Source organism: Novosphingobium sp. MD-1, assembly GCF_001014975.1.
Lineage (GTDB): Bacteria > Pseudomonadota > Alphaproteobacteria > Sphingomonadales > Sphingomonadaceae > Novosphingobium.
Map to the genome: position 1 here is coordinate 55,780 of NZ_BBXA01000028.1, position 56,164 is coordinate 111,943.

Sequence of the window (56,164 nt, forward strand, 5' to 3'; positions counted from 1 at the left end):
CACCTGGCGACGGGAGAGTTCGAAATCGGATTGGCTCATGACGCGTCAGCCTTCGTGTTCCGTTGGAGCAAGTGCCGCGGCGGCGGCGTCCGCTGCGTGTAAACGAACCACACGATGCAGCCGCAGCGCAATCACACGCGAGTATAGGGCGGCTTTCGCCGTTCGTCCGCCGCCCTGGCCATGTACCTTTTCAGGCGGCTGCGCTGGCGGTGATCGCCGGAAAGTCGACGTCGGTCTGCGCCACGTTGTTGATGAGATTGGTGAGGAAGTTCTTGGCGACGTTGGCCACGATCTCCAGGATCTGGGCATCACCATAACCCGCCGCGCGCAGTTGCGCCAGGTCGTCATCGCCAACCTTGCCGCGCGTTTCCGCGACACGCCGGGCGAAATGCAGCGCGGCGGCAAGCTTGTCGTCCGCTGCCTCCCCGCGCTTTGCTGCCGCGATATCGGCCTCCGAGAGACGGGCGAAGGTGTGCCCGGTATAGGTATGGGCGGCGGTGCAGTATTCGCACCCGTTGACGGCCGCCGTGGCAAGGGCGATCCCTTCGCGGGTCTTCAGATCGAGCGTCTTGCCGAGCGCACCGTCGAAGGCGCCGTGGGCGGCAAGGACGGCCGGGCTGTTGGCCAGCACGGCAAAGAAGTTCGGGGTGAAGCCGAGCTGCTTGTGCACGGCATCGAGCGTCGGCTGGGCGGCTGCAGGGGCTTGGTCACGGCTGGTGATGGCAATGCGGGACATCTTCATTCTCCGTTGTGGGGAAGGTGGGTGGCCGGGGCGGTTTAGCGCCCCGGCTGGTGGAACTGTTCGGCCAAGGGTATGGCCGATGCCGGATGTCCGCCGGTGATCAAAATGGTGTTGCCGGCCGGGGCCATGGGCCTTGTTCCCGAATGTGGTGGCGCTGGGTTTACACCGCAGCAGGTCCGAACAGGGCCAGTCTGAACCGAACTGCAGGGGTGGAACAGGCCTGCGATGGTTTGTCTTTCCCGTCCCTTGGTAGGGGGAGCAGGCTGTAAGAAGCCTCTTCTGGAAAACGCGACGGCTTTCAGCCTCGCGGCTTGCGGCAACGCCAGTAATGGGTCCTTACCTTAGCGGTAAGTGGCCTCAAGCTTGGCGAACTCGTCGTCGCTCAGCACGATATCCAGTGCCCGAGCATTTTCTTCGAGGTGCGCCACGCTCCCGGTGCCCGGGATGGGCAAGATGACGGGACTGCGACGCAGCAGCCAGGCGAGGGCAATTTGGCCCGGCGTCGCCGCATGTGCCTGCGCGATAACGGCAAGGGCGGAACCGGGACCGGTCAGCGCCCCTGCCGCGAGCGGAAACCATGGAATGAATCCAATCGCGTGGCGCGTGCAATAATCCAGCACACTTTCGCTCGAGCGATCGGAAAGATTGAAGCGGTTCTGCACGGTCGCGACCGGAAAGACCCGTTGCGCCGCCTCGATCTCCGCAACTGTTACCTGACTGAGCCCGGCATGGCGGATGATCCCTTCGTCGATCATGGCACGAACGGCGCCAAACTGCTCGTCACGCGGTACGCTGGGATCAATCCGGTGCAGTTGCCACAGATCGATCTGCTCTACGCCAAGATGCGTCAGGCTCCTGCGCGCCTGGGCGATGAGATAGTCGGGATCGCCGTGCGGCATCCACGCATCGGGGCCGGGCCTGCGGAGCCCGGCCTTTGTGGCGATGTGCATGCCGGGGGCGTAAGGATGCAGGGCTTCACGGATCAGCGGTTCGGAAACATCCGGCCCGTAACTGTCCGCCGTATCGATCAGGTTGATGCCCAGTTCGGGCACCCGGCGGAGCGTGGCGAGGGCTGCTTCCCGGTCGGTGGGCTGCCCCCATATGCCTGGCCCGGTGAGACGCATGGCGCCGAAGCCTAGCCGGCTTACCTCAAGTTCGCCGCCGATCCGAAACGTTGTGTTGTCCATCGCCGATCCCCTCATTCCGCCAGAATGGCGTTGAGAACACGCAACTGGGTGACGTCTTCCATGCCCGGAAGGCCGTTCTGGAGACCTATGCCCGATTGCTTGGCGCCGCCGAACGGAACGTCCAGGGGCAGTGCCATGTGCTGGTTCACCCAGATGGTGCCGGTCTGGATGCGGCTGGCCACGGCCATGGCCCGGTCCGTGTCTGTACCCCAGATGGTGCCGCCCAACCCGAAGTCGCTGGCGTTTGCCGCGGCCACCGCTTCGTCCACATGCTCGTAGGCCAGGACCGGGAGAACCGGGCCGAACTGTTCCTCCTGAACCAGCCGCGCCTGCTCGGGCAGACCGGTGACGATTGCCGGGCGGATGAAGTAGCCCTGACCGGTGGCGTCGCCGCCGGTCAGGAATCGGCCGCCCTGCGCGCGGGCGGACGCGATCACGTCCAGCACCTTGTCGAACTGCATGCGGTTTTGCAGCGGACCCATGGTGGTGGAAGGGTCCATGCCATCGCCCAGAACCGCCGCAGCGGCCCGTTCGGCAAGGGCCGCTGCGAGATCGGCTGCATGCCGGCGCGGGGCGTAGACGCGCTTGGTGGCAAAGCAGACTTGGCCTGCATTGATGAAGGCTGCGGCAAAGATGCGGTCTGCAACCTTGGCGATGTCGGCATCGTCCAGCACGATGGCTGCGTCGTTGCCGCCGAGTTCCAGGGTAAAGCGCTTCAGCGTGTCGGCGGCCGACGCCAGCACCTTTTTGCCGGTCGGCGTCGAGCCGGTGAAGCTGACGTGGGCGACGTCGGGATGGCTGGTCAGCAGAGGGCCGAGGTCATTGGCATCCACCAAGGTCTGGAAGACGCCGGCGGGGAAAATTTCGGCAGCCAGCTGGCCGAGGAGAAGGGTCGAAAGCGGCGTGGTGGGGGCGGGCTTGGCGATCACCGTGTTCCCGGTAATCAGCGCCGGCCCAAGCTTGAACGAGAGCAGCGTCATCGGCCGGTTCCACGGCATGATAGCGACCAGCACCCCATGCGCGTAGCGTTGTTCGACGATGCGCTGTCCGGGAGTTTCGAGCAGCACGCGGTCGGCCAGAGACTGCGTGGCGAAGTGGGCGATGGCATCGCGCGCGCGGCCCACCTCGAAGCGGCAATCTGCAATCGGGCCGCCGCGTTCACGGGTCAGGGTTGCTGCAATGGAATCGAGGTTGGCGGTGATCGCCTCGGCAAACCGTTCAAGGTACGGCCTGCGGCCTTCGTAACCGAGGGCTTCCCAGGCGGGTTGAGCGCGCTTGGCGGCCTGTATGGCAGCTTCGGCCTGAGCGGCACTGGCGCGCGGCGACTGCGCGAAGGGCTGGGCCATCGTCGGATCGATGACGTTGATGGTATCGGTGCCGTCGACCAGTGCGCCGTCGATCAGGAGGTGGTAAGGCATGGGGCAATTCCTTGGTGGCGCCGCCGTTGGCGACGGGACGTCTTGGTCGCCACCATGATCGGGTGCCGGCATTCGGCACAGCTCTACCGTGGTATGCCCTGCTGCGCGCAAAGTCTCCGTGGCTGCCGCTGCGCGCGGGCGACGCGTCACATCATCCCGTTGCGAATGGATTTGATCGCGGCAACAAGCTGCTGGGGATTGAAAGGCTTGCGCAGGAAAAGGCGCACGCCGGCATTCCGGGCCTGCCGTTCGATCACCGGCGTGGCAAACGCGGTAATCATGATCGTGGGCATTCCAAAATCCCGCAGCGCATCGATCAGATCGAGTCCGGTCAGACCCGGCATCTGGAAGTCGGTGATGACGCAGAAGAAACTCGAGACATCGGCAGATTTAAGGAAATCGGTAGCTGACTTGAACGAAGCCGTGAGATAGCCGTGACTTTCCAGCATCCCTTCCAAAGCCTCACGCACGTCATCGTCATCGTCGACAATTCCGATTAGGGCCGGCATTTTCGGGGAAGGCCCAGGCACCAACATTGTCCTCTCGTTCGGGGCTGCTTGGCATTGCCAGGCCGGTGTTGCCGCTGGTGGTCATCGGCTACTTTGCGGCCAATTGATAGCAGTGTTGCGGCTGCATAGCTCTTGTTCTGTGGCTTCCCATACCGAGGTATGGGGCGCGGCGGCTGGCACTGCGGGCAAAGTCGATGTAGATTGGCGTCGCAATACAAGGCCGATCGGCCGGAAAGGCGATCCATGGCTACGGTCAGGGCAGCTCTCGTGCAGGAAGCATCGGCCCAGTTCACATCGCGGCAGCCGCTTGTCCTCGTCGTGGATGATGATCCCGACGTGCGCGCAAGCCTGCAGGACATGTTCGAATCCGTGAGCCTTGAAACGGCCGTGTTCGAATCCACCGCGGAGATGCTGCAGCATGGCATACCCGATCGGCCATGCTGCCTTGTGCTGGATTTGCGGCTGCCGGGCACCGGCGGACTCGAATTCCAGGCGCAGCTGAGGGAGATGAACCAGTTCGTGCCGATCGTGTTCATCACCGGTCACGCCGATGTCGCCACCTCCGTCAGGGCGATGAAGGCCGGTGCGATCGACTTCCTGCCAAAGCCCTTTCGTCAGCAGGAACTGCTCGACGTGGTGTCTCATGCGCTGCGGACCGAAGGTGAAAAGCACAGGGATGGCGGAGAGCGAAACACCGTGCGGCGGCTGGGCGAAAGCCTGACCCCGCGCGAAACGGATGTCTTGCGCGGGGTTGCGCGCGGCTTGCTCAACAAGCAAATCGCCTATGAACTCGGCATCACCGAAATCACGGTGAAGATGCATCGCTCAAGCGCGGGGCGCAAACTCAAGTCGATTTCGGTCGCCGATATGCTGCGCAAGATCGACCTGCTCGGCATCTAGGCGGACGCTGCCGATGGGGGGCACGGGTGCTTGGCCCTGCCGTGCCGGTAAGGGCTCCTGACCCTAAAGACGGAAGCCGAACTCCAACCCGAACGTGCGGGGCGGGGCCATGTTGCCGAGCGCACGGCTCGCGTCGAGATCGCCGGTGATGGAGATATTGGTGAATGCGCGCGTGTTCGTGAGATTGTCGACGAACGCGGTGGCCTGCCAGCGCCCATGCGCGGGGATCCACGTCGCGCGGGCTTTCAACCACCACCAGGCAGCCTGAGTGGCGCGCGCATCGCGAAAGGCGGTGAACCAGATCCGGTCCTGCCAGCTGGCATCGCCGCGCAGCCGCAGGATGGCGCCGCCACGCAGCGCAAAATCCCGTTCGGCATAGCCTAGTACGCGCCAGCGCGGCGCCTGGGGCAGCGGATTTCCGGCAAGGTCTTGCGTGCCGAGGCCGGGCTGCTTGGTGTTGATGGTGGCGTAGCGCGAAAAGCGCGCGTTCAGCCAGGTCGCCTGCGCTGCGAACCGGAACTGCGGCCCGCTCGCGCCGCGCAGACCCAGCTCCACGCCGTCGACCCTTGCGTTTGCCGCGTTGCGGATGAGCACGGAATTCGCGTCGACATCCTGCACCTGAAGGTCGCGGTAATCGTAGTGAAAAGCACTCGCTTCGATGTTCCAGTTCGGGCCGGCAAACCTGGCACCCAATTCATAGGACCAGATCTTTTCCGGGGCATACGGCGTGTTCTGCGCAGAGCCGAGGTTGAACCCGCCTGCCTTGTAGCCGCGCGTGGCCGAGGCGAAGATATGGCTGCGCCCCGAAAGCCTGTGGTCGATCACGGCCTTTGGTGTGAAGGACCGGAAATCGGCCGGAGCAAGGACCGAATTGTTCAGGGTCTGGAGGCCGGTGAAATCGAGCAGATTGCTCCCCTGGCGGCGTTCGCGCGTCCAGCGTCCGCCAACGGTGACTGTGGTGCGAGGCAAGATCGCGCCGCCAACCTCGCCAAACAGCGCATCGGCAAGGGTGCGCTGTTTGCCGTTGGCGCGCAGCAGGCAGCAGTCGGCACTGCCCGTGCCGCCCAGAAGCGCAACGAGGTAAGGGAAGAAGTACTCGTTGCGAACCGCATTGTGCTCGATGTAGTGCGAGGCGCCGAGCCAGTAAGTGAGCGTGGCCGAAGGCGCCGAGTGCAGCGCCAGGTCAATGCTCCATTGCCGGGCGTTTTCTTCCTTGTACTGGGTTTCGGCCAGCACGGTGCTGTTCGACAGATCGTCGAAGTTTTTCGGATGCGTCTGGCGATAGGCTGCCGTCGCGCTCAATATGGTGCCCCCCAGATCGAGCTCGGCCCGGGCCATCAGGCCCCAGTTCAGCGGCCGGTTGAACGGCAGCACGGACGAGGCGATGGTGCGCGCTCCGACCGGGCCGACGATGCCTTGCGCAAGGCGCGAGAGGAAGACGGGATTGTTGCCATAGCCCGGCCCGGCAAAGTGGAACACCACGGCGCGGTCATCAGCCCGGCTGACATCGGCGGAGAGGGCAAGTTTCAGATTGCTGCGGGCCTGCCAGTCCAGCCGCAGGCGGGCGCTCTGGTCGTGCTGGTCCTCGGCGCGATCAACGCGGTCCTTGCCGCTTGCATCGCGTCCGGTGATCAGCCGGGTGTAGCCGGCGTGATTGCTGCTCCCCACCGACAAGCGCATTGCCAGTCTGTCGGTCAGCGGGCCGGCAATGCTGGCGAAGGCATCGGCGCGGGCATAGTTGCCGAACGCCACGCGCCCGTCGGCCTGCCAGTCCTGCGCGGGGCCGCGGCTCACCAGATTGATCGCGCCCCCCGTGGCGTTGCGGCCATAGAGTGTGCCTTGCGGGCCTTTGAGGATTTCTATCCGGTCGAGATCGAACATCGCCGATGCCGCTGCGCTCGGCCTGCCAAGATAGACTCCATCGAGATTGACCGCGATGCTGCTGTCAAATCCGCCCAGGAAGGTGACCGCGCCGATCCCGCGCACGAAGATCTGGCTCTCGCCCTGATAGGCGGAAATCTGGAGGCTGGGTTCGATCATCGCCAGATCGGCAAACGAGCGGACCGAACGGGCCTGCAACTGCTGCCCGGTCAGAACGGTCAGGCTGGCGGGCACGGCGTCTGCGGGCAGCGGGCGGCGCAAGGCTGTCACGACGATGTGGGAGGTATCCGTCGCGGTAGCGCTACTGCCGGGATCGGTGGCGGATGCTGCCGAAGGCGCCGCGAAGAAGGCTGCGACGAACAAGCACGCGCCGAGAATCGTGTGCCGCATTCCGGGGTTTCTATCGGTAAATCGGTCGTACTGCCATGGTCGTTCCAATGGGCCGCGATGCATCAGCGCAGCACGATGTCGCCGAGATCGATCGACACGACGAGCGGCTCGGCCATCGGTTTGCCATCGGCCTGACGCGGATAGATGCGGCGGCGGGTGGGAAACCGGATGCCCTGCACTTCGACATAGTCTGTGGGATAGTGGGCGCCCGGCGTGTTCCCGGCGATCTCGACGTCGTAATCGTGGCGCCGCAGCAGGCCGTCATTGCCGATGTAAAGCGTCTGGTGCGTGCTGTGGGTGGCGATGTGCGTGGGAAATGTCACCGCGAGGCGGCGCCATTGCTCCCCGCTTTCCTCCCAGGGTTCGATTTCCTGCGCCGTAACTCCCGGCTCGGCCAGCAGGAAGGGAAGCGTCAGATAGGTCCACATCGCGCAGCCGGCAAAGTAGGCCAGCTGCAGTTCGGTCCACGGGGTTTCGAGCGTATGCCCGGCAAACGAGGCGCGCGGGTCGGCCAGTTCTTCCACCACGGTATCCGCGCCGGACACCAACGCAACCCGATGCGGCGCGAACGCGGACTTGCGCGCCGCATCGCCGAAGGGCGCGTGCGAGGCCTGTTGGCGGGTCAGGTCTATGGTCACCACGGTATCGTCCAGCACGCCGCCGACCCCCTTGAGCGGCCAAAGCGCACCGCCTTGCGCGAGCCGCGCGGAAAGCGTGGTGAAGCGCTTCCATTGGACCAGCCCGCCATGGGCGGCAACGGTTGCAGAAGCGAGGGGATCCATAGCATGTCCTTCATTCGGCAGGGGGCGGCAATCGTCCGCAGGCTGCTCAGTGTCCGTCGAGAAACAGGAGGAGATGGGCCAGAAACAGTTCGGGATACTGGAACTGTGCCGCATGGCCAGCATCGGGATAGAGGACGAGTTGCGCATCGGGCAGATGCTGCTGGAGATGGAACGAATTGATCGTTGGCAGCATCACGTCGAGGCTGCCATTGACGACCAGCGTCGGGCAGCTGATCGCCGCAAGATCGGCGAAGCGTTCGCCGTGGGGCACAAGCCAGTCCCGTCCGGCGGCCACTTGCGCCATGATCGTGGCCATGCCGCTGGGCGGATCGACATCTTCTGTTCGTTCATGCCGGCGCTGCCAGAATGCCGCCGCGGCCGCGCGGCCCGCTTCGGAATGGCCGAAAAACAGCCAGGCAAAGTCCTCGAGGTTGGCGTTGCCACTGGCTCGCTGTGCCACTTCGGCCTGATAGGGCGTAGGTTCGCCGCCGCGCGGGCTGGTGCCCAGCAGCGCCAGCTTGCGCAAGCGGTCGCCGTGCTGCTTGGCATACGCCTGCGCGACCATGCCGCCCATCGAGAAGCCGAGCAGATCGAACGTGGGAAGTTGGAGTGCATCGACGAATTCGGCGATGCATCCGGCCATGCCCTCGATCGTCGGTGGGGCGGTGCCCGTGGAACTGGCGACCCCGGCGTTGTTGACCAGGATGACCGGGCGTTTGCGGGCAAGGCCGTCGGTCAGCAAGGGGTCCCAGTGATCCATGCCTCCAGTGAAATGCTGGAGAAGCACGATGGGGTTTCCTCCTTCGTCGCCGAACCGACGATAGGCATAGCGCGTTTCGCCGACCACGACGTGCTGCGTCGGCGCTGTCTTGTGCTGGTTCAAGGGGTTCTCCTTTCGCGGAGAGCTTGAGCATGGCGGTTTGCGATAGCCAGACAGAACAAGGTAGGGGGAGGGCATACCAGCGCGCAGCCATCGCAGCCGAGCACCATATGGCTACAATGGTGTTCACGCACGGGCCGGGGATGCTTCCAGGCGGCTTCGTACTTGCTCAGGCGGCAATAGGGGTTTGACGTTAGGCTCATGCGCTGCGGCGGCTTGTCAGGCGCGAATAGCGATGGAATGACAGGCAGATTGGGCGATGGGACCGATTGGCATGACCGACCGCAAATACAGCTATCTCTGGCTGCCTGGCGCCTTCTTCATGGCATGGGTGGTGTTTTTCCTCGACCGGGCCTCTGCGAATAATCTGCCTGTTTCCATTCTCCATCTTGTCGTAGTCGCAGCGGCCCTTGCGGGCGGCGGGGAAATCGCGGTTCTCGTCGGAGCGCCTGTCTGCATGGCGCTGGCTTTCGCCGCCCGGCTTCTGGCGCAGGCGGATCCGGCGCCGCTTGCTGCCGCAGCGCAGGCGCTTTTCCCCTGCATCGCGATCGGTGTTGTCGCATTCCTGTTGCTAAGCCAACGACGCCTGCGCGCGGCGAGCGCGGAGGCAGACCGCCGCCGGGCCGAGATCGAACATTTCCTCAACTCGGTCCCGTTCGTGCTGTGGCGGTCCAACCCGCGGGGTGAGATCGAGTACCTCAACGAACACTGGACCCATGTAACCGGACTGGATCGCTCAAGCGTGCTGGCGAACGAGCGCTACAACGATGTCGTCCACCCCGATGACCTTCCCGCGCTTCATGCCGCGGTTCCCCATGCGGTCGCCACGCAGACCCTGACCGACCTCGAGATCCGCGTGCGCCAGGCCGACGGTTCGTATCGCTGGATGCAAATTTACGACAAGCCAGTCCGCTCACCCATCACCGGCGAGATCGAGCGCTTCGGCGGGCTTTCCGACGTACATCAAGAGGTAACCGCGAAGGAGGAACTGCAAAAGGTCCGCAACGAACTGGAAGAAAGCCAACGGGAATTGACAGTTTTTGCGGATTCGGTTCCCCAGTTGCTCTGGCGCTCGACGGCGGACGGGAAATGGGATTTTCTCAACCAGCGCTTCACCGAGATTACCGGCGTTGAACGAGAGGAAGGCATTGCCGGGCAAACCTGGCGCGAATGCGTCCATCCCGAGGATATCGGGCCATTGCGCCAGGTGCTGACGCGGTCACTGGAAACCGGCGAAGATATCGCCTGCCAGGTCCGTCTGCGGCACAAGGACGGCAGCTATCACTGGATGTCGATGGCACGTCGGGCGGTGCGGTCCGCCGAGACCGGCGAGATACTGCGCTTCTATGGCGGCGCGACGGACATCCACAACGAGGTGTTGGCCCAGCAGCGCGTCAACGACCTGATGGCCAACCTCGAACGCAGGGTCGCCGAGCGGACGGCCGAACTGCTGCGCACGGAAGCGCGCTATTCGAGTCTGTTCGACGTGGGCGGCATCAGCTTCGCCGAGATGGACTTCAGCCTGACCAAGCCCATCCTCGAACGCATCAAGGCGCAAGGCGTCCAGGATTTGCAGGCGTACTTCGACGAAAATCCGCAGGTTCTCGAGGAATGCCTGTCGAATATCAGGACCACGCGGGTCAATCGGGCGCTCGCCCAGATGATGGGCTATGCGGACCTTGCCGAACTGGCGGCCAACCCGCCCGCGCACAATGCCGAGGACGGCCGCGACGTCCTGATAAGCCAGCTCGAGATGGTCTATTACGATCAAGAGCATATTTCCGGGCAGACCGTGCTGATCGGCAAGGATTCCCGCCGGATACCCGTTCATTTCAACGTGAACCGGCTGTCGGACGACCTGCACCTGTCAAACCTCGTCGACCTTTCCGAACAGCAGCGGATCGAGGAGATGCGCCGCGCCGCGCAGGACGAACTGGCGCGGGCCAACCGCATTGCAACGGTGGGTGCCTATTCCGCCACCATCGCGCATGAACTGAACCAGCCCATCGCGTCGATGGCGATGGATGTGCAGACCACCGTGCGCTGGCTCACCGGGGAAACACCCAATCTTGAGGCGGCGATCCGTGGCATCGAGCGGCTGACCCGGACGGTTCACCGTGTTCAGGCGATTGTCGAGCACACGCGCGAGAGTCTTGCGCCGCGGCGCCGCGAATTGCGGCGCGTCGATATCAGCGCGCTGGCGCGGGCCACCTGTGGTCTGCTCGAAAGCGAGGTCAGGCGGGCAGAGGCGCAATTGGTGCTGCACTGCGATCCCGATCTTGCGCTCGTCCTCGCCGATCCGGTCGAGTTCCAGCAGGTGCTGGTCAATCTCATCACCAATGCGGCAGAGGCGATGCTGGCGGGGACCGATCCGCGGAAGATCACCGTCGAAATCTCGAACGCTTCCGAAGGCATCGCGGTTTCGGTGCGGGATACCGGTCCCGGTATCCCGGACGATATCCTCGACAAGCTGTTCGAACCGTTCTTTACCACCAAAGCGACCGGCATGGGGATGGGCCTGCAGGTCTGCCGCAACGCGGTGCAGGGCATGGGGGGGAACCTGCATGTGCGGAACGAGCCGGGCGGCGGCGCGGTATTCAGCTTTACGGTGCCCGGTATCGCTGCCCTGGACTGATGCCTGGCTGGGCGCAGTCGTGCCGCAGCAGCGCTCCAGACGCTGAGCTTCGGAATGTTTATGCACTTTGATCGTCTGGCCTTGCGCTTGCGGCAAGCGCCTTTGCAGGCGTGCGCCGGCGTCCTTTAAGGCTTCCACTCCCCGCTGCCCCTTTTTGCCGGCCAAAACCATACACAGGTAGGTCTGTCCGCGGCATCCGATCTGGCGTAACCTGCCCGAAAATCGGAGGAATCAGGCGTGACGACCATTAACGTGAACGGCCAGCAGCGTGAGGTCAAAGTCGATGCCGAAACACCGCTGCTTTGGGTGCTGCGCGACGATCTGGGGTTGACCGGCACCAAGTTCGGTTGTGGCATCGCGCAATGCGGCGCATGCACCGTTCATCTGGATGGCGCACCCGTCCGGTCCTGCCAATTGCCGGTGGGGGAGATTGGCAACAAGCCGGTCACGACCATCGAGGCGATCGGTACGACCCCGGCCGGCGCGCGCATCCAGAAGGCGTGGCTCGATCTGGACGTGATCCAGTGCGGTTACTGCCAGTCTGGCCAGATCATGTCGGCCGCGGCCCTGCTGGCCAGCAATCCGACGCCCGATGATGCCGCGATCGACGCCGCCATGGCTGGTAACATCTGCCGATGCGGAACCTATGTGCGTATCCGCGAGGGCATCAAGGAGGCGGCGCGTCATGGCTGATCCGGCTCTCTCGCGCCGACAGGTGCTGCGCGGCGCGTCGCTTGGCGCCGGTGCGCTGGTGCTTGGCCTTACCGTCCGGGGCGTTTCGGTGGTTGCGGCAACCGGCGCGGCCCCCGCCTCCGCAGCCTTCGCCCCCGACGCCTTCATCCGCCTGGCTGGGGACGGGAACGTAACCCTGGTGATGCCGCAGACCGAGATGGGGCAGGGCATCTACACCGCTTTGGCGATGCTGATCGCCGAGGAACTGGATGTCGCGCTTGAGGCGGTCAAGCTGGAAGAGGCGCCGGCCGACGACGCGCTCTACGGCAATCCGATCTTCAAGGTGCAGGCCACCGGCGGTTCGACATCGGTGCGCGGCTATTGGCCGGTCATGCGCAAGGCTGGCGCCAGCGCGCGCGCCATGCTGATCGCTGCGGCCGCGCGGCAATGGCATGTGCCGGCGGCGGAATGCCGCACCGAACCGGGTGAAGTCGTCCACCAGCCCAGCGGTCGACGCCTTGCCTATGCCGCGCTGGCCGCGCAGGCCGCGCGCGAGCCGGTGCCGGCCGATCCGCCGCTCAAGTCGCCAGAAACCTTCCGCCTTATCGGCCATTCGCAGCGACGCCTCGATACCGCGCACAAGGTCGATGGTTCGCTCCGCTACGGTATCGACGCAACGCCCGAAGGCGTGCGGTTCGCCTCGCTGGCCTGCGCTCCGGTGGTGGGCGGGAAGGTCGTGCGGGTCGATGATCGCCCGGCCAAGGCCCTGCCCGGCGTGCAGCAGGTGATCGTGCTTGATGATATGGTCGCGGTGGTGGCCGAAACCAGCTGGGCGGCGATGCGCGCGCTGGCAGCGATGGACATCACCTGGAACGATGGTCCCAATGCCGCACTGGGCACTGCCGACTTGTGGGCGGATCTGGAAAAGGCATCGCAAGCCGAGGCGCACGTCGCACTGGATACCGGCGCAGCGGCGAAATTGTCGGGCGATGGTGTGATCGAGGCGCACTACGCCTTGCCCCTCCTGGCCCATGCTCCGATGGAGCCGATGAACTGCACCGTCCACCTCACGTCCGGAAAATGCGAGGTCTGGGTCGGTACCCAGGTGATGACGATGACGCAGCGGGCTGCCGCGCAAGAGGCTGGCCTCAGTCCGGACCAGGTGACGGTCCATAACCATCTTATCGGTGGCGGCTTCGGTCGCCGTCTGGAGGTGGACGGGGTCCGCAAGGCCGTGCGTATCGCCAAACATGTCGATGGCCCGGTCAAGGTCGTCTGGAGCCGGGAAGAGGATGTAGCGCGGGCGCCCTATCGCTCGGTCTATGGCGCCTGGCTCAAGGCCAGGATCGCGAACGGCAAGGTCGAGGCCTGGTCGCATCGCGTTGTCGGCCCCAGCGTGGTCGCGCGCTGGCTGCCACCCGCCTACGACGGCAAAATTGATAGCGATGCCGTCGATGGCGCGGCCGAGACGCCCTACGACATGCCCGCCCTGCTCGTGGACTGGGTCCGCCACGAACCACGCGGCGTGTACACCGCGTTCTGGCGCGGCGTCGGACCGAACATGAACGTGTTCGCCACCGAAAGCTTCGTTGATCGCGTGGCGCGGGAAGCGGGGCAGGACCCGCTGGCCTTTCGCCGCAACCTGATCGGCAAACATCAACGCGCCCGCGCGGTGCTCGATCTGGCCGCGGAGAAGGCGGGCTGGGGCACGCCGCTGCCGGCCGGCGCGGGGCGTGGCATCAATCTGCAATACGTGTTCGGTACGTATCTTTGCACCGTGGCCGAAGTTGTCGTGGCCGAGGACGGCACGGTGGCGGTCAAGCGGTTGACCACGGCGGTGGACTGCGGATCGCCTGTCAATCCGGACGGCATCGTGTCCCAGATACAGGGCGGCATGGTATTTGGCCTTTCCGCCGCGCTCTATGGCCAGATCACCCTGGCGAACGGGCGGACGCAGGAAAGCAATTTTCACGATTACCGCGTCGTCCGCATCGACGAGATGCCGCAGATCGAGGTCCATATCGTACCCAGCGCCGAGGCGCCCGGCGGGATCGGCGAACCTGGCACGGTCACCGTCCAGGGCGCGCTCAACAACGCCATCTACGCCGCAACGGGCATCCAGCTCAGCCGGATGCCCGTCGATCCCTCCCTGCTAAGCAAGAGCGCCTGGCGATGAAAGGCACCCGCAAAACGATCTTCCTTGGCGCGATTGCGGCGCTTGCCATCGCGGGTGGACTTGCCTGGTGGCAAGTGGCCTTGCCGGGGCCGCTGGCGTTCGCGGGCGGCCGTCAGGTCGATCTGGCCACCTACCGCGGACGGTCGCCCACCGGGGTTCCATCCGAACTGGCGTCGGCTGATCCGCTCACGAAGGGCCGCTATCTTACCGAGGCCGCCGATTGTCAGGCCTGCCACACCGCCAAGGGTGGCAAGCCATTTGCCGGCGGGCGGGCGTTCAAGCTGCCGTTCGGCACGATCTACACCCCCAACATCACGCCCGACCGGGAGACCGGTATAGGGGCCTGGAGCGATGCCGAATTCGTGCGCGCCGTGCACAAGGGCATCGGCCGCGATGGCCAGCGGCTCTACCCGGCATTCCCCTACGCATCCTACGCCATGCTGACCGATGACGATGTGCTGGCGATCCGTCGCTATCTCGCCAGTCTGGCGCCGGTGCGGCAGGCAAACTTGCCCAACACTTTTAGCTTCCCCTTCAACCAGCGCTGGCTGATGGCGATCTGGGGAGCCCTGTTCAACCGCGAACCGGTATTCCGTCCGGTCGCCGATCGCGATGCCCAGTGGAATCGCGGCGCCTATCTGGTCGAAGCGGCCGGCCATTGCGGCGAATGCCACACGCCGCGCACGCTGATGCAGGCCATGAACACCCGGCAGAAGTTCGCCGGCGGCGCCGCCGAAGGCTGGAACGCCTACAACATCACCGGCGATCAGGTGAGCGGCATCGGGGCGTGGTCGTCGGACGACCTCGTCAGCTATCTTGCGCGCGGGCATGCGCCGCAACGCGGTGTCGCCTCCGGTCCGATGGCCGAGGTGGTTGCATTGAGCACCGGGCGGCTGACACCTTCGGACGTTGCCGCGATCGCGGCTTATCTGCGGACCATTCCCTCCATTCGCAGCTCTGGCCTGCCCGCGATGGCCGGGCCGGCCAACCCCGTCGCTTCGCAAGGCCCGACGGGCAATCCTCACGGCAAGCGCGTGTTCGAGCAGGCTTGCGTCAGTTGCCACGCGTGGAGCGGCAAGGGAGCCGTCAGTCCTTTCCAGCAGTTGACCGGTATCCGGGCCGTCAACGATCGCACCGGCACCAATGTCGCGCTGATGGTGCTGAACGGCGGTGGTTCGGCGCATTCGCCCGGTCCCTACATGCCGGCCTTCCATGCCGCCTATTCGGACGCGGAGATCGCGGCGGTTGCCAACTACGTTACCGCCCGGTTCGGGACGCAGGCTTCGAATCTGACCGCGGCGAGCGTGCGGGAACTGCGAGAGCAGTGAGAGGGATCGCCCTGCCTTGATACATGTGCCGAATGCCGGAGCGGCGTTGCTGGAATGAAAGCGAAGCCCGCGATGAAGCTGTTTACCCATCCCGGCGCAAGTTCGCTCTCCGTCCATATCCTGCTGCGGGAGATCGGCGCGTCTTTCGCGCTTGAAGTGGTCGACGTATCGCTGAAGCGCCGACCGGACGGTTCGGATTATCGCGCCATCGCCCCCCGCGGGATGGTGCCGCTGCTCCTGCTTGAAGACGATACATGGCTGACCGAGAACATCGTGATCGCCCAATATCTATGCGAACGGTTCGGCCGCGACGATCTGCTTCCCGCCGCCGGCACGATGGAGCGCTACCGGGTGCTCGAATGGCAGAGCTTCACCGCCGCCGAATTGCATAAGAGCTTCGTACCGCTGCGCTGGCCGCTTGACGAACGCGCGCGCGCCGTTGCGCTGGAGCGGATCGAGGGCCGTCTTGCGCAGGCCGAGCGCGATCTTGTTGGCCCCTTTCTGACCGGGGCAACGTTTACCGCCGCGGATGCCTATTTCTTCGTGATCGCCAGCTGGACGCGGTATTTCAAAATTTCCCTGGCGCCCTTTCCCCGCATCGCCGCGCTGCTTCGCCTTGTCGGCCGGCGGCCTTCAGTCGCGGCGGCCATCGGGGCCGAAGGGCAGGGCCTTGTCACGATCGACGAGACCATCCCTCTGCCTTAGGTTTCGCGCGCGATTAGGGTGTCCAAGAGCGGGGTCGCCCCGCCGCCTGGCGAAGTTCGATCAGGACATGCATCAGTGCGCAGTGGCGCCACTTGAGGCTTCGCGTTGCGGATTGCGGTGTCCGTCAGTGCCATTGGGGGCACGCCTTTCGCCGGTTTCAAAGTGGCCCCCAAGGTGGCCCCCAGAATCACCCGCTTACGGGCGTGCAAAGGCGGACATCAGCGGTTAGGCCGACGCAGAATATGGCTGATTTCTGCCGTTTTTTCAAGCTTTGGCGGGGTTTGGCGAACAGGCCAATGGTGCCCGGGGACGGAGTCGAACCGCCGACACCGTGATTTTCAGTCACGTGCTCTACCAACTGAGCTACCCGGGCATCGCTGCGGACTTTCCCTCGAGAGGGTGTCTGGCGAATGGAAGCGCGCCTATGGCGAAGCGCGGCTGGCTTGTCCAGCCCTGATTTGCACTTTTCACCTCTATCTGCCGAACGCCGGCGGGGACAGTTCAATCCTGCGCATCGGGATCGGCCGGCGGGCCGGGGAGGGCATAGCCATCGTCCAGCCATTGCACCAGATCGCGATCGCGGCAGCGGGTGGAACAGAACGGCGCGTGGGCTTCCACGCGGGGCTTGCCGCAGATCGGGCAGCGGCGTTGCCCGTTCACGCGGGGAGAGGGTTTGAGGGTCATGCCGCGACTGCCTGCGCGAATCCGCCGTTGAGAGCAAGACCCGCGTCTTCGTGCCAGCGCACGATGCGCCCGGTGCGGCGGACCAGTTCGGCTTCCCATTCCGCCGGCATGGCCCTTCGGAGCGCCGGAGCGGCGGTCAGCAGCAGCACGCCGGGATCGGGGACCCGTTCTGCCTGGCGCAGCAGGGCGCGCAGCGTGGCACCGGCGGGGTGCCGGGCGCAGCGTGCGACCAGCGAGGGCCGTTCGAGCCGGGCGACGAGCTGGACGAAGCCGAAGCCGTTCATGGCGGTGCGTTCGCCCTTCCATCCGGCCAGCGCTTCGGCGAGAGCGGCATCGACGGCAAGGCGGTCCTTCCGGTCCGCCAGCGTCGGGAAATCGATGCCGATCGATCCGCCGATGTCCAGCCGCGCGAGGGCGGCGGCAATCGCGGGGACGGCGGCGCGGGCCAGCATTGGCGGCGGCAGTGTGCCGTCGATGTCGATCAGCGTCATCGCGGGCGTGGGGCTGACGAGGAGGCTGCCGCCGGCAAAGGCGATCTCGCCGCCTTGCGCCTGTTCGACCAGTTCGTGCCAGCCGGCTTCGTCAAAGGTGCGGTCCGTGACCGGCACCGAACGGACCGGCAGGGGGCCGGCGTGCAGGTTTTCCAGCAGGCTGGGTGCAGGGGAGGGCGCGGCGTCCGCAGCGGCGGCGCGTGCCTGCGGCAGCTTGGTGCGGCCTTTTTCCGCGATCGCGGCGCGGGTTATGCGCAGCAGCACCGTCGCGCCTTCCGTGACCGCCGGATCGAGGCCATCGACCAGCGCTTCACCGCCATCGGCGAACCGCGCGATCCCGCGCCGGGCGCCCTTGTGCTTCACGATCACCTGGGCCGGTCCGATGAATCCGGGGCGCAGCATTTCGCCCCAGTCGACGCGCGCGGCGATGATTTCGCCCCGGTCCACAAGGATCGCGCGTTCTTCGCCGATCCCGGCCTCGTGCAGCCATTCAGCCAAGCGGAAAGCCCGCGCGGCGCAGCAACAGGCGGGTTTCGTAGAGCGGCAGGCCCATCACCCCGGAGTGGCTGCCGGAAAGCCACAGGCACAGCCCTTCCGCGCTGCCCTGGATGGCATAGCCGCCTGCCTTGCCGCGCCATTCGCCGCTCGCGATGTAGCCGTCGGTTTCTTCCTGCGTGAAGCGCTTGAAGCGGACGATCGTCTCGCTCAGCGCCTCGTGCAGGGTTCCGTCAGGCGTGACGGCGGCGACGGCCGAGAACACGCGATGGCGGCGGCCGGATAGCAGCGCCAGGCAGGCGCGCGCGGTGGCTTCGTCTTCCGCCTTGGGCAGAATGCGTCGGCCCGCGCCCACCACGGTATCGCCCGCCAGCACCAGCGCGCCGGGCGCCAATGCGGCGGCGGCGCGCGCCTTTTCCGCGGCGAGGCGGACTGCGTGGGGGCGGGGCAGTTCGCCCTTGCCCGGTGTTTCGTCGATGTCGGTGGCCAGCACCCTGTCGGGCGTCACGCCCAGCCGTGCCAGCAGTTCGAGGCGGCGCGGGCTGGCGGAGGCCAGGACCAGGGGCGGCAGCGGGGAAGGCGGCGTCGGTACGCCGGCCATCAGTAGGGGCCGGGGCCGCCCCGGCCGGGCATGAAGCGGTAGGTGATCCGGCCCTTGGTCAGGTCATAGGGCGTCAGTTCCACGAGCACTTCGTCGCCCACCAGTACGCGGATGCGGTTCTTGCGCATCTTGCCGGCGGTGTGGCCCAGGATCTCGTGATCGTTTTCAAGGCGCACGCGGAACATCGCGTTCGGCAGCAGTTCCACCACCGTGCCGCGCATTTCGAGGAGTTCTTCTTTCGCCATCGGCGCTTTCGGATGCCTTTTCGCTTGGTTGCGTGTGTCGCAAGCTTGTCGGAAACAGTCCCGCGCGGCGCGCCCATAGCGTCCCGCGAGCAAAAAGGGAAGCCCATGCCGACGCCGTCAGGCGGCGCGGGTGGATGTGCCCGGTTTGTCCACCGCGCGCAGCGGCAGGCATCTCCCCAAAGCGGAGGACAGCGCTTATCTGGACCACCATGGCCCGCGGCTCCGTTCCCCCTGACCGGCAATCGTCCGAACGCTTCCACGAGGATAAGGCGACCTACGCGCTGCGCGGGTCGGACCAGCCGGATATCGACAAGGGCGTGGAGACCATTCGCGAGGTGGTGCGCACGCTGCCGGCCAAACCCGGCGTCTATCGCATGCACGATGCGCGCGGGGATGTGCTTTACGTGGGCAAGGCGCGGGTGCTGCGGAACCGCGTCACCAACTATACCCAGGTGGAACGCCTGCCCAACCGCCTGCGGCGCATGGTGAGCCAGACCCGGTCGATGACGATTGTCACGACCAATTCGGAAGCGGAGGCGCTGCTGCTGGAAGCGCAGCTCATCAAGCGCTTCCGCCCGCCGTACAACGTGCTGCTGCGCGACGACAAATCGTTTCCGTTCATCCTGCTGCGCACCGACCACGCGTTTCCGCGCATCATGAAGCATCGCGGCGCGCGCAAGGCGAAGGGGAACTACTATGGCCCCTTCGCCAGCGCCGGATCGGTCAACACCACGATCAACGCGCTGCAGAAGCTGTTCCTGCTGCGCTCGTGCAACGACGGCTTCATGGCGCGACGCGACCGGCCGTGCCTGCTCTACCAGATCAAGCGTTGTTCGGCGCCGTGCGTGGGGCGGGTCAGCGAGGACGACTATGCCGATCTGGTGCGGCAGGCGCGCGATTTCCTGGGGGGCAAGTCGTCCGCCGTGCAGCGCGAGATCGAAGGGCAGATGGCGCAGGCTTCCGAAGCGCTGGACTTCGAGCGGGCGGCGATGCTGCGCGACCGCTTGCGCGCGGCCACGTTTATCCAGGGCAGCCAGGCGATCAACGCGGAAGGCGTGGGCAACGCCGATGTCTTCGCCATGGCGGCGAAGGGCGGGCATATCGGCATCCAGGCCTTCTTCATCCGGGGCGGGCAGAACTGGGGCCACCGCGCGTTCTTCCCCAGCCACACCGAAGGGCTGGAGGAAGCCGAGGTGCTCACCAGCTTCCTCGCCCAGTTCTACGAGGAAGTGCCGCCGCCCCGCCTGATCCTGGTCGACCGGGCGTTGCCGGAAGCCGATCTGCTGGCGGAGGCTTTGCAGGAGGCCGCCGGCGGCAAGGTCGAGATTTCAGTGCCGCAGCGCGGCGACCGGCGGCGGCTGATGGAGCAGGCCAGCCGCAACGCGGTGGAAGCGCTGGAGCGGCGTCTGGCCGAAACCGGCACCAAGGCGAAGATCAACCGCGAGATGGCGGAGTTTCTGGAATTGCCCGAGGTGCCGCAGCGCATCGAGATCTACGACAACAGCCATATCCAGGGCACTAACGCGCTGGGGGCGATGGTCGTGGCGGGGCCGGACGGCTTCCTCAACAGCCAGTACCGCAAATGGAACATCAAGGCGGCGCAATCCAACGACGACTTCGCGATGATGCGCGAGGTCTTCCGCCGCCGTTTCGCCCGGGCGCAGGAAGAAGACCCGGATCGCGAAAGCGGGGTCTGGCCCGATCTGGTCCTGATCGACGGCGGCAAGGGGCAGATGAGCGCGGTGCGCGAGACGCTGGAGGAACTCGGCATCGACGACGTGCCGCTGATCGCCATCGCCAAGGGGCCGCACCACGGCCGCGAAGGGCGGGAAGTGTTCCATTTCGCGGACGGGCGGGAGAAGACGCTGCCCGTCAATTCACCCGTGCTGTTCCACTTGCAGCGTCTGCGTGACGAGGTGCACCGCTTCGCCATCGGCGCGCACCGCGAAAAGCGCAGCCGCGCGATCACGGCCAGCCCGCTCGACGAAATCCCCGGCATCGGCCCGGCGCGGAAGCGGGCGCTGCTGCTGCACTTCGGCACGGCGGGAAAGGTGCGCGCGGCCAGCCTGGAGGATCTGCAGCGCGCGCCCGGCGTCAGCTCAGCGGTGGCCCAGACCGTGTACGATTTCTACCACCCGAACGGATAACCGGCCGAACGCATAGCGCGCGTTCAGGGAAAGCTGACGACCGCGTTGTTGTCGGGAAATTCGGCGGCAACGGCATGGGGCAGGCCCGATGTTTTCCAGGCGGCCTTTCCATCCAGCACGGCCGGATCGCTGGCCGCGCCCGCCATGGTGAAACGGGCAATGGCATAGGGCAGGCCTTCCGCACCGAGCGCGGATGGAGCGTCCATCAACTGGAAATGCAGGTGCGGCGCATCGGAATTGCCCGAATTGCCCAGCTTGGCCAGTACTTGCCCGGTATGCACGGCCTCTCCCGGATGGACGAGAACGCTCCCCGGCTGAAGGTGGCCGTAGAGGGCGTAAGCGCCGTTCCCCAGGTCAAGGATCACGGTGTTGCCGCTGATCGTCTCCACCGTCGGACGACGGCCTTCCTGCGGGTTGGCGCCGGCGTTCTCCGGCAGATCGTTGATGATCGAGACCACCCTGGCATCCGCCACTGCGAGCACGGGCGCACCGTAGCCCGGATAGCTTTCGTTGCGGCCCGGGTCACCCGCGAGGAAGCGACCCTTGTTGTCGAGCCGGACCCAGTCGATCGCGAAGCGCTGCGCCAGATGCGCCCGCCCGTTGATCGCGTTCCACGAACGCCGGTGATCGGGCGCGGCCAGACCGTTGGCGGCCAGCCAGCCGTCGCCGGCAAGTGGCGGGGCGATCACCACGGCCGGCGCGTCGACCGGAGTGGCCGGGCCGGTCAGCGACCGTTCGATCGTCTTTCCATCGGGCAGTGTCAGCGAGAAAGTCAGGCGCTGGCCCAGGCGCGCCGGCACTTTTGCGCCGACGGGAAGCGCAAGATCGATGAACACCACGCCGGTCCGCCCGCCGGCCAGCGTACGTTCGGTGCCGGGCGTGGGTTCCGGGCCGATAGTGCCGATCATCGCGGCCAGATCGGCCGGAGCATAGTGGGCCAGTACCGTTCCCGCTTCGTCGAGCAGGTCCAGTGCCGCCAGATCGATCGGCGCCGTGTGAAAGTTGGTGACGCGCAGTTCGTAAAGCAGCCGCGCGCGGCCATCGGTCACCACCGGCGCGGGTGCTTTGGGTATCGCCACATCGACGGGAAAGCCCGATAGCGCGGGGGCCTCTGCCATGGCGGCGGAACCGCCGGTGGGCAGCGGAGCAAATGCCAGCATGGCGAGGATGGGATAAGGCAGTTTCATCCCGCCATGCTCGCACAAGGCTCCGGCGGGTCAAGCACGCCCGTCGAACGGCTGCGACGGCTGGTGGAATGGCGTGACGAAGTCAGGCCTTGGGCGCGATCGGCCGGATCATGCCTTCCTGCGCTACGCTGGCGACCAGCCGGCCGTCGCGCGTGTAGATGCTGCCCCGGTTGAAACCGCGCGCATGGTCCGCCCACGGGCTGTCGCAGGCATAGAGCAGCCATTCGTCGGCGCGGAAATCGTCGTGGAACCAGATCGCGTGATCGAGGCTGGCGCTCATCACGTTGCCTTTGTCCCAGCGCAGATCGTGGGGAAGCGTGCAGGTGCCCAGCAGCGTCATGTCGCTGGCGTAGGCCAGCACCGCGCGGTGGATCTTCGGATCGTCTGGCAGAGCGGCCATGCTGCGGAACCAGGTGTTCGCGACGGGTTCCATCCGCTTCGCCGTTGTCCAGCGTTCCGGCTCCACCGGCCGCAGGTCGATCGGGCGTTGGCGGAGCACGAATTCCTGTTGAGACTTGGGCAATTTGTCGAGATGGCGGCGGCGCAGTTCACGCTCGTTGACCAGTTCCTCGGGCGCGGGGACGGCGGGCATCGCACTCGCATGGCGTACGCCCGGCTCCCGCCGGTGGAACGAGGCCAGCATGGTCAGGATCGGCTTGCCCAGCTGGCTGGCGACGATGCGGCGGTTGGAGAAGCTGCCACCATCGAGATCGCGCTCGACGCGGAAATCGATCTCGTAGTCCTCGTTGCCGCCGCGCAGGAAATAGGCGTGAAGCGAATGGACCGGGCGATCCTCCGGCACGGTGCGTTCGGCCGCCGCGAGTGCCTGTCCAATGACCTGTCCACCGAAGACGCGGCCGACGCCGCCGGGCTTGCGGCTGCCAAGGAATCGGTCGCCGCCCAGATCATCAACGTCGAGCAGGCGCAGCAGGCCGCTGACAAGTTCCTCGCCGGAAAGCTGGGGGGCAGGGGATGCGTCGTTCATCGCGCTCCCATGCGCGAACCTGCCGTTTACGTCAACGCAAACCCTTTGCCTTGGCATAAAGGCGCCAGCTGAAAGCTTTGGTCCTGTTGCTTGCGGGCCACCGGCCGGGTGCGCGGGGATTCAGGCCATTCCTGCGCAGCAGTCCGTTGAAGGCCCGCGCATCGGCTTCGGCAAAGCTCCATTCCGAACGCCAGGTTATCGATAGCGATACCGAAGGCGCGGGGCCGTTGCGCACGAAATGCGGTGCCATCACCGGCACGAACAGCGCCTCGCCGGGGGATAGCGCCCATTCGCGCCCGCCTGCCGCCAGCTCGTCGCGCCAGTAGAGTTCGCGCCCGCCGCCGGTGTGATAGGTCTCGTGCGTTTCGTCGGGGGCGTAGAAGGCATCGCCCGCCGGGAACATCGTCATCACCTTGCTGCCCATCAAGTGCAGCAGGATGTTGTGTTCCGGATCGAAGTGATAGGGCGTGACGCCATCGGGGCTGGTGACGAAGACGAAGCCTTGCGGCTTCAGCATCGCGCCGGTGCGGGCCTCGATCGTCGGGCGCAGTTCTTCCAGCAGGCTTGCCAGCAGTTCGCCATAGGCGGGCACCTGTTCGATGTTCTTGAGCGCCGCCCAGCTGCCGGTCGACGCGATGTTGCGGATCGTATCGCCGATGCCCAGGCCGTTGCCTTCGGCCTTCGCGCCGTTCAACCCGACGGGCAGGTCCGCGCGGTTGTATTCCACCGATGCTGCCGGCAGCGCTTCGGCCAGCGTCGCCAGCGCGTCCAGCGCCATCAGTGGGTGATTGCCCAGCCGGTGCGTCAGCTTGTGCGGTTGTTCGGGATAGGATGTGGCGAAGGCGGCGCGGGCTTCGTCGGTGAAGACGGGCAGGGCGCGGCTTGCGTCAAACGATCCGTGGTCTGGTTTCATGGGATGATCCCTGCGGGATTGCGGTTGAGTTCCATGGCCACCAGCCGTTCGAACGCGGCGCGGCGGGTTGTTCCGCCGATGGCGATGGAAATGCGGCCGATCGAGCGGCGTTCCATCCACAGCGAGTCGATCATCGGGTGATCGGCTGCGGCGCAACTGTCGCACCACGCAATATCTTCGCGTTCCAGCATGGCCAGGTTTTCCAGCTGGAGGAGGACGCCGGGCGAGAAACGGGCATAGCGTTCGTCGAAAGCGGTCTTGAAGGAAAAGGCGCCGGGCGCCGTCAGGAAGTTCGCCAGCATGGCGATCGGCTGTCCGTCAAGGGTGAGGCTCAGGCGTTCGAGCAGTCCACGATGGGCGGCATCGTTCATCGCCTCGCGGAACAGCAGTTCGGTTTGCGGCGCGCAGGCCAGCGCACTGCCGGAACGGCCTTTCCAGCCTTCGGCTTCCAGCGTCAGGAATTGCTCGACCCACGAAGCGACCCGCTCGATTCCATCTTCGCGGTGGAACTCCAGCGCTCCCAGTTCGGACAGGCGGGCCTGTTGCCGGCGGTATTCCTTGCGCTTCTTGCCCGGCACCGCGCGCTGCAGGTAATCGTCGGGCGCAAGCCGGGAACACAGCAGCGCGCGTTCTTCCCGATGCACCAGCGCGATGCGCCTGCCCTGTTCCGCGCCGATCGCGTAAAGGCTGCCGATCAGGCCGTTGTCCAGCGGTTGCAGCGCAAGGTGCAGGAACAGGGCCGGGCCGGCATTGGCATCGGCCCAGGCCAGCAAGGCGCGCCAGAATGACGGCTCGTCCCCGCGCGCGACCAAGGGCGCGCCCAGGAAGCAATTGGGGTGGAGCCAGTTGCCCAGATGCGGCAGCGGCCACCGGCCATAGCGCCAGGAAGGCGCCAGCGGCATCAGCCCGATCAGTTCGCCGCCCCTTTCCAGCCGGGCGATCCGAACCGTGCCCGCGGGGTCGAAACGGCGCAGAGCGGGCAGCAGATACCAGCTTTCGAAGAACGGGTTGGGCGTGGAGGCATCGCGCGCCAGGGCATCCCAGCGCCGTACCGCCTCGGCATCGACCCAACTGTTCCACGGCGCGACGATAAGCGCGGAATCGCCCGTGATGACGGCATGTGCCGGTGCTGGCGCAAGGCGCTGCCGGGATCGGCGTTCGATGAAAGGTTGCGCGCTCACGAAACTGTCTTCTGGCCCTGGGCTGCCTGCGGAATCAAAACCGCGTATCCGGGCTACCAGCAAGGACCGAAAGTTATGTTAATGATCGCACCGAAATGAAATGACCCCGCCCGTATGAACGGGCGGGGTCGCTTTCTCCCCGACTCGGGCCGGACGTTATGATCAGACCATGCTATGGCCTGCCAGCGCCGCAAGCAACAGCAGCGCGACGATGTTGGTGATCTTGATCATCGGATTGACCGCCGGACCGGCGGTATCCTTGTAGGGATCGCCCACGGTATCGCCCGTCACGGCCGCCTTGTGCGCTTCCGATCCCTTGCCGCCGTGGTGGCCGTCCTCGATGTACTTCTTGGCGTTGTCCCACGCGCCGCCACCCGATGTCATCGACAGGGCGACGAAGAGGCCGCCGACGATCACGCCGAGAAGCAATGCGCCCAGCGCCGCAAAGCCGTTGTCCTGCCCCGCGACCCACGAGATCACGAAGTACACCACGATCGGCGCGAGGACCGGGAGCAGAGAGGGCACGATCATTTCCTTGATCGCGGCCTTGGTCACCAGGTCCACGGTGCGGGCATAGTCGGGCTTCGAAGTGCCTTCCATGATGCCCGGATTGTCGCGGAACTGATCCCGCACGTCGACGACGACATCGCCGGCGGCCCGGCCGACCGCAGTCATGCCCATCGCGCCGAAGAGGTAGGGCAGCAGCGCGCCGAGCAGCAGGCCGACAATCACGTAAGGATTCTCGAGGCTGAAATCGACGTTCAGGCTCGGGAAGAATTCGCGCAGGTCGGTGGTGTATGCGGCGAACAGCACCAGCGCGGCGAGACCGGCGGAGCCGATTGCGTAACCCTTGGTGACCGCCTTGGTGGTGTTGCCCACGGCATCGAGCGCGTCGGTCTTTTCGCGGACCGAATCGTCGAGCCCGGCCATTTCGGCGATGCCGCCGGCGTTGTCCGTGACCGGACCATAGGCATCGAGCGCGACGACCATGCCGGCGAGCGCGAGCATGGCGGTGGCACCATAGGCGATGCCGAGCGGACCGGCGAGCTTGTAGGTGATGATCATCGAGGCGACGATCGCCAGCGCGGGAAGCGCGGTGGCTTCCATCGAAATGGCCAGGCCCTGGATCACGTTGGTGCCGTGCCCGGTGACCGAAGCTTTGGCGATCGACTTTACCGGGCGGTAGCTGGTGCCGGTGTAGTATTCGGTGATCCAGATGATCAGGCCGGTCAGCGCAAGGCCGACGAAGCCCGCGTAGAACAGCGAGCGGCCGGTGAACGCATAGTCATGGCCGAACGCCTGGTACGTGGTGCTGGCTTCCATGGCGCTGAAATCGCCCACGGTGCCGCCCAGCGCGTGGTTCATGGCGAACCAGATCGCCGGAACCGAGAGCAGGGCGGTAACGAAGAAGCCCTTGTACATGGCGCCCATGATGTTGTTCGAGGAGCCGAGCTTCACGAAATAGGTGCCGATGATGGAGGTGACGATGCAGACGCCGCCGATCAGCAGCGGGATCGCCATGAGCGCGTCGAGGTTGGCCGCGTTCTTCACGAGCAGCGCGGTCATGATCATGGTCGCGCCGATGGTGACGACATAGGTTTCGAACAGGTCGGCGGCCATGCCGGCGCAGTCGCCCACGTTGTCGCCCACGTTGTCGGCGATCACAGCCGGGTTGCGCGGATCATCTTCCGGAATGCCGGCCTCGACCTTGCCGACAAGGTCGGCGCCGACGTCGGCGGCCTTGGTGAAGATGCCGCCGCCCAGACGGGCGAAGATCGAAACGAGGCTGGCGCCGAGCGCGAGCGCAGTGAGCGCGGTGACGACGGTGCGGCTGTTGGCCGCTTCACCCGCGATGCTGGTGAGATAGTAGAAGAATACCGCGATCGCGAGGAGGGCCAGACCCGCCACCAGCATGCCGGTGATGGCGCCGGCGCGGAAGGCAAGGGTGAGGCCCTGCTGCAGGCCGGATTGCGCGGCGGCAGCGGTGCGAACGTTCGAGCGGACCGACACGTTCATGCCGATGAACCCCGCCGCGCCCGAGAGCACCGCGCCAAGCACGAAGCCGATCGCCGATACCGCGCCGAGCGAGACCGCCACGATCACCGCGACCACAACGCCGACAATGGCGATGGTGGTGTACTGCCGCTTCAGATAGGCTTGCGCGCCTTCCTGGATGGCGGCGGCGATTTCCTGCATTCTGGCATTGCCCGCCGGCGCACCGAGCACCTGGCGGCTGGTCACGAAGCCGTAGACGATGGCTAGTAACCCCAACACTATTGCAATTGTTACTAGGTTCACGAGAGCATCCCCCTTTATTGATCCGGCGCCTTTGTGTCCGGTTGCCCGTCGTTGCGGGTTGGGCGGGGAGGCTATAGGTTTATTCGCGCCTCGCAAGCGAAACGATGACCTGGATCAATTGTCGTGGGCGCCGTGGATATAGCCCAGCCGCCCGGCGGGAGGAATGCCGTCCACCAGCAGTGGATGCCGGCCTTGCGGCTCGACCGACCCGATACGCCAGGCGGGGCACGGGGGCGTCATGCGGCCCGGCAGGGTGAACAGCAGTTCGTAGTCGTCGCCCCAGCGCATGGCGTCGGCGGCGCGCGCGGCGGGCAGGGCAGCGGGGAGCGGCACCGCGTCGCCCGCGATCGCCAAGGTCACGCCGCTGGCTTCGGCCAGGCGCGCGCTGTCGATCAGCAGGCCGTCCGACACGTCCATCATGGCGCTGACGAGCGGTGCGAGCGCCTCGCCTTCGGCCAGGCGCGGCGCGGGACGGCGGAACGCTACGGTGTCGGTCGGGATGCCGCCTGCCTGCAGCGCTTCGAAGCCAAGCATGGCCGCGCCAACGGGGCCGGTCAGCCACAGCCCATCGCCCGGCCTCGCGCCGGCGCGGGAAGGGACCGGGCGATGCATGGCACGGCCGATGGCGGTCAGCCCGATCGCGTGCCGTCCGGTTGCATTCGTTGCCGGCGCGGCCACGGTGTCGCCTCCCAGCAAGGGCGCATCGAAAGCGTCCAGCGCCTCGCGCAAGCCGGCAAGAAACCGCGCGTCATCGCGGCCAAGCATATAGCCCAGCAAAACGCCCGCCGGCATCGCTCCCTTGGCAGCAAGGTCGGACAGGTTGGTGGCGACGAGTTTCCAGGCCACGTCCGCCATGTCCTGCGTGGGCAGCCAGTGCACGCCTTCGACCATCATGTCATGCGTCAGCACCAGCGCTTCGCCGCCGAACTCGAGCACGGCGGCGTCGTCGGCCAGCCCGCGCGCCGCGGGATCGTACGCCATCGCGCGCAGCGCGGCAATGAAGCCGCTTTCGTCGAGAGAGAGGGGGGCAGTCACCCCTTTCCTTTGGGACGAGAGGGCTTGCGGGTAAAGGCCTGCGTGCTTCTCGCGGATCGCGAACCTTGCGGTGTGGGCGCTTGACCGTGGATCGCGCGCGGTTTAACCGTTCGATTAAATCATTTGCCCGAGAGGAGTCGGAAGATCATGGCAACGGCCTATATCGTGGATGCAGTTCGCACGGCCGGGGGCCGGCGTGGCGGCCGGCTCGCCGGGGTTCATCCCGTCGATCTGGCGGCGGCAAGCCTTGATGCGATCGTTTCGCGCACCGGCATCGATCCGGCGGCGGTGGACGATGTGATCATGGGCTGCGTCACCCAGGCCGGCCAGCAGGCGATGCAGGTGGGGCGCAACGCCGTTCTCGCCTCGAAGCTGCTGCCGCAATCCACTCCGGCGGTGACGATCGACCGCCAGTGCGGTTCCTCGCAACAGGCGATCCAGTTCGCGGCGCAGGCGGTGATGTCGGGCGTGCAGGACGTGGTGATCGCGGCTGGCGTCGAAAGCATGAGCCGCGTGCCGATGGGGTCCAACGCCACGTTCCACATGAAGGAAGGGCTGGGGCACTACAAGTCGCCGGGCCTTGAGGCCAAGTATCCGAACGTCATGTTCTCGCAGTTCATGGGCGCGGAAATGATCGTGCAGAAGCACGGCTTCACCAAGGACGATCTCGACCGGTTCGGGCTCGCCAGCCACCAGAAGGCCATCGCGGCGACGCAGGCCAATGCCTTCGCCAACGAAATCGTGCCGATCACGATCGAAACGCCCGAAGGCGAACAGCAGCACACCGTGGACGAAGGCATCCGCTTCGACGCGACGCTGGAAAGCATCGGCGGCGTGAAGCTGCTCTCACCCGAAGGTTCGCTGACCGCCGCCACGTCCAGCCAGATCTGCGACGGTTCAAGCGCGGCGCTGGTCGTTTCGGAAGAGGCGCTCAAGCGTTACAATCTGACGCCCATCGCCCGCATTCACAGCCTGACCGTGACCGCTGGCGATCCCGTTATCATGCTGGAAGAACCGCTGTTCGCGACCGACCGCGCGCTCCAGCGCGCCGGCATGAAAATCGGCGACATCGACCTTTATGAAGTGAACGAGGCTTTCGCTTCGGTGCCGCTCGCCTGGCTCAAGCATACCGGCGCGGACCCTGAGAAGCTCAACGTCAACGGTGGCGCGATTGCGCTGGGCCATCCGCTCGGCGCATCGGGCACCAAGCTGATGTCGACGCTGATCCATGCGCTGCGCGCGCGGGGCAAGAAGTATGGCCTGCAGACGATGTGCGAAGGCGGCGGCGTCGCCAACGTCACCATCGTCGAGGCGCTGTGACCGTTTTCCGGGAGAGGACTAAGAACCATGAAGCTTGATAACACTGTTGCCGCCGTCGTTACTGGTGGCGCGTCCGGCCTGGGTGCGGCCACCGCCCGCGCGCTCGCCGCCAAGGGGGTGAAGGTCGCCATCTTCGACCTGCAGAAGGAAAAGGGCGAAGCCGTCGCGGCCGAAATCGGCGGCGTGTTCTGCGAAGTGAACGTGACGTCAGACGAAAGCGTCGATGCCGGTTTCGCCAAGGCGCGTGCGGCGCATGGCCAGGAACGCATCCTCGTCAACTGCGCCGGCACCGGCAACGCGATCAAGACCGCCAGCCGCTCGAAGGAAACCGGCGAGGTCAAGCACTTCCCGATGGATGCCTTCAACTGGATCATCCAGATCAACCTGGTCGGCACGTTCCGCTGCATCGCCAAGTCGGCGGCCGGCATGCTGACGCTTGATCCGTGTGACGAGTTCGGTGAGCGCGGCGCGATCGTCAACACTGCGTCGGTCGCCGCGGAAGACGGCCAGATGGGCCAGGCGGCCTATTCGGCCTCGAAGGGTGGCGTCGTCGGCATGACCCTGCCGATCGCGCGCGACCTCATGGGCGAAGGCATCCGCGTCAACACGATCCTGCCGGGCATCTTCAACACGCCGCTGCTGGCGGCCGCGCCGCAGAACGTGAAGGATGCGCTGGCCGCCTCCGTTCCGTTCCCCAAGCGGCTCGGCATGCCCGAGGAATACGCCAACCTCGCGCTCTGCATGATCGAGACGGGCTATTTCAACGGCGAGGACGTGCGGCTCGACGGTGCCATCCGCATGGCGCCGCGCTGATATCAGAACACGGGAAGGGCGCGGCAACGGACGCGCCCTTCCATCCCCGGGAGAGAACGATGACCGGCTATTCGCAGATCCTCCTCGATATCGAGGAGGGCATCGCCACGCTGACGCTCAACCGACCCGAGAAGATGAATGCCTTCACGGGCACGATGATGCAGGAAGTCATCGACGCGTTCGACCGCACCGATGCCGATGACGCGGTGCGGGTCGTGATCGTCACCGGGGCGGGTGATCGCGCCTTCTGCGCGGGAGCGGACCTCACCCCCGATGGCAAGGGCGGGCCGTTCTCCAGCGATGAACAGGTCACGGACCTGTCGGACACACGGGTGCGCGACAGTGGCGGGCTTTTGACCTTGCGGCTCTACCGGTCGAAGAAGCCGATCATCGCCGCCGTGAATGGCGCGGCGGTGGGCGTGGGCGTTACCATGCAGTTGCCGATGGACATCCGGCTCGCGTCGAAGACGGCGCGTTTCGGCCTCGTTTTCGCGCGGCGCGGCATCGTGCCCGAAGCGGCGTCGAGCTGGTTCCTGCCGCGCATCGTGGGGCTGCCCCAGGCGCTGGAATGGACCATGACCGGCCGCGTGTTCGATGCCGAGGAAGCTTTGCGCGGCGGCCTCGTCCGATCGCTGCACGAGCCTGGCGAACTGCTCGATGCGGCCAGGGGCCTCGCGCGCGAGATTGCCGATAATACCAGCGCCGTGTCCGTGGCCATGACCCGCGCGATGTTGTGGCGCAATGCGGCGGCGGACCACCCGATGGCGGCGCACCGCGTCGACAGCCGGGCCATCTACACGCTGTCGCGCGGCAGCGATGCACAGGAAGGTGTGGCTAGTTTTCTTGAAAAACGCGCTCCCCGCTACCCCGGACGCGTTTCATCGGATATGCCCGCCTTTTATCCATGGTGGGACGAGCCGGACTGGGAATGACCGAGACGAACAGGAAACAGGACACGATGGATACGCCCGGCGCGCGCGAATTGCTGCTCCAGACGGCTTCCGCGATCATGCGCGAAGGCGATCTGGTGGACATTTCCCTGTCCGAGCTTTCGTTGCGTTCGGGGCTGAACTCGGCGCTGGTGAAATACTATTTCGGTAACAAGGCCGGTCTGCTCAAAGCCTTGCTGGACCGGGACATGGAAGCCATCGTCCGCAGTGTCGATGCGCTGGTGACCAAGGACGACATGGCGCCCGAAGCCAAGCTGCGGCGCCATATCTCCAAGGTCATCGAAACCTTCTACGCCTATCCCTATCTCAATCGCCTGCTGATGCGGCTGGTCCGCGACAGCGACGATGCGGAAGCGAAGCGGATCGCCGCGCAATACCTGACGCCGCTTCACCTCGCCTACGAACGGCTGATCGACGAAGGCGTCAAGGCCGGTGTGTTTCGGCCGATCGATGCGCAGCTTTTCTACTTCACGCTGACGGGAGCGGCCGACCGTTTCTTTTCCGCGCGACTGGTCCTGCGGCACTGCTTTGATCAGGATACGCTGACCGAAGAACTGCGCGACCGCTATCGCGAACATACCATCGACATCATCATGGCCGGTATTCTGGCGCGTTGAAACGCGCGATCACGGGAAGGACCAAGGCAGGCGGTCTGATGCCCGCCTAAAGAAAATGTCGTGCGACCAGTCGGCTTCGCTTGAATTAATGGCATCGTCCTTTTCGCAGGCAACATTGTTTCGCTTGCGAGTCAGGTTGGTTTCATGTGAAGCGATCTTATGGCCGGAAAGCAGACCCGTCTCGATGAGTTCATACCCTATCGCATGGCTGTTACCGCCAATGCGGTAACCGATCTCATTTCCGGCGAATACAAGAACGAATTCGGCCTCAAGATCCCGGAATGGCGCGTGCTGGCGGTGCTGGGTGATGCGGGATCGCTGACCCAGCGCGAACTGGTGCGCGTGACGCTGATGGACAAGGTGGCTGTCAACCGCGCCTGCAAGGTGCTGGAAGATCGCGGGCTGGTCAGCCGCAGTCCCAACGTTGCCGACGGACGGTCGCATCATCTTATGCTTACCGAAGCCGGTCGCGCCATGTACGATCGTCTGTGGCCGCAGGCGCAGGAAATCTACGAGCGGATATTCTCCGCGCTCACCGAGCGCGAGACGCAACGTCTGCGCGTGATGCTCGACAAGCTGCTGAAGGCGGCGCGGGTAATCGAGGGAGAACGCAGATGAAGCTGACTTCGCTACCACAGGGCCGGGACGGCAGACTGATCATCGTCTCCAACGATCTGGCCTGGTATGCGGATGCGGACCACATCGTGCCGACCTTGCGCGATCTGCTCGATTCCTGGGATCGCAACGCTCCGGTGCTGGAATCGCTGGCGATTGAACTCGAACATGGCGCGATCCCGTGCAAGCGGTTTCACGAGCGCGAGGCGGCCGCGCCGCTGCCCCGCACCTTTGCCGCGTTCACCGGTGCGGTCCGGACGTCCAGCGACGATCTGCGCGGCGGCCGTGATCCGCTGACTTTGTCCGGGAACGGGCAGCCCGCCGAAATCGAGATCGGCATCGTCGCGGTAACGGGTGACGTGCCGCAAGGCGTTTCCGCCGCCGATGCGCTGGCGCGGATCAGGCTGGTCGGGCTGGTTGATGATCTCGTGCTGCGCGGGGCAGAGGGTGTGCCGGCACTGGCGGCGCGCCATTTTTCGCCGGTGTTCGTCACGCCCGACGGTCTGGGTGAGGCATGGCAGGGCGGCCGGCTGCACCTGCCGCTTTCGGTCGAGCGTGGCGCCGAACCGGTCGAGCGGCTTGCCAGCGATGCCGTGTCCGATCTTGGCGCGCAGATCGCGCATCTGGCGACCACACGGCGGCTGTGCGCGGGGACACTGGTTGCCACCGCGCCGCTCGGCGTCGTGCCGGTCGCCGTGGGAGAAACGCTGCGGATCGAGGCGCGCGATGCCAAGGGCCGTGCGGTGTTCGGCGCGATCGAGCAACAGGTCGTGCGCTTCTAGCCCGCGTCGTCCCAGCACAAGCTGGGACCTGGGGCCGCTGCGGGAAAACCTTCGGCAGGTTCGGTCCAGCGTCACGAGGTCCCAGCTTGTGCTGGGACGACGCGGTTTGCGGACGCTTACTTGCGGTTGATGAAGTTGTCGCTGATCGAACAGGCCGCCGGCCCAAGGATCACGATGAACAGCGTCGGCAGGATGAACAGGATCAGCGGCACGGTCATGATCGCGGGCAGGCGCGCGGCCTTTTCCTCGGCCCGCATCATGCGTTCGTGGCGGAATTCGGCGGACAGCACACGCAGCGCCGATGCCAGCGGCGTGCCGTAGCGCTCGGTCTGGATCATCGTGGTGGTCACGCCCTTCACCGATTCCAGGTTCACGCGATAGGCCAGGTTCTCGAAGGCCTGCCGCCGCTCGGTCAGGAACGACAGTTCGATCGCGGTCAGCGCGAATTCATCGCCCAGTTCGGGATAGGCGCGGCCCAGTTCGCGCGCCACGCGATTGAATGCGGCATCGACCGTGAGGCCGGCTTCAGCGCAGATGACCAGCAGGTCCAGCGCGTCAGGCAATCCCTTGCGGATTGCGGAGGTGCGCTTGCCGATAAGGTTCTGCACGAACAGGTCAGGCCCCTTGTAGCCCAGGATCACGATGACCGCGAACGCCATGAAGCGCTTAAAGCTGCCCCATTCGGGGAAGTAGTTGATGCCGTAGATCACCAGCGCGGCGATCAGGCCCAGCACGATCGGTCCGATCATGCGGCCAAGGATAACCGCGACGGCCCATTCCTTCTTGCGGATGCCGCCTTGCGCCAGCTTCTGCTGGATGGTCGCAAGCTGGCTGTCCTGCAGCACGCTCATCTTTTCGAGGAACGTGCGGATGATATCGGTCGTCTCGTTGCGGTGGACGATGCTCGCACGCTTGCGCGTGTTGGAGGTCACGATACCGGCCTTGAGCTGTTCGCGGCGTTCGTTCAGCGCCTTGACGCGCTTGGCCATCGGGTCCTTGACCGTGATCGCGGCGTAGATGGCGAGCATCACCGCCGCCGCGGCGACGCCGGCAAGGATCGAGCCGACGGCAAGAACGTCGAAGCCGAGGAGGGTGGGGCCGTGCGGGGCATCCATGGTGTGCGTTTCCCTCGCTCAGATCTCGAAGTTGACCATCTTGGCCATGATGAAGCCGCCCAGGCTGAGCCAGACCATGCCGCCCAGGCCGATGACGATCAGGCGTTCGTCGGTGAAGAATTTCAGCATGTAGGCCGGGTTGATCCAGTAGATCAGCCCGAACACGATGAACGGCAGCGAACCGATGATGTAGGCGGAAGCTTTGGATTCCGAGCTCATCGCCTTGATCTTGAGCTTCATCTGGGCGCGCTTGCGCAGCACGTCGGCCAGGTTCGCCAGCGTTTCGGCAAGGTTGCCGCCGGTTTCGCGCTGGATGGCCAGCGTGATGCAGAAGAAGTTGAATTCCGGGAGGTCCAGCCGATCGCCGGTTTCCTGCATCGCTTCGTCCATCGTCCGGCCCACCTTGATGCGGTCGGTTACCAGCTTGAATTCCTCGCCCACCGGGCCGGGAAGTTCGTTTGCCACGACGGTCAGCGTTTCGCTGATCGGCAAGCCGGAGCGCAGGCCGCGCACCAGCAGTTCCAGCGCATCGGGAAAGCGGGTGACAAAGGCGTTGGTACGCTTGTTGATCGCGCGGTTGACGATCATGTGGGGCAGGCCGGCACCAACAAGGATACCGGCGCCCAGGCCCAGCAACGGTGCCCCGGTCTTGAGCGTGGCCAGCGCCATGACGGCAACGCCCAGCCCGATCGAGGCATAGACGTACTGCGTCAGCGTCCAGCCCTTGCCCGTGCGGTGCAGGCGCAACGCTAGGGCTTCGGACCGCGATGCCGATCCGGCGATGCGATAGGTGGTTGGCTTCCGCGCGGCCACGGCCTTGCGGTATTGCGCTTCCATCTTGTCGGAAGCGCTTTCCGAATGGCGGAAACGCACGGCCTGAAGCCGGCGCTGGCTTTCCTTGGCGGGCGAAGGCCCCAGGAAGAGGGCATAGCCGATGCCGAACAGCGCCAGCACGCCGAAGACGACGACGATCAGGGGCAGGGTGTTCATCGGCATCGGTTTCTTACCTCAAACCGCCACCTTCCGGCCTGTCGGGGGCGGAAAGGTGGCTTCATTGTCGTGCGCCAGGGCCGGGGCGGGATCAGGAGGCCGGGGCGGCCGCCTTGCCCTTCTTGGCCGCGAGCATCTTCTTCAGATCGAACTTGCTCAGCAGCGAAGCCTTGCCCGCCGCGCCTGCGGCAACGGGCTTCATGTCCGCATCGTCGCCCGCGTTGACGATCGCCTTGCCGATCTCGGCGATGACCGTCGTGGCCTTGATGTTGCGGTTGGCGCCCACGAACGTCTGGCCCAGCTTGGCCGCGTTGGCGGCGGCCTTGGCGTCATAGGGGATCATGAAGTCGATCTTGCGTTCGATCGAGGCTTCGAAGTCCGTCTTGCTGATTTCGCCGATGCCGGTGTGGACCTTGTTGACCACCACGAGCGCCTGCGCGTGGGGCGCGTTGCCCTTCAGCCACGACAGCAGGCGGATCGCGTCGCGCGCGCCGGCCAGCGTCAGTTCCGTCGCCACGACCGCCACGTTCACTTCCCCCAGCAGGTGCGGGAAGTTGATCAGCATGTTGCGGGGCATGTCGATCACGGTCATTTCGAACGCGTGGCGGAATTCCTCCTGCAACTGCACGAAGGCCGCCCCGTCGGTCATCAGCGGCGCATTGATCGGCGCTTCCGCGGACAGGATCGCGAGATTGTCGTTCGCGCGGATCATCGCGCGCTCGATGAACAGCCCGTCGATACGGCTGGGATTGTCGATCGCGTCGGTCAGGCCACGGCCCGGTTCGAGATCGAGCGTCAGCGCGGCGGTGCCGAAGTGAACGTCGAGATCGAGCAGCGCGGTCGGCATCTTCTGGTCGGAGCTGAACAGCCAGGCCAGCGAGGTTGCGATCGTCGACGCGCCGACGCCGCCACGCGTGCCGACAACGGCGGTCGAGATGTGGCGCTTGATCGCACCGGCATCGCTGGTCTTGGGCGCGGCGAAGATCGCCTGGGCCTGGACCAGCGCATCGCGGACCTGGTTGGGCGACAGCGGCTTCAGCAGATAGTCCTGGATGCCCGAGGCAACCAGATCGCGATAGAGCCGCACGTCGTTGACCTGGCCGACGGCGATCACCACCGTGCCGGGTTCGCAGACTTCGGCCAGCGCGTTGATGTCGGTCAGCGGATCGCCGCTTTCCGAAAGGTCGACCATAAGGATCGCTGGGCTGGCTGTGATCGAGAGCGACTGGATCGCGTTGCGCAGGCCGCCCTTGTTGCACTTTTCAGGCTGCCAGCCCATGTCGACCACGATCGACCGCAGGACATCCAGCGCCGCGTCGTCGCACATGAAGGCGGCGAATGTATCGCGATTGCCGTTCTTGAAGGGCGCGTTCATGGCTTAGTTCACTCCCGACTGGCTCGACTGCTGCTTGACGGTGGTGCCGCCACCGCCCGTCGGCTTGGCGTCGCGATAGGTGCTGATGGCCTTGGTCGAGCTCATCACCACCGTATCGCCGGTGCCGGTTGCGCCGTGGACAAGGTGTTCCTTGTCCGCCACCATCGCGGCAAGGTTGGCGTTGGTCGCGCAACCGAAATTGGACGAAGCGCCATTGCCGAAATTGGCATCCGACTTGGCGGACCAGTCCGGGCAGCCGGGCACGCTGGCGGTGGTGCGGGTAATGACCACGCGCGCCATGCCCACCGGCACCACGCCCTCGGTCACCGGCGCGGTATCGGCCAGCAACAGCCCGAAGCGCGCGGCCACGGCCTCAACCGCCGTGCGCGTCGCGCCCGACTGGACGGGATCGTCCACCGAAACGCGGTCGCCATAGCGGAGGCCCAGCGTCTCGAACCAGTCGGCCAGACGGCGCTGGTCCGCAACTGGAACGCCGCCGCCCGTCAGGGTGTTGACGTCGAACGTATAGAGGTTGCGCTCCACCACGGGCTGGTGAACGCTTTCGAGCGACCGGTTGGTCGGCATGCCGCCGCAGCCGGAAAGGGCAAGGCCAAGCGAAAGGGCGATGGCGGCCCCGGCGAGACGGACGCTGACAGGGCGGTTGGAAGTTACGGGCATCGGTCGTCCCTCTCTCAATTGATGCTGAAGCCGGGGGCGGGTGCCTCGGCGCTCTTGCCGGAACGACGGGCGTTGCGCGGTTCGGGCGCGGCCTTGTCGGCGGATGCGGAGGGCGCCGATGGCTTGTCCAGCGCGCCGACCTGCGAACCGGACTGCACGTTGCCCGGCTTTTCGGTGGGGTGCAGGCCCTGCTTGCCGCTGACGCTGTCGCTTTCCATGTTGCCAAGGATTCGCTGGACCTCATTGGCGGTCTGGAAGCCGTCGGTTGGCAGTTTGATCTGGTTCGCGTCCACCGGGTTCACCAGATAGGGGGTGACGACGATCACCAGTTCGGTCTCACCGCGCTTGAACCCGGTCGAACGGAACAGGGTGCCCAGGATCGGGATGTCGCCGGCGCCGGGCAGCTTCTGGATGTTGTTCTGCGAGTTGCTGTTCATCAGGCCCGCGATCATGAAGCTCTGGCCCGAACCCAGTTCCACCGTCGTTTCCGTGCGGCGCACGGTCAGCCCGGGGATGGTGAAGCCGGAAATCTGCACGGCGCCCTGCGAGGACAGCTCGGACACTTCCGGGCGCACGCGCATCGAGATGCGGCCGTTGGAGAGCACCGTCGGCGTGTAGGACAGGCTTACGCCATAGCGCTTGTATTCGACCGAGGTCGTGCCAAGGCCCTGGCTCATCGGGATCGGGAATTCGCCGCCCGCCAGGAAATCGGCGGTCTCGCCCGACATCGTGGTGAGGTTGGGCTGCGCCAGCGTGGTTGCAAGGCCGACCGTTTCGGCCGCATCCAGCTTGGCCAGCATGCCCAGCCCGAACAGCTTGCCCGCCGCCGCCAGCGTGGTGCCGGTGGACGCGGGGTTAACCGTGGTGCCGGGCAGCAGCGCGACCTGCCCGGTCGACGGGTCGACGCCATAGTAGCTGACGCTCGAACCCACACCCAGAGGGGCGCCGGGATGGAAGGTGGAAGCAGCCGATCCCTGACCGATGCCGAACTTGAAACCGCCGGTGCCGTCGATCGAGGTGATATTCGACGTCAGCGACTTGACCACTGAGCGGCTGACTTCGGCGATGCGCACCTGCAAGTTGACCTGCAGGGGCGTGGCCAGCTTCAGGCGGCTGATGACCTGGGTCTTTTCACCCACGAACGCCTTCACCAGCCGTTCGGCCTCGGCCGCGTCTTCCGGCGCGCCGACGGTGCCGGTCAACAGCACGGTGTTGTTCATCGTTGCCGTCGAGATCTTGGCGTCGGGCATCGCCAGGTGGAGCATCTGGTCCACGCTGTCGATGTTGGTGCCGACGCGGACGTTGGCCGACCAGATCACGTCGCCCTTGCCGTTGCTGGCATAGACGGTGGTTTCGCCGCCGGCCTTGCCGAACACATAGAGCTGGTTCGTGGCCTTGACCTGCACGTCGGCAATGTCGTTGTTGGCGACGAACACGTCCGACATCCGGCCCGGCAGGGTGATCAGTTCACCGCGGCCAATGGCGATGGCGATGCTGCGTGCCGGGCTGGTTACGCTCTGGGCGCTTGCCGCGTCCAGTGCGCCTGCCAGGGCCAGCGGCGTGACGAGCAGCGCGGCCGGAAGCAGCGGGAAGGTGATGCGGGCTTTCATGGTCTTGCCTTTCGCCTGCGCGGGGATGTGCTGATCCATCTCAGTTTGCCCCTACCGCGACGGTTTCGGTGTCCTTGCCGCGGGTGATCCTGACGATCGGGCCGCGGTTGATGATGATCGGCGCTCCGGCCGGGGCGGCCATCGGGGGCGCGCCGGCGGCCATGCCGTGCGTTCCGAAGCCAGCCGGCACCATCGATGGCATGGTCTTGCGCTGGAAGCGCGAGACGTCGCCGCCGGTGACGAAGCTGGAACCGTTCTCGACCGGCTGGTGCATCGCCTGCTTGATCAGCTTTTCCTCGTCGGCCTTGGTGGCGCCCGCGGGGATCTTGACCTGGCCCGATGCCAGCGCCTGTTCCAGATCGGCCGAATTGTCGGCGATCGAGCGGAGCGAGAGGCTGATCGTGCCCAGCGTCTGGGCGACGGCGATCTTTTCCGCGATCTTGGGCGTCACTTCGACCGTTACCGTGCCGAAGGTGTGGACGCGGGTTTTGCCGTCCACGGTTTCCTGTTCGGTCGACTGGTCGGTCGCCAGCACGCGCAGGTTCTTGAGGATGGTTTCCGACGTCTGCAGCGCGGCCTGATTTTCCGCACCCTTGACCGATTGCGTCAGGACAAGGTCGATGTGATCGCCGGGGAAGACGAAGCCGGCGACGGCGGTGTGGTCCGAAACCGCGATGGTCACGGCGCGCATGCCCGGCCCGAGCGCGGCGGCGAGGAAGCCGCGATCGCCCGGCGAGACGAGCGATCCGCGCGTTACCGGTTCGCCTGCCGTGATCGGCTGGCGCACCACGGTGCCGAGCATCTTCGCCATGTCCGCTTCGCCTTCGACGAAATAGGCATCCTGCACGAGATCCTTGGGCCAGGGCTGGTAGCCGATCGCATCCGCGGTGATGATTGTGCCCAGCGGCAACGCCCGCTTGGCTACCAGTACCTTGGGACCGCTTTCGATTTTCGCGGCAGCCTCGGCCTGCGGCGTCGGTGCGCCGCCTGAGAGCAGGCTCCTTGCCGCAAAGGCCGTGCCGATCGCGACGATCAGCGCCCCCACCAGCAGAAACAGCTTCTTTCTATCCATGGCCTTCTATCCCGCCCTCTTGTCCGGATTTGCGCCTTTTCAGGGAAATTGGTTAAAATTGGCCTATCCTGCCGAAACGGCTTGCAAAGCGGCCCAGTTGGTAGTGCCGATGATCCACAGCCCGCCGGCGGCGATCGCTACGCCGTAGGGGATTTTCAGCTTGTCCTTCTGCCGCCGCATCACGTGCCAGCCGCCCAGCACGATCGTCAGGATTCCTCCCGTCAGCGCCATGATCACCAGCAATTGCAGGAACAGCTTGCCGGGTATCCACAGCGCCAGCGCGGCGAGCAGCTTCACGTCGCCGCCGCCCATGACCCGCAATGCGAAGAGGCCGGCGAGGATGGCGAAGGTTAACAGCGCCACGCCTATCTGCACGGCGATGTCCGGCCAGACATGCCAGCCCATCGCGAACCAGAACGCGGGCGCGGCCAGCGCGATGGCGGCGTTCAGCCAGTTGTCGATCTGGCGGCGACGGATATCGGTGAAAGCGGCAACCAGCAGCGCGATTGCCAAGGCTCCGACCAGTCCGTAAACGATGAAATTGCCCTGCATGGGCTATGCCTTACGCGACAACCACTTACCAAACGGTAACCAAGAGTCGGCGGGGATTTCCGTCGATTCTGGCCCGATGGGGATCGGACCTGCATGGCGGTGAACATCGATCGGAGAGCGATTCCCGCCGCGGCGACGGAAGCATGGTGGTCCGCGCGCGACGGCCATGCCATCCGGCGCATCGATTGGCAGCCGGCCCCGGAAGGCGCCGCCACCGTTCGCGGGTCGCTTCTGTTCATGCCGGGACGCGGGGATTTCTATGAAAAGTACCTCGAGACGCTGGATCACTGGCATCGGCAGGGCTGGCGCGTAACCGCGGCCGACTGGCGCTGGCAGGGCGCTTCGGGGCGGTATGGGGACAAGCCCCTAGCGGGCGATGTCCGCGATTTCGGCGTGTGGATCGACGATCTGGCCGCGTTCTGGTCCGACTGGCGGGCGCAGACTCCGGGGCCGCACGTGATCGTCGGCCATTCGATGGGCGGGCATCTCGTGCTGCGGGCGGTCGTGGAGCGGCGGATCGATCCGGTCGCGGTCGTGCTCAGTGCGCCGATGCTGGGGCTGACCACGCCTGGTCCTTCGGCGCTGCATCAGGCGTTGGCGCGCTTCATGTGCCGGATCGGCGATCCGGGGCGGCTGGCGTGGAAGACCAGCGAGAAGCCGGGCTCGTCCCCGGCGGGCCGTCATGTCCTGCTGACGCACGATGCCGACCGGTACGCGGACGAGCTGTGGTGGAAGGAACAGCGCCCCGCGCTGGCGATCGGGCCTGGAACCTGGCGCTGGGTGGAACGGGCGGTCGCCTCGATTCGCGGGATGGAGCAGCCGGGCGCGCTGGAAGCGGTCGACCTTCCGGTGCTGATCCTAGGCGCGCGGCACGATGCGCTGGTCGGCTACCGCGCGATCGCGCGGGCCGCAGCGCGGTTGCCGCGCGCGCAACTCGTGACCTGGGGCCGCGAAGGCCGCCACGAGTTGCTGCGCGAGGCCGATCCCGTGCGCGATCGGGTAATCGCGACGATCGACGATTTCCTCGACCGCATGGCACCGGCTATCGCACGGTGACCCATTGAACGCTGACTTCAGGACTCTGCCGCAACCCGTGACCACCGAGACTTTCGACATTGCCGTGATCGGCGCGGGCATGGCCGGCGCCAGCCTTGCCGCCGAACTTGCACCTTATGCCCGCGTGCTGGTCATCGAGGCGGAGGATGCACCGGGCTATCACACCACCGGCCGGTCGGCGGCGTTCTGGGAGGAAACCTACGGCGGCCCCGGAGTCGTTCCGCTGACGATGGCGTCGGGCGGGTACCTGCGCGAGCATGGCTTCCTGTCGCCACGCGGGGCATTGAGCATCGCGACGGCCGAGGACCGGCACAAGCTCGAAGCCTATGCCGAAAGCTTCGGCGCGATGGGGATCCACATCGAATGGCAAAGCCGCGCGGCGATGGACGCGCGCGTGCCCGGCTTGCGCCCCGAATGGGCTTTCGCGACCTGGGAGCCGGATTGTTCGGACATCGACGTGGCCGCGCTGCACCAGCATTACCTGGCCATCGGGCGCCGGGCCGGAACCGTGCTGCGTGTCCGGGCGCGGGTTTCGGCGGTGGAGCGCGAGGCGGCGGGGTGGCGCGTCGTCTGGGGCGAAGGGCAGGGTGCAGGAGCAGCGCGCGCGGCGATCGTGGTCAATGCCGCCGGCGCGTGGGCGGACGAGGTCGCAGCGCTCGCCGGAGCCGCCCCGGTCGGAATCCTGCCCCTGCGGCGCACGATCGTGCAGTTGCGCACCGATCCCGAAGCATTGGCCGACATGCCGCTGACGCTGGGCATCAACGGAGACTTCTATTTCAAGCCGCAGGCCGGCCGGCTGTGGCTTTCGCCGCACGACGAGATTCCCGACGTGCCCAGCGATGCCGCGCCCGAGGAACTGGACGTGGCGGTGGCGATCGATCGCTTCGAACATGTGCTGGACTGGCGCATCGCCGCGCTGGAGCGACGCTGGGCGGGCCTGCGCAGCTTCGCCCCCGATCGCTTGCCCGTCTATGGCTTCGATCCGGTGCGCGAAGGGTTCTTCTGGTTCGCCGGGCAGGGGGGCTTCGGCATCCAGACCGCGCCGGCGGCGGCCCGGCTGGCGGCGCAAATCCTGCTGGGACACCCGGACGACGCGATGACGGCGGGGATCGACCGGGCGTGCTATGCCCCGTCGCGCTTCGCCATGGCTGCCTGACGGTCCGACGTTCGCAAAATCACCATTCCGGTGGCGATTGACGATAGCCTCTTTGCGCAGCCAAGCCGCGTGCTATCCCGTGCGCGGGGGCTGATCCTGACTGATCCAGCGCGAAGGAGCGGGTGTGATGGCGCATCGTTTTGAAATCCGGAAGAACAAGGCCGGCGAGTTCGTGGCCTATTTCTGCTACAACAGCGAAACCATTTTCTGGACCGAAGGCTATTCCAGCAAGGCGAGCGCGAAGAGCGCGATCGAATCGATCCAGAAGAATGGGCCCTCTGCGCCGGTGGAAGACACCACCGTCGCATAAGCGCTCAGGCGCAAAGCGCCGCGCGGCCGCGTTCAGGCGGCTTGCGCGGCGTCGCTGGCCAGACGGTCCACCCGTTCGTTCTCGGGGTGGCCGTCATGGCCCTTCACCCAGACCCATTCGATCTTGTGCGGGCGCGCGGCCGCGACGAGCGCGCGCCACAGGTCGTCGTTCTTGACCGGTTTCCTGTCCGCGGTCTTCCAGCCGTTTTTCTGCCAGCCGAAGACCCACTTGGTGATGCCGTCCAGCACGTACTTGCTGTCGGTATGCAGCGTCACCTGGCAGGGCTGCGTCAGTGCTTCGAGCGCCTTGATCGCGCCCATCAGTTCCATGCGGTTGTTGGTCGTCTCCTTTTCGGAGCCGGCCATTTCCTTTTCGTGTTCGCCCATGCGCAGCAGCGCGCCCCAGCCGCCCTTGCCGGGGTTGCCCTTGCACGCGCCGTCGGTGAAAATCTGGACGTGCTTCACGCGAAGACCCCGGCGTTGGCGGGATCGGCATAGAACGCCAGCCGGCGGGCGAAGGCCATCGGGTCCTTGCGCGTGACCAGCGCGTCGGCGGGCGTGTTCAGCCAGTCATAGGCGCGGCTGGCGGTGAAGCGGATCGCCGCGCCCTGTGCCAGCACCGGCAAGGCGGCGCGCTCTTCCGGCAACAGCGGGCGCACGCTCTCGTAGCCTTCGAGCAGGGCGGCGGAGATGTCTGCGTGAAACGCCTTGCCCGCGCTGTCGAAGCACCAGGCGGCGTGCGTCACCGCCACGTCGTAGGCGGTGGTGTCGTTGCAGGCGAAGTAGAAGTCTATCAGGCCGGTCACCCTGTCACCCAGCATCAGCACGTTGTCGGGGAACAGGTCGGCATGGATCACCGAGCGAGGCAGGCCTTCAGGCCATTGCGCGGCGAGCCGGGGCAGGGCTTCCTCCACCAGGTCCGCCAGCACGGGATCGATCGCGGAAAGGCCGTCATGCCCGCAGGCGTCCAGCAGGCGCTGCCATTCCGCGCGGTCCATGCCGTTCGCGCGCGTCTGCGGGAAATCAGCGGCGGCAAGGTGCAGCTGCGCCAGCGCCGCGCCCACCGCGCCCGCCTGCGCCGGCGTGGGATCGGCGACGGAAACGCCCGGCAGGAACTCGATCAGCGCCAGCGCCTTTGCGTCGCGCACCTGATACAGCCGCCCGTCGCGAGCGTGGATCGTGCGCGGCACGGGGCACCCCTTGGCCGCAAGGTGATCGAGCAGCGACAGGAAATAGGGCAGGTCGTCCAGATCGATGCGGAATTCGTACATCGTCAGGATGAAGCGCGCGCCCTTTCCGTTCGCGCCGGTCGTCTCGATCAGCCAGTTGCTGTTCGACACGCCTTCCGCGATGCCCTTGGCCGAAACCAGCTGGCCGATGTCGAAACTGGCCACAATATCGGCCATCGCCCCGGCGTCGAGGTGGGTATAGACCGCCATTGCCCGGCTTTCTCAGTTGGTAAGCTGGCGGGGCAGCTTGAACACCATGTTCTCCTCGTCGCGCACTTTCACCGTTTCCTCGGTGACGGTGCGCCACGTGGCGAGCAGGTCCACCACTTCGCGCACGAGGATTTCCGGGGCGGAAGCGCCGGCGGTAAGGCCCAGCGTGGTCACGCCCTCCAGCCAGGCCGGATCGATTTCCGCCGCGCGCTGGATCAGGAAGGCGCGTGTACCCTGCCGCTCGGCCACTTCGGCCAGGCGCAGCGAATTGGAACTGTTGGGCGCACCGATCACCAGAATCAGGTCGCAGGCGTCCGCGATCGCCTTGACCGCCGCCTGACGGTTTGACGTGGCATAGCAGATGTCTTCGGCGCGGGGGCCGACGATGCGCGGAAAGCGCGTGCGCAGCGCGGTCACGATCTCGGCCGTATCGTCCACCGAAAGCGTCGTCTGGGTCAGGAACGATAGCGGCAGTTCGTCCGGGAACTCCAGCCGCGCCACGTCCTCCACCGTTTCGACCAGCGTGATCGCGCCGTCCGGCACCTGGCCCATCGTGCCGATCACTTCCGGATGGCCGTGGTGGCCGATGAACAGGATGTGACGGCCCGCCTCGACCTGCCGTTCCGCCTGCCGGTGGACCTTGCTCACCAGTGGGCAGGTGGCGTCGAGCCAGTCCAGCCCGCGCGAATTGGCTTCCGCCGGAATCACCTTGGGCACGCCATGCGCCGAGAACACGACCGACGCGCCATCGGGCACTTCGTCCAGCTCTTCCACGAAGATCGCGCCCTTGGACTTCAGCCCGTCCACAACGAAGCGGTTGTGAACGATCTCGTGCCGGACATAGACCGGCGCGCCATAGAGCGTGATCGCGCGCTCGACGATCTCGATCGCGCGGTCCACCCCGGCGCAAAAGCCGCGCGGCGCCGCGATCAGGAGCTTCAGCGGGGCCTTGGCTTCGGCCGCGTGGCCGGTGGCCGTCTCGGCCTGGTCTGGAAAGGTGGCGTTCATTGGGCGGGCATTAGCAGCGGCATCACGTTCCGGAAACCTCTCAAAGTCCGAGCATTGCCGAAAGGTTCGGGCGTGGCTAGAGGAATTGCGCTGCCCCGTGGATCATCTTGTCGGTTCGCGCGGACGCGGCATCGTCTTTTAAGGATTTCTGCGCTCATGACCGCCATCTTCCGCCGTGTTTCGAAGTCCGGTGTCGCCATCGGTTCGGCGATCGGCGCCGCCTTGCTGGCGGGCACGCTCTCCGGCTGCGTCAAGAGCAAGGGCGAACTGGTCGTTGATGACAGCGTGGGCGTGACCGCGCTGCGCGATCCTTGCCCGCGCGTGGCGATTCCCGAATATGCCGGTGACGTGACGTTGTTCTCCGATCCCAAGCGGACCGATTCGGGTGCGCTCGACGTGACCGCCTCGATCACCAACCTGCGCAGCACCTGCGATCAGGGGCAGGGTGGGGACAAGCTCTACACCATCGCCACGTTTGACGTGCTGGCGCGCCGTGCCGACACGCGCGGCGCGCGCCATGTCGAACTGCCCTACTTCTCGACCGTGATGCGCGGCGGCAACGTCGTCATTGCCAAGCGCGTAGGCACGGTAAGCATCGATTTCGCCGACGGACAGGATCGCGCCACAGGCCATGCCAAGGCGGCGTCCTACGTCGATCGCGCGCAGGCGACACTGCCGGAAGAGATTCGCAACCGCCTCAGCCGCAAGCGGCGCGCGGGCGATGCCGATGCCGCGATCGATCCGCTGGCGCAGCCCGACGTGCGCGCCGCGATCGCGCGCGCCACGTTCGAGCTGCTCGTCGGCTTCCAGCTGACCGACCAGCAGCTGACGTTCAACGCCACGCGATGACGCTCGTTGCGGGTCCGGCGGCGATTGCCGGGCTTGCAAAACCGCCGCGCCGCCGCAAAGGGGGCGCTGGATGATGATCGCCTCCGTTCCTGCGGGGGCGATCGCCCGTTTTTCGTGAGCCTTTTCCGATGTCCGATGTTCAAGCCAATCTTCACGCCGCCTTTGCCCGGGTGATCGACGCCGCGCTCGATGCGCTGGAAGCTGCCGGCACGCTGCCTGCTGGCCTGCCGCGCGGCGCGGTGACCTGCGAGCCGCCGCGCGATCCCGCGCACGGTGATCTGGCGACCAACGCGGCGATGGTGCTGGCCAAGCCCGCCGGCACCAACCCGCGCGCGCTGGCGGCCGCGCTGGTGGCGGAGCTGGAAAAGGAGCCGCGCGTGACCTCGGCCGAAATCGCCGGGCCGGGCTTCATCAACCTGCGCCTGACCGACGGCGCCTGGCTGGACGAGCTGCGGTTGATCGCGGTGGCGGGCGCCGGCTATGGCCGCTCGACGCTGGGCGGCGGCAAGGTCGTCAACGTCGAATACGTCTCCGCCAATCCTACCGGGCCGATGCACATGGGCCATTGCCGTGGCGCGGTGGTGGGCGATGCGCTGGCCAGCCTGCTCGAAGTCGCCGGCCACAAGGTCATCAAGGAATACTACGTCAACGATGCCGGCGGGCAGGTCGATGTCCTCGCCCGCTCGGCGCATGTCCGCTATCGTGAAGCGCTGGGCGAGGCCGTGGGCGAGATCCCGGAAGGGCTCTATCCGGGCGATTATCTGGTGCCCGTGGGCAAGGCACTGGCCGAGGAATTCGGCGATCGCTACGCCGCCGCCCCCGAGTCCGAATGGCTTGCGCCGTTCCGGCAGAAGGCGGTCGCGGCCATGCTGGTGATGATCAAGGACGATCTTGCCCTGCTCGGCATCCATCACGACCTGTTCTCGTCGGAGGCGGAGCTGCAGGCGGCCGGCAAGCCCGAAGCCGCCGAAGCCTGGCTGCGCGCGCACGATCTGGTCTATGACGGGCATCTCGAAGCACCCAAGGGCAAGACGCCGGAAGACTGGGAGCCGGTGGAACTGCCGCTGTTCCGTTCGACGAAGTTCGGCGACGATCAGGACCGGCCGATCAAGAAGTCCGACGGGACCTGGACCTATTTCGGCGCGGACCTCGCCTACCATTTCCAGAAGGCGGAAAAGGCCGATGCGCTGGTCGATATCTGGGGTGCGGACCATGCCGGCACGGTCAAGCGGATCAAGGCCGCCGTCGCCGCGCTGACCGGCGCGGAAGGCAAGCCGATCCCGTTCGAGGTGAAGCTGGTGCAGATGGTCCAGCTGCTGCGCGATGGCCAGCCGGTGAAGATGTCGAAGCGGGCGGGCACGTTCGTCACGCTGGCCGACGTGGTGCGCGAAGTGGGCAAGGACGTGGTCCGTTTCACCATGCTGACGCGCAAGCCCGATGCGCAGATGGACTTCGACTTCGCCCGCGTGGTGGAAGCGTCGAAGGACAATCCGGTGTTCTATGTGCAGTATTGCCACGCCCGGATCAGCTCGACGCTGCGCAAGGGCGCGGCCGAGGGCTTTGCACCCTCCGCTGCCGATCTTGCGGGGCTGGGGCCGGAGGAGTTGGCGCTGGTGAAGCTGGCCGCGCAGTTCCCGCGTCTGGTGGAAGCGGCGGCGGTCGCGCGTGAGCCGCACCGGGTGGCGTTCTTCCTCTACGATCTGGCGGCAGCGTTCCACTCCTACTGGAACCTGGGCAACGATCGACCCGAAAAACGGTTCATAGTGGCACAGGATGCCGCGTTGACGGCGGCTCGGCTTTTCCTCGCGGCGCAAATCGGGCAGGTTGTGCGCAACGGCCTTGCCATCCTTGGGGTGGAAGCGGCCGAGGAACTGTGAAGGGTCAGCGACGTGAACATGGTGGACGGGGAGCAGGACGGGCAGCACGAACAGCGCGCCGGGGGTGAACATTCCCCCGCGTCGATGCCGTTCGACGCGACGGAGGAAGCGGCCGAGAGCGCGGCTGGCGCGCGTCTGGCGCTGGGCGACGAACAGCGGCTGCCGTGGCTTGAGGGCGCGGATGACGTGGAATTCGATGACGAGGAGCCGGGCAACGGCCGCTTCATCGGTTTCGCGGTTCTCGGGCTGATACTGCTCGCGGCGATTCTCGGCGGGGTCTATTGGGCCACGCACCGGGGCGGCCCGGCTGCCAATGCCGATGGCAGCCTGATCGAAGCCAGCCGCGAGCCTTACAAGATCGCGCCCAAGGAGCCGGGTGGCAAGACGTTCCAGGGCACCGGCGATTCCAGCTTCAAGGTGAGCGAGGGCGAAAAGCCGGCGGCGAACCTTGCCGGCGGAGCGGTCCCGGCGGCTGCGGCGTCGGCATCGGGTTCCGCCACTGCGCCGGCCGCTGCCGGTGCCAATGCGCCCAAGCCCGGCGCGGCCCCGACCGCACCGGCTGCGGGGGGCGTGGGCGTGCAGATCGGCGCGTTTTCCAGCAGCTCCTCGGCCGAGGCCGCGTGGAGCAAGCTTTCCGGCCAGCACGAGGCGCTGAAGGGCCTCAATCACCGCGTGGTCGAAGGCAAGGCGGATATCGGTACGGTCTATCGCCTGCAGGCGCTGGCGGGCGATGCCGGGGCGGCCAACGCGCTGTGCGGCCGGCTGCAGGCGGGCGGCCTCAAGTGCCAGGTGAAGCGCTGAGCCGGTTTTTCCCCGCCATTCCGGCAGCGAAGCCTTGCGGAATGGCGGGTTTTGGCCGAATCCTGCCGCATGGTTCCGGCGATCTTCGGCCTTTCGGGCCTGACTCTCACCGATAACGAGCGCGCTTTCTTCCGCGATGCCGATCCGGCCGGCTACGTGCTGTTCGGCCGCAACGTGGCCGATCGCGCGCAACTGCGGGCACTGACCGACGATTTGCGCGCGCTGCACGGGCGCGACCGCACGCTGATCTGCATCGATCAGGAAGGCGGCCGCGTGGCGCGGATAAAGCCGCCGGTATGGCCGCCCTATCCGCCGGGCGAACGGTTCGACCGGCTGTGGGACGTGGCGCCGGCGACCGCGATCGAGGCGGTCCGCGCCAATGCCGAGGCGCTGGGGCTCGATCTGGCCGAAGCGGGGATCAGCGTCGATCTGCTGCCGCTGCTCGATGTGCGCCAACCCGGCGCGCACGATGTGATCGGCGATCGCGCCTATGGCTCGGAGCCGCTGCGCGTGGCGGCGCTTGGCCGCGCGGCGCTGGACGGGCTGGCGCGCGCGGGCCTGGCCGGGGTGATCAAGCACATGCCGGGGCATGGCCGCGCCACGGCGGATAGCCACAAGGAAATGCCCACGGTCGATGCTTCGGCCGAGGAACTCGACATCGATCTGGAGCCGTTCCGCACGCTGGCCGGGGCGGCGATCGGGATGACCGCGCACGTCCGCTACACCGCGTGGGATGCGGAAAACCCGGCTACGCAATCGCCGTTCGTGATCGGCGAAGTGATCCGCAAGCGCATCGGGTTCGATGGCCTGCTGATGACCGACGATCTCGATATGGAAGCGCTGGCGGGCAGCGTGCCCGAACGCGCCGCCCGGGCCATTGCCGCCGGGTGCGATCTGGTGCTCAACTGCTGGGCGAAGATGGACGACATGGTCGGTATCGCCAGCGCCACCCCGACGATCAGCGCGGTCGCGCAGGAACGGCTGGCCCGTGCGCTGCGGGACACGACCGATTTCGCTTCTCCTGCGCGAATGGAGCGCCACGCGGCGCTTGTCGCCCGGCGTGACGAATTGCTCGCGCTGGCGGAGGCGCACGCCTGATGGATCAGGCCGCCGCCCCGCCTGCCTCGCTGTTCGATGGCGATGCGGTGTGGAACGGCGTGGCCTCGGCGGCGACCGAGGACGCTTCGCTCTATCTGGAGCTCGACGGCTGGGAAGGGCCGCTCGATTTGCTGCTGGACCTTGCCCGCCGGCAGAAGGTGGATCTCCGGCGGATTTCGATCCTCGAACTGGTAGACCAGTACCTCGGCTATATCGAGCGGGCCGAGGCGTTGAAGCTGGAACTGGCGGCGGACTACCTGGTGATGGCGGCCTGGCTCGCTTACCTCAAGTCGCTGTTGTTGCTGCCGGACGATCCGGAAATCCAGCCTTCGCCCGAGGAACTGGCGCTGCGCCTGCAATTGCGCCTGCAACGGCTGGGCGCGATGCGGGAAGCTGGGGCGCGGCTGATGGCGCGGGACCGGCTGGGGCGCGACGTGTTTGCGCGCGGTGCGCCGGAAGGGCTGCATGTCGATCAGGGGCGACGCTGGGAGTGTGACCTGTTCATGCTGATGCAGGCCTATGGTCAGGTGAAGGCGCGCACCGCGCCCGTGGTCCACATGGTGCGCGAACGCCCGGTGATGACGCTGGAATCCGCGCTCACCCGCGTGGCGACAATGCTGGGCGTGACCGTGGACTGGATGGACTTGCGCGCGTTCCTGCCGTCGCGGTGCGATCCCGCCTGGACCGATCCGCAATTGCGCCGTTCCGCGCTGGCCTCCAGCTTCGTCGCGGCGCTGGAACTGGCCAAGCAGGGGAGAGCCGAGATCGCGCAGGACGAAATGTTCGGGCCGCTGATGCTGCGGGCGGCGCAATCATGATGGAAGAACTGCCGGAGGATCGGGCGGACAGCCTGATCCATGCCCGCGGAGGATCGCCCGACGATCTCGTTCGCGCCGTGGAAGCGGCCCTGTTCGCATCCGGCGAGCCGCTGACGCCCCAGCAACTGTCCGCCCATCTCGGCGGCGCGCGGGTTGATGGCGCGCTGGAGCAGCTTGTCGCGCACTATGCCGGGCGCGGGATTGAACTCGTCGAGCGCGGCGGCTGCTGGCATTTCCAGACGGCGGCCGATCTGGCCCACCTGCTGCGAACGGAGCGCGAGGATGTGCGCCGTCTGTCGCGGGCCGCGACCGAGGCCTTGGCGATCATCGCCTATCACGAACCGGTCAGCCGCGCCGAGATCGAGGCGATCCGGGGCGTGCAGACATCGCGCGGCACGCTGGACGTGCTGCTGGAAGCGGGCTGGATTCGCGTCGCCGGCCGGCGCGAGGTGCCGGGGCGGCCCACGATCTATGCCACGACGCCCGGTTTCCTTGCGCACTTCGGGCTGGAATCGCGCCGGGACCTGCCGGGGATCGACGAATTGCGCGCCGCCGGCCTGCTTGACCCGGTGGACGATGTTTTCGCGGCCTTGACCGGGCATGATGACGAGGATCAGGCTGATGCCGAACCGGCCTTTTCCGACGTCGAAGACGAATCTTTGCGGCCTGATTGACTCTTTACGGCTTGGATTGACTGGCGATTCCGCACGAGATGTCCTATCTGGAGCGGAGAAGGAGATTTTACGATGGGTAGCCTGTCCCTACCGCACCTGATTATCCTCGCGCTGGTCGTTCTCGTGCTTTTCGGGCGTGGTCGCATTTCCGAAATGATGGGCGATTTCGGCAAGGGTATCAAAAGCTTCAAGCAGGGTATGACGGAAGAGACCGATCGTCCGGTAACCGCGCCGCCGCCGCAGCTTCAGCAGTCGACGCCGCCGGCGCCGTCCGCACAGACCACTGCCGCTCCGGCGGAGCAGCACGGACCCTCGGGCAACGCCTGACACAGCCCGGATACCGGACCCGATCTGAACCATGTTCGACGTAGCGCCGTCAGAGCTGCTGCTGGTGGCCATTGTCGCCATCGTGGTGATCGGCCCCAAGGACTTGCCGCTCGCCCTGCGCACGGCAGGCCGCTGGATGGGCAAGATCCGCCGCGTCTCCAACCATTTTCGCGCGGGGATCGAAACCATGATCCGCGAGGCGGAAATGGAGGAAATGGAGCGCAAGTGGCGCGAACAGAACGCCGCGATCATGGCGCAGGATGCGACGCAGGACGGGGGGAAGGCCGCCGAAGGGCAGACGCCTGATGCCGCTGCCGATCAGGTCGCGGCGCCGGCCGTCATGCCCGAAGTCGCGGCGCACGCGCCGACGCCGCCGGTCGAACCCGCGCCAGCTGCTCCCGCATCTCAAACCGACGCACCCCGACTGCTATGATTCGCGATATCGACGAAACGCAGGCGCCCTTGCTGGACCACCTGCTGGAACTGCGCACGCGGCTGTTGCGCTGCGTCTATGCGCTGGCGGTCACGTTCGCGATCTGCTTCTATTTCGCGGACGATATCTTCGCGCTGCTGGCGCGTCCGCTGATGGAAGCGTTTCCGCCGGGGCAGGGCAAGCTGATCTACACCAAGCTCTACGAAGCGTTCTTCGTGGAACTGAAGGTTTCCCTGTTTGCCGCGTTCCTGCTGAGCTTTCCGATCATTGCCAACCAGCTCTGGGCCTTCGTGGCTCCGGGGCTCTATGCGCGGGAAAAGAAGGCGTTCCTGCCGTTCCTGATCGCCACGCCGATCCTGTTCACCGCCGGCGCCAGCCTGGCCTACTTCATCGTCATGCCCACGGCCTTCAAATGGTTCCTCGGCTTTCAGGGCGACAAGGGCGGGCTGCATCTGGAGGCGCTGCCGGGCACGGGCGATTACCTGAACCTCGTCATGCAGTTCATCCTGGCGTTCGGCATCAGCTTCCTGTTGCCGGTGCTGCTGATGCTGCTGAACCGCGCCGGCATCGTCACGCGCGCGCAACTGGTGGCGGCGCGGCGCTACGTGATCGTCGGGATCACCGCACTGGCTGCCGTGATTACGCCGCCCGATGTTGTTTCGCAGCTGATGCTCGCCATTCCGCTGCTGTTCCTGTTCGAAGGCACGCTGGTGGTGATGCGCTTTGCCGAGAAGTCCGATGCGGTAGAAAAGGCGAAGCAGGAAGCCGCAGCCGCCGCGGGCGAACCGACTCGGCTTCTTCCCTGATTCCCTGATCGATTTCTCCAGCCCCTCTGCGTCATTTGAGCGTGGCATCGCTTGCCATGTGTCCGTCTGTTGCTAAGGACGCGGGAGTAGCTCGAAAGGCCACCAGGGATGAGCCTGACGTTGGCGGCGCTCTATGCGCTTGCACTGATTGGTATCCTGTTCGTCGTTGCCGCCCTGGTCGAAGCGCGCGCGGAAGCGGCGCGCAGCCGGCCGGCGCTGCGCCATGTCGCCTACACGCTGGCGCTGGGCGTCTATTGTTCGAGCTGGACGTTCTATGGCGCGGTCGGCAGCGCGGTGCGCGAAGGGTGGAACTACCTGCCGATCTACCTCGCGCCGTCGCTGCTGCTGATTTTCGCCCCGGCCCTGCTGCGGCGGCTGGCCGAAGCGGTGCACGAGGAAAAGGCCACCACCATTTCGGATTTCATCGCCGCCCGCTTCGGGCACGATCCCGGAATGGCGCGGCTGGTCACGCTGATCGCGCTGGTGGGCATCATTCCCTACGTCGCGCTGCAATTGCGCTCGATCGGCAGTGCCATAGCGGTCGTTTCGGGCAGCGACGTCGCGGTACCGGTGATGGTTGCCGCGTCGGTCGTGCTTGCCGCTTTCGCGATCCTGTTCGGCGCGCGGCGGTATGAAGTCGCCGGGCGAAGCGAGGGCATGTTGTTCTCGATCGCGCTGGAATCGATCATCAAGCTGGTGGCGCTGATCGTGGTGAGCGCGATCGCCGTCTATGTCATCGCGCAGGCGCCGCCGGAGCGGTTCGCTATCGGATTGCGCGAAACGGCGGCGCGTTTCGCTCCCTCGCATCTCTCGTTCGAATTCGTGGTGATCGGCATGATTTCCGCGATGGCGATCGTGGTACTGCCGCGCCAGTTCTTCATGGGCCTGGCCGAAGCGCAGCAGCCCGATGATCTGCCGCGCGCGCGGTGGGGCGTGGCGGCCTATGTCGGTGGCATGGCGGTGCTGGTCCTGCCGATCGCCCTTGCGGGGCTTGTGGCCTTGCCGCCCGCCGCCGCGCCCGACCTGTTTGTGCTGGCGCTGCCCGATGCCGCAGGGCTGCACTGGCTGACATCCATCGCGCTGCTCGGCGGGATCAGTTCGGCCAGCGCCATGGTCATCGTGGACGCCACCGCATTGGCGACGATGGTCTCGAACGACCTGATCTTCCCCGCCGTTCTGCGCAGCGAGACCGACGATGCCGCCGGCGCTCTGGGGCGGCGGATGATGGTGGTGCGGCGCTCGGCGATCGTCGGCATCGTCGCGCTGGCGCTGGTCTGGGCGCTGATGCTGTCGCCGCGCAGCTCGCTCGCCTCGATCGGGCTGGTCGCTTTTGCGGCGATGGCGCAGTTTACCCCGCATTTCGTGCTGGGGATTTTCGGCAAGGATCGCGATCCGGTTGCCGGGCGCGCCAGCCTGGCCGCCGGCTTCGCGCTGTGGCTGTGGACGCTGGCCATGCCGCAGGTCCTGCCCGAAGCGTGGATGACCGCGTTGGCCGGAACGTTGGCCGATCCCTTGCGCCTGCTCGGCATTGGCCATGCCAGCCCGCTGGTGCATGGCGTGCTGTGGAGCATGGCGGCCAACCTGATCGTGCTTGTTGCCGGGACGGCGGGGCGCGATCCGGGAAGCCGCCTCCCGATCATGTTGCGTGGCGCGCGGCCGGTACGCAACATCGGCGAACTGGCCGATCTGGTCGGTCGCTTCACGGGCGAGGAACGGGCGGAAGAGGAGTTTCCGGTCTACCGGCGGGCGCTGCCGGTCGATCGGCTGACGGCCCGACGGGCGCAGGACCTCATCGCCGGGGTGGTCGGAGTCTCGTCGGCGCGCACGCTCGTCGCCTCCGCGCTGGCCGGCGCGCAGATGAGCATCGAGGACGTGGCGCGGCTGCTTGACGAGGGCGGCCAGTCGCTCCGCTTCTCGCGCACGCTGCTGGCGGCCACGTTCGAGAACCTGCATTCGGGCATCAGCGTCATCGATGCGGACCTCAATCTGGTGGCGTGGAACACGCAATACATCGAACTGTTCAACTACCCGCCGGGGCTGGTGCGCGTGGGCGTCCCCATCGCCGACCTGATCCGCTTCAACGTCGAGCGCGGCCATTTCGCGGGGACGCCGGACGAGGAAGTGGAGAAGCGGTTGGCGCATCTGCGCGCACGCCGGACGTTCACGTCGGAGCGCGTGCGGCCCGACGGGCGCGTCATCCGGTCCACCGGTGGTCCGATGCCGGGCGGCGGCTATGTTACCGCCTTTGCCGATACCACCGAGGAAGCTCGCGTGCGGGGGGAACTGCGGCGCACGTTGGAACAACTGGAAAGCCGCGTCGCCGAACGCACGCGGGAATTGTCCGAAGCCAATCGCCTGCTGGCCGAATCGACGCGCGAGAAGACGCGCTTCCTTGCCGCGGCCAGCCACGATCTGCTGCAGCCGCTTCATGCGGCGCGGCTGTTCGCTTCCGCTCTTGATCGCAGCGTGGAAGGCGGCGCGAAAATCATGGTCGCGCGGGTGGAGCGCTCGATCGTGGCGGCAGAAGACCTGCTGCGCGCGCTGCTCGATATCAGCA

Annotated in this window: 53 protein-coding genes and 1 tRNA gene (1 of these 54 cut by a window edge); 26 read left to right on the plus strand and 28 right to left on the minus strand. The window is 66.1% G+C overall.

All coding sequences use genetic code 11. From position 1 onward, the window contains the following. Window positions 1-190 precede the first annotated feature (190 nt). The 4 genes from NMD1_RS11210 to NMD1_RS11225 form a co-directional block, all read right to left on the minus strand. Window positions 191-736 (minus strand): carboxymuconolactone decarboxylase family protein, encoded by a 546-nt coding sequence (locus tag NMD1_RS11210; protein WP_125954819.1) that lies wholly within the window; start codon window positions 734-736, stop codon window positions 191-193. Window positions 737-1,083: 347 nt separating this feature from the next. After that, complete coding sequence (locus tag NMD1_RS11215) at window positions 1,084-1,929, minus strand: aldo/keto reductase (RefSeq protein ID WP_199558110.1); 846 nt, start codon at window positions 1,927-1,929, stop codon at window positions 1,084-1,086. An 11-nt stretch (window positions 1,930-1,940) separates the two neighbouring features. Next, window positions 1,941-3,347 carry an aldehyde dehydrogenase family protein gene (locus tag NMD1_RS11220; RefSeq protein ID WP_124807878.1) on the minus strand — a complete coding sequence of 469 codons (1,407 nt, stop codon included), beginning with the start codon at window positions 3,345-3,347 and terminating at the stop codon, window positions 1,941-1,943. 146 nt (window positions 3,348-3,493) lie between these two features. Next, window positions 3,494-3,877, minus strand: coding sequence for a response regulator transcription factor (locus NMD1_RS11225; RefSeq protein ID WP_158453944.1), 384 nt, complete (start codon window positions 3,875-3,877; stop codon window positions 3,494-3,496). Between the two features lie 138 nt (window positions 3,878-4,015). Here NMD1_RS11225 and NMD1_RS11230 point away from each other — a divergent pair, with 138 nt between their 5' ends. Beyond that, a complete protein-coding gene (locus NMD1_RS11230; protein ID WP_233497548.1) occupies window positions 4,016-4,756 on the plus strand; it encodes a response regulator transcription factor in 741 nt (246 codons plus the stop codon). Window positions 4,757-4,819: 63 nt separating this feature from the next. Here NMD1_RS11230 and NMD1_RS11235 read toward each other — a convergent pair whose 3' ends face one another. From NMD1_RS11235 to NMD1_RS11245, 3 genes are all read right to left on the minus strand, one after another. Continuing rightward, a complete protein-coding gene (locus NMD1_RS11235; RefSeq protein WP_158453945.1) occupies window positions 4,820-7,027 on the minus strand; it encodes a TonB-dependent receptor in 2,208 nt (735 codons plus the stop codon). A gap of 62 nt (window positions 7,028-7,089) precedes the next feature. Then, window positions 7,090-7,809, minus strand: a complete 720-nt coding sequence (locus NMD1_RS11240) for a hypothetical protein (RefSeq protein ID WP_125954822.1) — start codon at window positions 7,807-7,809, stop codon at window positions 7,090-7,092. A 46-nt stretch (window positions 7,810-7,855) separates the two neighbouring features. Continuing rightward, complete coding sequence (locus NMD1_RS11245; protein WP_199558111.1) at window positions 7,856-8,692, minus strand: alpha/beta fold hydrolase; 837 nt, start codon at window positions 8,690-8,692, stop codon at window positions 7,856-7,858. 271 nt (window positions 8,693-8,963) lie between these two features. On the opposite strand from NMD1_RS11245, the gene NMD1_RS11250 reads away from it, so the two are divergent. From NMD1_RS11250 to NMD1_RS11270, 5 genes are all read left to right on the plus strand, one after another. Beyond that, a complete protein-coding gene (locus NMD1_RS11250) occupies window positions 8,964-11,324 on the plus strand; it encodes a PAS domain-containing protein (protein WP_158453946.1) in 2,361 nt (786 codons plus the stop codon). A 237-nt stretch (window positions 11,325-11,561) separates the two neighbouring features. Next, window positions 11,562-12,017 carry a (2Fe-2S)-binding protein gene (locus tag NMD1_RS11255; RefSeq protein WP_124807755.1) on the plus strand — a complete coding sequence of 152 codons (456 nt, stop codon included), beginning with the start codon at window positions 11,562-11,564 and terminating at the stop codon, window positions 12,015-12,017. Next, window positions 12,010-14,172, plus strand: coding sequence for a xanthine dehydrogenase family protein molybdopterin-binding subunit (locus NMD1_RS11260; RefSeq protein WP_199558112.1), 2,163 nt, complete (start codon window positions 12,010-12,012; stop codon window positions 14,170-14,172). The genes NMD1_RS11255 and NMD1_RS11260 overlap by 8 nt, the downstream gene beginning before the upstream one ends. Continuing rightward, window positions 14,169-15,500 carry a cytochrome c gene (locus NMD1_RS11265; RefSeq protein ID WP_125954826.1) on the plus strand — a complete coding sequence of 444 codons (1,332 nt, stop codon included), beginning with the start codon at window positions 14,169-14,171 and terminating at the stop codon, window positions 15,498-15,500. The genes NMD1_RS11260 and NMD1_RS11265 overlap by 4 nt, the downstream gene beginning before the upstream one ends. A 72-nt stretch (window positions 15,501-15,572) precedes the next feature. Then, window positions 15,573-16,205 carry a glutathione S-transferase N-terminal domain-containing protein gene (locus tag NMD1_RS11270; protein WP_233497549.1) on the plus strand — a complete coding sequence of 211 codons (633 nt, stop codon included), beginning with the start codon at window positions 15,573-15,575 and terminating at the stop codon, window positions 16,203-16,205. 297 nt (window positions 16,206-16,502) lie between these two features. On the opposite strand, the gene NMD1_RS11275 is transcribed toward NMD1_RS11270, so the two are convergent. From NMD1_RS11275 to infA, 5 genes are all read right to left on the minus strand, one after another. Continuing rightward, a tRNA-Phe gene (locus tag NMD1_RS11275) sits at window positions 16,503-16,578 on the minus strand. 128 nt (window positions 16,579-16,706) lie between these two features. After that, window positions 16,707-16,889, minus strand: coding sequence for a DNA gyrase inhibitor YacG (gene yacG, locus NMD1_RS11280; RefSeq protein WP_124807752.1), 183 nt, complete (start codon window positions 16,887-16,889; stop codon window positions 16,707-16,709). Then, a complete protein-coding gene (locus NMD1_RS11285) occupies window positions 16,886-17,878 on the minus strand; it encodes a ribonuclease (protein WP_125954828.1) in 993 nt (330 codons plus the stop codon). Before NMD1_RS11285 ends, yacG begins: the two co-directional genes overlap by 4 nt. Next, window positions 17,871-18,476 carry a Maf family nucleotide pyrophosphatase gene (locus NMD1_RS11290; protein WP_125954829.1) on the minus strand — a complete coding sequence of 202 codons (606 nt, stop codon included), beginning with the start codon at window positions 18,474-18,476 and terminating at the stop codon, window positions 17,871-17,873. Before NMD1_RS11290 ends, NMD1_RS11285 begins: the two co-directional genes overlap by 8 nt. Next, window positions 18,476-18,721 (minus strand): translation initiation factor IF-1, encoded by a 246-nt coding sequence (infA, locus tag NMD1_RS11295; RefSeq protein ID WP_100866134.1) that lies wholly within the window; start codon window positions 18,719-18,721, stop codon window positions 18,476-18,478. Before infA ends, NMD1_RS11290 begins: the two co-directional genes overlap by 1 nt. Before the next feature lie 209 nt (window positions 18,722-18,930). On the opposite strand from infA, the gene uvrC reads away from it, so the two are divergent. Further along, window positions 18,931-20,868, plus strand: a complete 1,938-nt coding sequence (uvrC, locus tag NMD1_RS11300) for an excinuclease ABC subunit UvrC (RefSeq protein WP_124807749.1) — start codon at window positions 18,931-18,933, stop codon at window positions 20,866-20,868. A gap of 23 nt (window positions 20,869-20,891) precedes the next feature. Here uvrC and NMD1_RS11305 read toward each other — a convergent pair whose 3' ends face one another. The 6 genes from NMD1_RS11305 to thiL form a co-directional block, all read right to left on the minus strand. Continuing rightward, window positions 20,892-22,055: a M23 family metallopeptidase gene (locus NMD1_RS11305; RefSeq protein WP_125954830.1), complete on the minus strand. Its 1,164-nt coding sequence runs from the start codon at window positions 22,053-22,055 to the stop codon at window positions 20,892-20,894. A gap of 82 nt (window positions 22,056-22,137) precedes the next feature. Continuing rightward, window positions 22,138-23,040, minus strand: a complete 903-nt coding sequence (locus NMD1_RS11310) for an acyl-CoA thioesterase II (RefSeq protein WP_124807747.1) — start codon at window positions 23,038-23,040, stop codon at window positions 22,138-22,140. 31 nt (window positions 23,041-23,071) lie between these two features. Continuing rightward, complete coding sequence (locus NMD1_RS11315; RefSeq protein WP_125954831.1) at window positions 23,072-23,953, minus strand: transcriptional regulator; 882 nt, start codon at window positions 23,951-23,953, stop codon at window positions 23,072-23,074. Further along, entirely contained in the window at window positions 23,950-25,134 is a 1,185-nt protein-coding gene (locus NMD1_RS11320) for a GNAT family N-acetyltransferase (RefSeq protein ID WP_233497550.1), read from the minus strand. Before NMD1_RS11320 ends, NMD1_RS11315 begins: the two co-directional genes overlap by 4 nt. A gap of 162 nt (window positions 25,135-25,296) precedes the next feature. Beyond that, entirely contained in the window at window positions 25,297-27,432 is a 2,136-nt protein-coding gene (locus NMD1_RS11325) for a sodium-translocating pyrophosphatase (protein WP_125954832.1), read from the minus strand. A gap of 114 nt (window positions 27,433-27,546) precedes the next feature. Beyond that, a complete protein-coding gene (thiL, locus tag NMD1_RS11330) occupies window positions 27,547-28,467 on the minus strand; it encodes a thiamine-phosphate kinase (protein ID WP_255352097.1) in 921 nt (306 codons plus the stop codon). Window positions 28,468-28,614: 147 nt separating this feature from the next. On the opposite strand from thiL, the gene NMD1_RS11335 reads away from it, so the two are divergent. From NMD1_RS11335 to NMD1_RS11360, 6 genes are all read left to right on the plus strand, one after another. Beyond that, on the plus strand, window positions 28,615-29,787 hold the full coding sequence (locus tag NMD1_RS11335) for an acetyl-CoA C-acetyltransferase (RefSeq protein ID WP_125954833.1): 1,173 nt from the start codon (window positions 28,615-28,617) through the stop codon (window positions 29,785-29,787). Between the two features lie 27 nt (window positions 29,788-29,814). Further along, window positions 29,815-30,600, plus strand: a complete 786-nt coding sequence (locus NMD1_RS11340) for an SDR family NAD(P)-dependent oxidoreductase (protein WP_124807743.1) — start codon at window positions 29,815-29,817, stop codon at window positions 30,598-30,600. 59 nt (window positions 30,601-30,659) lie between these two features. Continuing rightward, complete coding sequence (locus NMD1_RS11345; protein WP_125954834.1) at window positions 30,660-31,532, plus strand: crotonase/enoyl-CoA hydratase family protein; 873 nt, start codon at window positions 30,660-30,662, stop codon at window positions 31,530-31,532. Window positions 31,533-31,558: 26 nt separating this feature from the next. Further along, on the plus strand, window positions 31,559-32,167 hold the full coding sequence (locus NMD1_RS11350; protein WP_233497551.1) for a TetR family transcriptional regulator: 609 nt from the start codon (window positions 31,559-31,561) through the stop codon (window positions 32,165-32,167). A 159-nt stretch (window positions 32,168-32,326) separates the two neighbouring features. Further along, the gene (locus tag NMD1_RS11355; RefSeq protein WP_124807740.1) at window positions 32,327-32,785 is read left to right on the plus strand and encodes a MarR family winged helix-turn-helix transcriptional regulator; all 459 of its coding nucleotides are present in this window, start codon (window positions 32,327-32,329) and stop codon (window positions 32,783-32,785) included. Further along, window positions 32,782-33,564: a fumarylacetoacetate hydrolase family protein gene (locus NMD1_RS11360; RefSeq protein WP_125954835.1), complete on the plus strand. Its 783-nt coding sequence runs from the start codon at window positions 32,782-32,784 to the stop codon at window positions 33,562-33,564. Before NMD1_RS11355 ends, NMD1_RS11360 begins: the two co-directional genes overlap by 4 nt. Before the next feature lie 116 nt (window positions 33,565-33,680). Here the strand turns inward: NMD1_RS11360 and NMD1_RS11365 are convergent, their stop codons facing one another. From NMD1_RS11365 to NMD1_RS11395, 7 genes are all read right to left on the minus strand, one after another. After that, on the minus strand, window positions 33,681-34,679 hold the full coding sequence (locus NMD1_RS11365; RefSeq protein WP_124807738.1) for a type II secretion system F family protein: 999 nt from the start codon (window positions 34,677-34,679) through the stop codon (window positions 33,681-33,683). Window positions 34,680-34,697: 18 nt separating this feature from the next. Further along, window positions 34,698-35,669 (minus strand): type II secretion system F family protein, encoded by a 972-nt coding sequence (locus tag NMD1_RS11370; RefSeq protein WP_124807737.1) that lies wholly within the window; start codon window positions 35,667-35,669, stop codon window positions 34,698-34,700. Window positions 35,670-35,760: 91 nt separating this feature from the next. Further along, window positions 35,761-37,044 carry a pilus assembly protein CpaE gene (locus NMD1_RS11375; protein ID WP_125954836.1) on the minus strand — a complete coding sequence of 428 codons (1,284 nt, stop codon included), beginning with the start codon at window positions 37,042-37,044 and terminating at the stop codon, window positions 35,761-35,763. Window positions 37,045-37,047: 3 nt separating this feature from the next. Beyond that, entirely contained in the window at window positions 37,048-37,722 is a 675-nt protein-coding gene (locus tag NMD1_RS11380; protein ID WP_124807735.1) for a CpaD family pilus assembly protein, read from the minus strand. A gap of 14 nt (window positions 37,723-37,736) precedes the next feature. Continuing rightward, window positions 37,737-39,371 (minus strand): type II and III secretion system protein family protein, encoded by a 1,635-nt coding sequence (locus tag NMD1_RS11385; RefSeq protein WP_233497552.1) that lies wholly within the window; start codon window positions 39,369-39,371, stop codon window positions 37,737-37,739. 1 nt (window position 39,372) lies between these two features. After that, window positions 39,373-40,404 carry a Flp pilus assembly protein CpaB gene (gene cpaB, locus NMD1_RS11390; RefSeq protein ID WP_124807734.1) on the minus strand — a complete coding sequence of 344 codons (1,032 nt, stop codon included), beginning with the start codon at window positions 40,402-40,404 and terminating at the stop codon, window positions 39,373-39,375. A 63-nt stretch (window positions 40,405-40,467) separates the two neighbouring features. Further along, the gene (locus tag NMD1_RS11395; protein ID WP_124807733.1) at window positions 40,468-40,956 is read right to left on the minus strand and encodes a prepilin peptidase; all 489 of its coding nucleotides are present in this window, start codon (window positions 40,954-40,956) and stop codon (window positions 40,468-40,470) included. A gap of 93 nt (window positions 40,957-41,049) precedes the next feature. On the opposite strand from NMD1_RS11395, the gene NMD1_RS11400 reads away from it, so the two are divergent. The 3 genes from NMD1_RS11400 to NMD1_RS11410 all read left to right on the plus strand — a co-directional run bounded on the left by NMD1_RS11400 (window position 41,050) and on the right by NMD1_RS11410 (window position 43,478). Continuing rightward, entirely contained in the window at window positions 41,050-42,012 is a 963-nt protein-coding gene (locus tag NMD1_RS11400) for an alpha/beta hydrolase (protein WP_125954837.1), read from the plus strand. A 37-nt stretch (window positions 42,013-42,049) separates the two neighbouring features. Further along, complete coding sequence (locus tag NMD1_RS11405) at window positions 42,050-43,168, plus strand: FAD-binding oxidoreductase (RefSeq protein WP_125954838.1); 1,119 nt, start codon at window positions 42,050-42,052, stop codon at window positions 43,166-43,168. A gap of 127 nt (window positions 43,169-43,295) precedes the next feature. Then, on the plus strand, window positions 43,296-43,478 hold the full coding sequence (locus NMD1_RS11410; RefSeq protein WP_124807730.1) for a DUF1508 domain-containing protein: 183 nt from the start codon (window positions 43,296-43,298) through the stop codon (window positions 43,476-43,478). Window positions 43,479-43,510: 32 nt separating this feature from the next. Here the strand turns inward: NMD1_RS11410 and rnhA are convergent, their stop codons facing one another. Genes rnhA through ispH form a run of 3 tightly spaced genes read right to left on the minus strand, consistent with a single transcriptional unit; the run spans window position 43,511 to window position 45,924 of the window. Beyond that, a complete protein-coding gene (gene rnhA, locus NMD1_RS11415) occupies window positions 43,511-43,942 on the minus strand; it encodes a ribonuclease HI (protein ID WP_124807729.1) in 432 nt (143 codons plus the stop codon). Beyond that, window positions 43,939-44,916, minus strand: coding sequence for a homoserine kinase (gene thrB, locus NMD1_RS11420; protein WP_125954839.1), 978 nt, complete (start codon window positions 44,914-44,916; stop codon window positions 43,939-43,941). The genes rnhA and thrB overlap by 4 nt, the downstream gene beginning before the upstream one ends. Before the next feature lie 12 nt (window positions 44,917-44,928). Then, the gene (gene ispH, locus NMD1_RS11425; protein WP_125954840.1) at window positions 44,929-45,924 is read right to left on the minus strand and encodes a 4-hydroxy-3-methylbut-2-enyl diphosphate reductase; all 996 of its coding nucleotides are present in this window, start codon (window positions 45,922-45,924) and stop codon (window positions 44,929-44,931) included. A 156-nt stretch (window positions 45,925-46,080) separates the two neighbouring features. On the opposite strand from ispH, the gene NMD1_RS11430 reads away from it, so the two are divergent. The 10 genes from NMD1_RS11430 to NMD1_RS11475 all read left to right on the plus strand — a co-directional run. Then, window positions 46,081-46,773 (plus strand): hypothetical protein, encoded by a 693-nt coding sequence (locus tag NMD1_RS11430; protein WP_125954841.1) that lies wholly within the window; start codon window positions 46,081-46,083, stop codon window positions 46,771-46,773. A gap of 128 nt (window positions 46,774-46,901) precedes the next feature. After that, complete coding sequence (argS, locus tag NMD1_RS11435; protein ID WP_125954842.1) at window positions 46,902-48,650, plus strand: arginine--tRNA ligase; 1,749 nt, start codon at window positions 46,902-46,904, stop codon at window positions 48,648-48,650. Window positions 48,651-48,668: 18 nt separating this feature from the next. Then, a complete protein-coding gene (locus tag NMD1_RS11440) occupies window positions 48,669-49,451 on the plus strand; it encodes an SPOR domain-containing protein (protein ID WP_233497555.1) in 783 nt (260 codons plus the stop codon). A gap of 69 nt (window positions 49,452-49,520) precedes the next feature. Beyond that, window positions 49,521-50,549, plus strand: a complete 1,029-nt coding sequence (nagZ, locus tag NMD1_RS11445; RefSeq protein ID WP_125954843.1) for a beta-N-acetylhexosaminidase — start codon at window positions 49,521-49,523, stop codon at window positions 50,547-50,549. Then, the gene (locus tag NMD1_RS11450) at window positions 50,549-51,367 is read left to right on the plus strand and encodes a ScpA family protein (RefSeq protein ID WP_125954844.1); all 819 of its coding nucleotides are present in this window, start codon (window positions 50,549-50,551) and stop codon (window positions 51,365-51,367) included. The genes nagZ and NMD1_RS11450 overlap by 1 nt, the downstream gene beginning before the upstream one ends. Then, window positions 51,367-52,041, plus strand: coding sequence for an SMC-Scp complex subunit ScpB (scpB, locus tag NMD1_RS11455; protein WP_124807871.1), 675 nt, complete (start codon window positions 51,367-51,369; stop codon window positions 52,039-52,041). The genes NMD1_RS11450 and scpB overlap by 1 nt, the downstream gene beginning before the upstream one ends. Before the next feature lie 72 nt (window positions 52,042-52,113). Beyond that, complete coding sequence (locus tag NMD1_RS11460) at window positions 52,114-52,368, plus strand: twin-arginine translocase TatA/TatE family subunit (RefSeq protein ID WP_125954845.1); 255 nt, start codon at window positions 52,114-52,116, stop codon at window positions 52,366-52,368. Window positions 52,369-52,399: 31 nt separating this feature from the next. Beyond that, the gene (tatB, locus tag NMD1_RS11465) at window positions 52,400-52,801 is read left to right on the plus strand and encodes a Sec-independent protein translocase protein TatB (protein WP_125954846.1); all 402 of its coding nucleotides are present in this window, start codon (window positions 52,400-52,402) and stop codon (window positions 52,799-52,801) included. After that, on the plus strand, window positions 52,798-53,607 hold the full coding sequence (gene tatC, locus NMD1_RS11470; protein WP_124807720.1) for a twin-arginine translocase subunit TatC: 810 nt from the start codon (window positions 52,798-52,800) through the stop codon (window positions 53,605-53,607). Before tatB ends, tatC begins: the two co-directional genes overlap by 4 nt. A 108-nt stretch (window positions 53,608-53,715) precedes the next feature. Continuing rightward, window positions 53,716-56,164, plus strand: partial view of a PAS domain-containing hybrid sensor histidine kinase/response regulator gene (locus NMD1_RS11475; protein ID WP_125954847.1) — the 5' portion only. Its footprint extends 896 nt past the window's final position; 2,449 of the gene's 3,345 nt are visible here — the first part of the coding sequence; the start codon lies at window positions 53,716-53,718; the stop codon falls past the right edge of the window.

What these genes read in the sequence shown, in the direction of transcription:
- NMD1_RS11260 (WP_199558112.1), top strand. Translation starts at nt 12,010, where the DNA reads ATGGCTGATCCGGCTCTCTCGCGCCGACAGGTGCTGCGCGGCGCGTCG.
- nagZ (WP_125954843.1), top strand. Translation starts at nt 49,521, where the DNA reads ATGGTTCCGGCGATCTTCGGCCTTTCGGGCCTGACTCTCACCGATAAC.
- NMD1_RS11265 (WP_125954826.1), top strand. Translation starts at nt 14,169, where the DNA reads ATGAAAGGCACCCGCAAAACGATCTTCCTTGGCGCGATTGCGGCGCTT.
- NMD1_RS11335 (WP_125954833.1), top strand. Translation starts at nt 28,615, where the DNA reads ATGGCAACGGCCTATATCGTGGATGCAGTTCGCACGGCCGGGGGCCGG.
- uvrC (WP_124807749.1), top strand. Translation starts at nt 18,931, where the DNA reads ATGGCCCGCGGCTCCGTTCCCCCTGACCGGCAATCGTCCGAACGCTTC.
- ispH (WP_125954840.1), bottom strand. Translation starts at nt 45,924, where the DNA reads ATGAACGCCACCTTTCCAGACCAGGCCGAGACGGCCACCGGCCACGCG.
- NMD1_RS11370 (WP_124807737.1), bottom strand. Translation starts at nt 35,669, where the DNA reads ATGAACACCCTGCCCCTGATCGTCGTCGTCTTCGGCGTGCTGGCGCTG.
- NMD1_RS11375 (WP_125954836.1), bottom strand. Translation starts at nt 37,044, where the DNA reads ATGAACGCGCCCTTCAAGAACGGCAATCGCGATACATTCGCCGCCTTC.
- NMD1_RS11270 (WP_233497549.1), top strand. Translation starts at nt 15,573, where the DNA reads ATGAAGCTGTTTACCCATCCCGGCGCAAGTTCGCTCTCCGTCCATATC.
- NMD1_RS11440 (WP_233497555.1), top strand. Translation starts at nt 48,669, where the DNA reads ATGGTGGACGGGGAGCAGGACGGGCAGCACGAACAGCGCGCCGGGGGT.
- infA (WP_100866134.1), bottom strand. Translation starts at nt 18,721, where the DNA reads ATGGCGAAAGAAGAACTCCTCGAAATGCGCGGCACGGTGGTGGAACTG.
- NMD1_RS11230 (WP_233497548.1), top strand. Translation starts at nt 4,016, where the DNA reads ATGGGGCGCGGCGGCTGGCACTGCGGGCAAAGTCGATGTAGATTGGCG.
- NMD1_RS11385 (WP_233497552.1), bottom strand. Translation starts at nt 39,371, where the DNA reads ATGGATCAGCACATCCCCGCGCAGGCGAAAGGCAAGACCATGAAAGCC.
- NMD1_RS11235 (WP_158453945.1), bottom strand. Translation starts at nt 7,027, where the DNA reads ATGCGGCACACGATTCTCGGCGCGTGCTTGTTCGTCGCAGCCTTCTTC.
- NMD1_RS11460 (WP_125954845.1), top strand. Translation starts at nt 52,114, where the DNA reads ATGGGTAGCCTGTCCCTACCGCACCTGATTATCCTCGCGCTGGTCGTT.
- NMD1_RS11345 (WP_125954834.1), top strand. Translation starts at nt 30,660, where the DNA reads ATGACCGGCTATTCGCAGATCCTCCTCGATATCGAGGAGGGCATCGCC.
- NMD1_RS11450 (WP_125954844.1), top strand. Translation starts at nt 50,549, where the DNA reads ATGGATCAGGCCGCCGCCCCGCCTGCCTCGCTGTTCGATGGCGATGCG.
- NMD1_RS11315 (WP_125954831.1), bottom strand. Translation starts at nt 23,953, where the DNA reads ATGAAACCAGACCACGGATCGTTTGACGCAAGCCGCGCCCTGCCCGTC.
- scpB (WP_124807871.1), top strand. Translation starts at nt 51,367, where the DNA reads ATGGAAGAACTGCCGGAGGATCGGGCGGACAGCCTGATCCATGCCCGC.
- NMD1_RS11360 (WP_125954835.1), top strand. Translation starts at nt 32,782, where the DNA reads ATGAAGCTGACTTCGCTACCACAGGGCCGGGACGGCAGACTGATCATC.
- NMD1_RS11220 (WP_124807878.1), bottom strand. Translation starts at nt 3,347, where the DNA reads ATGCCTTACCACCTCCTGATCGACGGCGCACTGGTCGACGGCACCGAT.
- NMD1_RS11400 (WP_125954837.1), top strand. Translation starts at nt 41,050, where the DNA reads ATGGCGGTGAACATCGATCGGAGAGCGATTCCCGCCGCGGCGACGGAA.
- argS (WP_125954842.1), top strand. Translation starts at nt 46,902, where the DNA reads ATGTCCGATGTTCAAGCCAATCTTCACGCCGCCTTTGCCCGGGTGATC.
- NMD1_RS11365 (WP_124807738.1), bottom strand. Translation starts at nt 34,679, where the DNA reads ATGGATGCCCCGCACGGCCCCACCCTCCTCGGCTTCGACGTTCTTGCC.
- NMD1_RS11340 (WP_124807743.1), top strand. Translation starts at nt 29,815, where the DNA reads ATGAAGCTTGATAACACTGTTGCCGCCGTCGTTACTGGTGGCGCGTCC.
- NMD1_RS11380 (WP_124807735.1), bottom strand. Translation starts at nt 37,722, where the DNA reads ATGCCCGTAACTTCCAACCGCCCTGTCAGCGTCCGTCTCGCCGGGGCC.
- thrB (WP_125954839.1), bottom strand. Translation starts at nt 44,916, where the DNA reads ATGGCGGTCTATACCCACCTCGACGCCGGGGCGATGGCCGATATTGTG.
- tatB (WP_125954846.1), top strand. Translation starts at nt 52,400, where the DNA reads ATGTTCGACGTAGCGCCGTCAGAGCTGCTGCTGGTGGCCATTGTCGCC.
- tatC (WP_124807720.1), top strand. Translation starts at nt 52,798, where the DNA reads ATGATTCGCGATATCGACGAAACGCAGGCGCCCTTGCTGGACCACCTG.
- NMD1_RS11395 (WP_124807733.1), bottom strand. Translation starts at nt 40,956, where the DNA reads ATGCAGGGCAATTTCATCGTTTACGGACTGGTCGGAGCCTTGGCAATC.
- NMD1_RS11290 (WP_125954829.1), bottom strand. Translation starts at nt 18,476, where the DNA reads ATGGCCGGCGTACCGACGCCGCCTTCCCCGCTGCCGCCCCTGGTCCTG.
- yacG (WP_124807752.1), bottom strand. Translation starts at nt 16,889, where the DNA reads ATGACCCTCAAACCCTCTCCCCGCGTGAACGGGCAACGCCGCTGCCCG.
- NMD1_RS11240 (WP_125954822.1), bottom strand. Translation starts at nt 7,809, where the DNA reads ATGGATCCCCTCGCTTCTGCAACCGTTGCCGCCCATGGCGGGCTGGTC.
- NMD1_RS11310 (WP_124807747.1), bottom strand. Translation starts at nt 23,040, where the DNA reads ATGAACGACGCATCCCCTGCCCCCCAGCTTTCCGGCGAGGAACTTGTC.
- NMD1_RS11250 (WP_158453946.1), top strand. Translation starts at nt 8,964, where the DNA reads ATGACCGACCGCAAATACAGCTATCTCTGGCTGCCTGGCGCCTTCTTC.
- cpaB (WP_124807734.1), bottom strand. Translation starts at nt 40,404, where the DNA reads ATGGATAGAAAGAAGCTGTTTCTGCTGGTGGGGGCGCTGATCGTCGCG.
- NMD1_RS11410 (WP_124807730.1), top strand. Translation starts at nt 43,296, where the DNA reads ATGGCGCATCGTTTTGAAATCCGGAAGAACAAGGCCGGCGAGTTCGTG.
- NMD1_RS11305 (WP_125954830.1), bottom strand. Translation starts at nt 22,055, where the DNA reads ATGAAACTGCCTTATCCCATCCTCGCCATGCTGGCATTTGCTCCGCTG.
- NMD1_RS11430 (WP_125954841.1), top strand. Translation starts at nt 46,081, where the DNA reads ATGACCGCCATCTTCCGCCGTGTTTCGAAGTCCGGTGTCGCCATCGGT.
- NMD1_RS11210 (WP_125954819.1), bottom strand. Translation starts at nt 736, where the DNA reads ATGTCCCGCATTGCCATCACCAGCCGTGACCAAGCCCCTGCAGCCGCC.
- NMD1_RS11350 (WP_233497551.1), top strand. Translation starts at nt 31,559, where the DNA reads ATGGATACGCCCGGCGCGCGCGAATTGCTGCTCCAGACGGCTTCCGCG.
- NMD1_RS11215 (WP_199558110.1), bottom strand. Translation starts at nt 1,929, where the DNA reads ATGGACAACACAACGTTTCGGATCGGCGGCGAACTTGAGGTAAGCCGG.
- NMD1_RS11355 (WP_124807740.1), top strand. Translation starts at nt 32,327, where the DNA reads ATGGCCGGAAAGCAGACCCGTCTCGATGAGTTCATACCCTATCGCATG.